This is a genomic window from Streptomyces sp. NPDC103540 (assembly GCF_055584445.1).
Genome location: NZ_JBVJMA010000005.1, coordinates 454158 through 508583, shown reverse-complemented (window position 1 = coordinate 508583; position 54426 = coordinate 454158). Strand labels below are relative to the sequence as shown.

At 72.4% G+C, this 54426-nt stretch carries 56 protein-coding genes and 1 riboswitch (2 of these 57 running past the window's edge); of the genes, 27 read left to right on the top strand and 29 right to left on the bottom strand.

All coding sequences use genetic code 11. The features are described from left to right. A protein-coding gene (locus ACZ6ZI_RS15660) for a catalase (RefSeq protein WP_363053196.1) crosses the window boundary here: on the top strand, nucleotides 1-1233 show its 3' portion. It extends 237 nt beyond the left edge of the window; the window shows 1233 of its 1470 coding nt (coding positions 238-1470); its start codon lies beyond the left edge, outside the window; its stop codon occupies nucleotides 1231-1233. Between the two features lie 66 nt (nucleotides 1234-1299). Here ACZ6ZI_RS15660 and ACZ6ZI_RS15655 read toward each other — a convergent pair whose 3' ends face one another. Both ACZ6ZI_RS15655 and hisN read right to left on the bottom strand, forming a co-directional pair. Beyond that, nucleotides 1300-1695: a CBS domain-containing protein gene (locus ACZ6ZI_RS15655; RefSeq protein ID WP_363053423.1), complete on the bottom strand. Its 396-nt coding sequence runs from the start codon at nucleotides 1693-1695 to the stop codon at nucleotides 1300-1302. A gap of 272 nt (nucleotides 1696-1967) precedes the next feature. Continuing rightward, nucleotides 1968-2771, bottom strand: coding sequence for a histidinol-phosphatase (gene hisN, locus ACZ6ZI_RS15650; protein ID WP_469520474.1), 804 nt, complete (start codon nucleotides 2769-2771; stop codon nucleotides 1968-1970). Nucleotides 2772-2907: 136 nt separating this feature from the next. Between hisN and ACZ6ZI_RS15645 the strand changes: the two genes are divergently transcribed. After that, entirely contained in the window at nucleotides 2908-3525 is a 618-nt protein-coding gene (locus ACZ6ZI_RS15645; protein ID WP_469520471.1) for a TetR/AcrR family transcriptional regulator, read from the top strand. Here the strand turns inward: ACZ6ZI_RS15645 and ACZ6ZI_RS15640 are convergent. The 4 genes from ACZ6ZI_RS15640 to ACZ6ZI_RS15625 form a co-directional block, all read right to left on the bottom strand. Beyond that, nucleotides 3491-3814 (bottom strand): DMT family transporter, encoded by a 324-nt coding sequence (locus tag ACZ6ZI_RS15640; RefSeq protein ID WP_329099136.1) that lies wholly within the window; start codon nucleotides 3812-3814, stop codon nucleotides 3491-3493. The genes ACZ6ZI_RS15645 and ACZ6ZI_RS15640 overlap by 35 nt on opposite strands. 91 nt (nucleotides 3815-3905) lie before the next feature. Continuing rightward, nucleotides 3906-4916: a ribosome small subunit-dependent GTPase A gene (gene rsgA / locus ACZ6ZI_RS15635; RefSeq protein WP_363053199.1), complete on the bottom strand. Its 1011-nt coding sequence runs from the start codon at nucleotides 4914-4916 to the stop codon at nucleotides 3906-3908. 9 nt (nucleotides 4917-4925) lie between these two features. After that, entirely contained in the window at nucleotides 4926-6275 is a 1350-nt protein-coding gene (gene aroA, locus ACZ6ZI_RS15630) for a 3-phosphoshikimate 1-carboxyvinyltransferase (protein WP_469520467.1), read from the bottom strand. A 54-nt stretch (nucleotides 6276-6329) separates the two neighbouring features. Continuing rightward, entirely contained in the window at nucleotides 6330-7043 is a 714-nt protein-coding gene (locus ACZ6ZI_RS15625) for a M50 family metallopeptidase (protein ID WP_363053201.1), read from the bottom strand. Between the two features lie 53 nt (nucleotides 7044-7096). Here ACZ6ZI_RS15625 and ACZ6ZI_RS15620 point away from each other — a divergent pair, with 53 nt between their 5' ends. The 8 genes from ACZ6ZI_RS15620 to def all read left to right on the top strand — a co-directional run bounded on the left by ACZ6ZI_RS15620 (nucleotide 7097) and on the right by def (nucleotide 14807). Then, nucleotides 7097-7912 (top strand): SOS response-associated peptidase, encoded by an 816-nt coding sequence (locus tag ACZ6ZI_RS15620; protein ID WP_469520463.1) that lies wholly within the window; start codon nucleotides 7097-7099, stop codon nucleotides 7910-7912. Between the two features lie 131 nt (nucleotides 7913-8043). Then, nucleotides 8044-8694, top strand: a complete 651-nt coding sequence (locus ACZ6ZI_RS15615) for an alpha/beta hydrolase family protein (RefSeq protein ID WP_469520460.1) — start codon at nucleotides 8044-8046, stop codon at nucleotides 8692-8694. A gap of 378 nt (nucleotides 8695-9072) precedes the next feature. Beyond that, nucleotides 9073-9717: a sigma-70 family RNA polymerase sigma factor gene (locus tag ACZ6ZI_RS15610; RefSeq protein ID WP_007266438.1), complete on the top strand. Its 645-nt coding sequence runs from the start codon at nucleotides 9073-9075 to the stop codon at nucleotides 9715-9717. Beyond that, nucleotides 9714-10016, top strand: coding sequence for a mycothiol system anti-sigma-R factor (rsrA, locus tag ACZ6ZI_RS15605; protein ID WP_363053204.1), 303 nt, complete (start codon nucleotides 9714-9716; stop codon nucleotides 10014-10016). Before ACZ6ZI_RS15610 ends, rsrA begins: the two co-directional genes overlap by 4 nt. 200 nt (nucleotides 10017-10216) lie before the next feature. Further along, entirely contained in the window at nucleotides 10217-11719 is a 1503-nt protein-coding gene (locus ACZ6ZI_RS15600) for an HD-GYP domain-containing protein (protein ID WP_469520456.1), read from the top strand. Beyond that, the gene (locus ACZ6ZI_RS15595) at nucleotides 11716-13014 is read left to right on the top strand and encodes an HD-GYP domain-containing protein (protein WP_469520453.1); all 1299 of its coding nucleotides are present in this window, start codon (nucleotides 11716-11718) and stop codon (nucleotides 13012-13014) included. Before ACZ6ZI_RS15600 ends, ACZ6ZI_RS15595 begins: the two co-directional genes overlap by 4 nt. Before the next feature lie 104 nt (nucleotides 13015-13118). Next, on the top strand, nucleotides 13119-14114 hold the full coding sequence (locus tag ACZ6ZI_RS15590) for a tetratricopeptide repeat protein (RefSeq protein WP_363053207.1): 996 nt from the start codon (nucleotides 13119-13121) through the stop codon (nucleotides 14112-14114). A 57-nt stretch (nucleotides 14115-14171) separates the two neighbouring features. Then, a complete protein-coding gene (gene def, locus ACZ6ZI_RS15585; protein WP_363053208.1) occupies nucleotides 14172-14807 on the top strand; it encodes a peptide deformylase in 636 nt (211 codons plus the stop codon). A 78-nt stretch (nucleotides 14808-14885) separates the two neighbouring features. Here the strand turns inward: def and ACZ6ZI_RS15580 are convergent, their stop codons facing one another. Then, complete coding sequence (locus ACZ6ZI_RS15580) at nucleotides 14886-15854, bottom strand: helix-turn-helix domain-containing protein (RefSeq protein ID WP_469520449.1); 969 nt, start codon at nucleotides 15852-15854, stop codon at nucleotides 14886-14888. 81 nt (nucleotides 15855-15935) lie between these two features. Here ACZ6ZI_RS15580 and ACZ6ZI_RS15575 point away from each other — a divergent pair, with 81 nt between their 5' ends. After that, nucleotides 15936-16187, top strand: a complete 252-nt coding sequence (locus ACZ6ZI_RS15575) for a hypothetical protein (protein WP_469520447.1) — start codon at nucleotides 15936-15938, stop codon at nucleotides 16185-16187. 162 nt (nucleotides 16188-16349) lie between these two features. Here ACZ6ZI_RS15575 and ACZ6ZI_RS15570 read toward each other — a convergent pair whose 3' ends face one another. The 6 genes from ACZ6ZI_RS15570 to ACZ6ZI_RS15545 form a co-directional block, all read right to left on the bottom strand. Next, complete coding sequence (locus tag ACZ6ZI_RS15570; RefSeq protein ID WP_363053211.1) at nucleotides 16350-17366, bottom strand: ribonucleotide-diphosphate reductase subunit beta; 1017 nt, start codon at nucleotides 17364-17366, stop codon at nucleotides 16350-16352. Continuing rightward, nucleotides 17366-19768: a ribonucleoside-diphosphate reductase subunit alpha gene (locus ACZ6ZI_RS15565; RefSeq protein ID WP_469520443.1), complete on the bottom strand. Its 2403-nt coding sequence runs from the start codon at nucleotides 19766-19768 to the stop codon at nucleotides 17366-17368. Before ACZ6ZI_RS15565 ends, ACZ6ZI_RS15570 begins: the two co-directional genes overlap by 1 nt. Nucleotides 19769-19912: 144 nt before the next feature. Beyond that, nucleotides 19913-20047: riboswitch (cobalamin riboswitch) on the bottom strand. Between the two features lie 41 nt (nucleotides 20048-20088). Further along, the gene (locus ACZ6ZI_RS15560; RefSeq protein ID WP_469520441.1) at nucleotides 20089-20601 is read right to left on the bottom strand and encodes a GNAT family N-acetyltransferase; all 513 of its coding nucleotides are present in this window, start codon (nucleotides 20599-20601) and stop codon (nucleotides 20089-20091) included. A 210-nt stretch (nucleotides 20602-20811) separates the two neighbouring features. Then, nucleotides 20812-21009 (bottom strand): YbdD/YjiX family protein, encoded by a 198-nt coding sequence (locus tag ACZ6ZI_RS15555; RefSeq protein ID WP_363053214.1) that lies wholly within the window; start codon nucleotides 21007-21009, stop codon nucleotides 20812-20814. After that, complete coding sequence (locus ACZ6ZI_RS15550) at nucleotides 21006-23216, bottom strand: carbon starvation CstA family protein (protein WP_469520439.1); 2211 nt, start codon at nucleotides 23214-23216, stop codon at nucleotides 21006-21008. Before ACZ6ZI_RS15550 ends, ACZ6ZI_RS15555 begins: the two co-directional genes overlap by 4 nt. A gap of 130 nt (nucleotides 23217-23346) precedes the next feature. Next, complete coding sequence (locus ACZ6ZI_RS15545; protein WP_363053216.1) at nucleotides 23347-24111, bottom strand: GntR family transcriptional regulator; 765 nt, start codon at nucleotides 24109-24111, stop codon at nucleotides 23347-23349. Nucleotides 24112-24400: 289 nt separating this feature from the next. Here ACZ6ZI_RS15545 and ACZ6ZI_RS15540 point away from each other — a divergent pair, with 289 nt between their 5' ends. The 4 genes from ACZ6ZI_RS15540 to ACZ6ZI_RS15525 all read left to right on the top strand — a co-directional run bounded on the left by ACZ6ZI_RS15540 (nucleotide 24401) and on the right by ACZ6ZI_RS15525 (nucleotide 29241). After that, nucleotides 24401-25690, top strand: coding sequence for an extracellular solute-binding protein (locus ACZ6ZI_RS15540; protein WP_363053217.1), 1290 nt, complete (start codon nucleotides 24401-24403; stop codon nucleotides 25688-25690). 138 nt (nucleotides 25691-25828) lie between these two features. Then, a complete protein-coding gene (locus ACZ6ZI_RS15535; protein ID WP_363053218.1) occupies nucleotides 25829-26848 on the top strand; it encodes a carbohydrate ABC transporter permease in 1020 nt (339 codons plus the stop codon). A gap of 59 nt (nucleotides 26849-26907) precedes the next feature. Continuing rightward, nucleotides 26908-27744: a carbohydrate ABC transporter permease gene (locus ACZ6ZI_RS15530; protein ID WP_469520606.1), complete on the top strand. Its 837-nt coding sequence runs from the start codon at nucleotides 26908-26910 to the stop codon at nucleotides 27742-27744. A 6-nt stretch (nucleotides 27745-27750) separates the two neighbouring features. Beyond that, complete coding sequence (locus ACZ6ZI_RS15525; RefSeq protein WP_469520433.1) at nucleotides 27751-29241, top strand: glycoside hydrolase family 3 protein; 1491 nt, start codon at nucleotides 27751-27753, stop codon at nucleotides 29239-29241. A 125-nt stretch (nucleotides 29242-29366) separates the two neighbouring features. Here ACZ6ZI_RS15525 and nagB read toward each other — a convergent pair whose 3' ends face one another. Further along, a complete protein-coding gene (nagB, locus tag ACZ6ZI_RS15520) occupies nucleotides 29367-30152 on the bottom strand; it encodes a glucosamine-6-phosphate deaminase (protein ID WP_363053220.1) in 786 nt (261 codons plus the stop codon). Between the two features lie 174 nt (nucleotides 30153-30326). Then, nucleotides 30327-31088, bottom strand: a complete 762-nt coding sequence (locus ACZ6ZI_RS15515) for an SDR family oxidoreductase (RefSeq protein WP_469520429.1) — start codon at nucleotides 31086-31088, stop codon at nucleotides 30327-30329. An 85-nt stretch (nucleotides 31089-31173) separates the two neighbouring features. Between ACZ6ZI_RS15515 and ACZ6ZI_RS15510 the strand changes: the two genes are divergently transcribed. Further along, entirely contained in the window at nucleotides 31174-31767 is a 594-nt protein-coding gene (locus ACZ6ZI_RS15510) for a TetR/AcrR family transcriptional regulator (protein ID WP_469520427.1), read from the top strand. A 503-nt stretch (nucleotides 31768-32270) separates the two neighbouring features. After that, nucleotides 32271-33740, top strand: coding sequence for a sensor histidine kinase (locus ACZ6ZI_RS15505; RefSeq protein WP_363053425.1), 1470 nt, complete (start codon nucleotides 32271-32273; stop codon nucleotides 33738-33740). Nucleotides 33741-33912: 172 nt separating this feature from the next. On the opposite strand, the gene ACZ6ZI_RS15500 is transcribed toward ACZ6ZI_RS15505, so the two are convergent. Both ACZ6ZI_RS15500 and ACZ6ZI_RS15495 read right to left on the bottom strand, forming a co-directional pair. Continuing rightward, on the bottom strand, nucleotides 33913-34170 hold the full coding sequence (locus tag ACZ6ZI_RS15500) for a WhiB family transcriptional regulator (RefSeq protein ID WP_004937597.1): 258 nt from the start codon (nucleotides 34168-34170) through the stop codon (nucleotides 33913-33915). A gap of 319 nt (nucleotides 34171-34489) precedes the next feature. Then, the gene (locus ACZ6ZI_RS15495) at nucleotides 34490-35455 is read right to left on the bottom strand and encodes a diacylglycerol/lipid kinase family protein (RefSeq protein WP_363053223.1); all 966 of its coding nucleotides are present in this window, start codon (nucleotides 35453-35455) and stop codon (nucleotides 34490-34492) included. A gap of 86 nt (nucleotides 35456-35541) precedes the next feature. Here ACZ6ZI_RS15495 and ACZ6ZI_RS15490 point away from each other — a divergent pair, with 86 nt between their 5' ends. Continuing rightward, a complete protein-coding gene (locus tag ACZ6ZI_RS15490) occupies nucleotides 35542-36015 on the top strand; it encodes a hypothetical protein (protein WP_469520423.1) in 474 nt (157 codons plus the stop codon). Nucleotides 36016-36072: 57 nt separating this feature from the next. Here ACZ6ZI_RS15490 and ACZ6ZI_RS15485 read toward each other — a convergent pair whose 3' ends face one another. The 3 genes from ACZ6ZI_RS15485 to ACZ6ZI_RS15475 all read right to left on the bottom strand — a co-directional run bounded on the left by ACZ6ZI_RS15485 (nucleotide 36073) and on the right by ACZ6ZI_RS15475 (nucleotide 37964). Next, complete coding sequence (locus ACZ6ZI_RS15485) at nucleotides 36073-37062, bottom strand: RNA polymerase sigma factor SigF (protein WP_363053427.1); 990 nt, start codon at nucleotides 37060-37062, stop codon at nucleotides 36073-36075. A gap of 11 nt (nucleotides 37063-37073) precedes the next feature. Continuing rightward, a complete protein-coding gene (locus ACZ6ZI_RS15480; RefSeq protein WP_008741530.1) occupies nucleotides 37074-37487 on the bottom strand; it encodes an ATP-binding protein in 414 nt (137 codons plus the stop codon). A gap of 216 nt (nucleotides 37488-37703) precedes the next feature. Then, nucleotides 37704-37964, bottom strand: coding sequence for a UBP-type zinc finger domain-containing protein (locus tag ACZ6ZI_RS15475; protein ID WP_469520420.1), 261 nt, complete (start codon nucleotides 37962-37964; stop codon nucleotides 37704-37706). Between the two features lie 43 nt (nucleotides 37965-38007). Here ACZ6ZI_RS15475 and ACZ6ZI_RS15470 point away from each other — a divergent pair, with 43 nt between their 5' ends. Beyond that, nucleotides 38008-39591: a Na+/H+ antiporter gene (locus ACZ6ZI_RS15470; RefSeq protein ID WP_469520417.1), complete on the top strand. Its 1584-nt coding sequence runs from the start codon at nucleotides 38008-38010 to the stop codon at nucleotides 39589-39591. 6 nt (nucleotides 39592-39597) lie between these two features. On the opposite strand, the gene ACZ6ZI_RS15465 is transcribed toward ACZ6ZI_RS15470, so the two are convergent. From ACZ6ZI_RS15465 to ACZ6ZI_RS15450, 4 genes are all read right to left on the bottom strand, one after another. Continuing rightward, nucleotides 39598-40491, bottom strand: coding sequence for a 1-aminocyclopropane-1-carboxylate deaminase/D-cysteine desulfhydrase (locus ACZ6ZI_RS15465; RefSeq protein ID WP_469520414.1), 894 nt, complete (start codon nucleotides 40489-40491; stop codon nucleotides 39598-39600). A 37-nt stretch (nucleotides 40492-40528) separates the two neighbouring features. After that, complete coding sequence (locus tag ACZ6ZI_RS15460; RefSeq protein WP_469520412.1) at nucleotides 40529-41122, bottom strand: N-acetylmuramoyl-L-alanine amidase; 594 nt, start codon at nucleotides 41120-41122, stop codon at nucleotides 40529-40531. A 106-nt stretch (nucleotides 41123-41228) separates the two neighbouring features. Further along, complete coding sequence (locus ACZ6ZI_RS15455; RefSeq protein ID WP_469520409.1) at nucleotides 41229-42425, bottom strand: globin domain-containing protein; 1197 nt, start codon at nucleotides 42423-42425, stop codon at nucleotides 41229-41231. Nucleotides 42426-42565: 140 nt separating this feature from the next. Next, nucleotides 42566-43036, bottom strand: coding sequence for an RrF2 family transcriptional regulator (locus ACZ6ZI_RS15450; RefSeq protein WP_469520405.1), 471 nt, complete (start codon nucleotides 43034-43036; stop codon nucleotides 42566-42568). Nucleotides 43037-43261: 225 nt separating this feature from the next. On the opposite strand from ACZ6ZI_RS15450, the gene ACZ6ZI_RS15445 reads away from it, so the two are divergent. From ACZ6ZI_RS15445 to ACZ6ZI_RS15425, 5 genes are all read left to right on the top strand, one after another. Further along, nucleotides 43262-44668 (top strand): family 2B encapsulin nanocompartment shell protein, encoded by a 1407-nt coding sequence (locus ACZ6ZI_RS15445; RefSeq protein WP_363053233.1) that lies wholly within the window; start codon nucleotides 43262-43264, stop codon nucleotides 44666-44668. Further along, on the top strand, nucleotides 44659-45732 hold the full coding sequence (locus ACZ6ZI_RS15440) for a family 2 encapsulin nanocompartment cargo protein polyprenyl transferase (RefSeq protein ID WP_469520402.1): 1074 nt from the start codon (nucleotides 44659-44661) through the stop codon (nucleotides 45730-45732). The genes ACZ6ZI_RS15445 and ACZ6ZI_RS15440 overlap by 10 nt, the downstream gene beginning before the upstream one ends. Nucleotides 45733-45969: 237 nt before the next feature. Continuing rightward, a complete protein-coding gene (locus ACZ6ZI_RS15435; RefSeq protein WP_469520601.1) occupies nucleotides 45970-46557 on the top strand; it encodes a GNAT family N-acetyltransferase in 588 nt (195 codons plus the stop codon). Between the two features lie 86 nt (nucleotides 46558-46643). Beyond that, nucleotides 46644-47228 (top strand): dihydrofolate reductase family protein, encoded by a 585-nt coding sequence (locus ACZ6ZI_RS15430; protein ID WP_469520399.1) that lies wholly within the window; start codon nucleotides 46644-46646, stop codon nucleotides 47226-47228. 37 nt (nucleotides 47229-47265) lie between these two features. Beyond that, the gene (locus ACZ6ZI_RS15425; RefSeq protein WP_469520396.1) at nucleotides 47266-47493 is read left to right on the top strand and encodes a hypothetical protein; all 228 of its coding nucleotides are present in this window, start codon (nucleotides 47266-47268) and stop codon (nucleotides 47491-47493) included. A 45-nt stretch (nucleotides 47494-47538) separates the two neighbouring features. Here ACZ6ZI_RS15425 and snpA read toward each other — a convergent pair whose 3' ends face one another. Beyond that, nucleotides 47539-48204 carry a snapalysin gene (snpA, locus tag ACZ6ZI_RS15420; RefSeq protein ID WP_469520394.1) on the bottom strand — a complete coding sequence of 222 codons (666 nt, stop codon included), beginning with the start codon at nucleotides 48202-48204 and terminating at the stop codon, nucleotides 47539-47541. A 221-nt stretch (nucleotides 48205-48425) separates the two neighbouring features. On the opposite strand from snpA, the gene ACZ6ZI_RS15415 reads away from it, so the two are divergent. From ACZ6ZI_RS15415 to ACZ6ZI_RS15405, 3 genes are all read left to right on the top strand, one after another. After that, a complete protein-coding gene (locus ACZ6ZI_RS15415) occupies nucleotides 48426-49358 on the top strand; it encodes a LysR family transcriptional regulator (protein ID WP_363053239.1) in 933 nt (310 codons plus the stop codon). 215 nt (nucleotides 49359-49573) lie between these two features. After that, nucleotides 49574-50497: a DUF4097 family beta strand repeat-containing protein gene (locus ACZ6ZI_RS15410; protein ID WP_469520391.1), complete on the top strand. Its 924-nt coding sequence runs from the start codon at nucleotides 49574-49576 to the stop codon at nucleotides 50495-50497. Nucleotide 50498: 1 nt separating this feature from the next. Further along, nucleotides 50499-51416 carry a helix-turn-helix transcriptional regulator gene (locus tag ACZ6ZI_RS15405; protein WP_469520388.1) on the top strand — a complete coding sequence of 306 codons (918 nt, stop codon included), beginning with the start codon at nucleotides 50499-50501 and terminating at the stop codon, nucleotides 51414-51416. A gap of 109 nt (nucleotides 51417-51525) precedes the next feature. On the opposite strand, the gene ACZ6ZI_RS15400 is transcribed toward ACZ6ZI_RS15405, so the two are convergent. From ACZ6ZI_RS15400 to ACZ6ZI_RS15385, 4 genes are all read right to left on the bottom strand, one after another. Continuing rightward, entirely contained in the window at nucleotides 51526-52086 is a 561-nt protein-coding gene (locus ACZ6ZI_RS15400) for a Clp protease N-terminal domain-containing protein (protein WP_469520385.1), read from the bottom strand. Beyond that, nucleotides 52086-52295 carry a helix-turn-helix domain-containing protein gene (locus tag ACZ6ZI_RS15395; RefSeq protein WP_363053243.1) on the bottom strand — a complete coding sequence of 70 codons (210 nt, stop codon included), beginning with the start codon at nucleotides 52293-52295 and terminating at the stop codon, nucleotides 52086-52088. The genes ACZ6ZI_RS15400 and ACZ6ZI_RS15395 overlap by 1 nt, the downstream gene beginning before the upstream one ends. Before the next feature lie 168 nt (nucleotides 52296-52463). Then, nucleotides 52464-53426, bottom strand: a complete 963-nt coding sequence (locus ACZ6ZI_RS15390) for a zinc-binding dehydrogenase (protein ID WP_469520381.1) — start codon at nucleotides 53424-53426, stop codon at nucleotides 52464-52466. Nucleotides 53427-53584: 158 nt separating this feature from the next. Continuing rightward, on the bottom strand, nucleotides 53585-54426 hold the 3' portion of the coding sequence (locus tag ACZ6ZI_RS15385) for an NAD(P)-dependent malic enzyme (RefSeq protein ID WP_469520378.1). Its footprint extends 361 nt past the window's final position; 842 of the gene's 1203 nt are visible here — the last part of the coding sequence; the start codon falls outside the window, past its right edge — the gene reads right to left on this strand; it ends in the stop codon at nucleotides 53585-53587.

Genomic DNA, 54426 nt, shown 5'->3' with positions numbered 1-54426 from the left:
ACCCGGGCCAAGTTCCTCTCCGAGGTCGGCAAGCAGACCGAGACGTTCCTGCGCTTCTCCACCGTCGCGGGCAACCTCGGCGCGGCCGACGCGGTGCGCGACCCCCGCGGCTGGGCGCTGAAGTTCTACACCGAAGAGGGCAACTACGACCTCGTCGGCAACAACACCCCGGTGTTCTTCATCAAGGACGCCATCAAGTTCCCCGACTTCATCCACACCCAGAAGCGCGACCCGTACACCGGCTCGCAGGAGGCGGACAACGTCTGGGACTTCTGGGGTCTGTCGCCCGAGTCCACCCACCAGGTGACCTGGCTGTTCGGCGACCGCGGCATACCGGCGTCCTACCGTCACATGAACGGCTACGGCTCGCACACGTTCCAGTGGAACAACGAGGCCGGCGAGGTCTTCTGGGTCAAGTACCACTTCAAGACCGACCAGGGCATCAAGAACCTCACCCAGGCCGAGGCCAACCTCCTCGCCGGTGAGGACCCCGACTCCCACCAGCGCGACCTGCGCGAGTCGATCGAGCGCGGCGAGTTCCCGACCTGGACCGTGCAGGTCCAGATCATGCCCGCGGCCGAGGCGGCCGAGTACCGCTTCAACCCGTTCGACCTCACCAAGGTGTGGCCGCACGAGGACTACCCGCCGATCGAGATCGGCAAGCTGGAGCTCAACCGCAACCCGGAGAACGTCTTCGCCGAGGTCGAGCAGAGCATCTTCAGCCCGGCGCACTTCGTCCCCGGCATCGGTCCCTCCCCGGACAAGATGCTCCAGGGCCGCCTCTTCGCCTACGGCGACGCCCACCGCTACCGCGTCGGCATCAACGCCGACCACCTGCCGGTGAACCGCCCGCACGCCACCGAGGCGCGCACCAACTCCCGTGACGGCTTCCTCTACGACGGCCGACACAAGGGGGCGAAGAACTACGAGCCGAACAGCTTCGGCGGCCCGTCCCAGACGGACCGTCCGCTGTGGCAGTCGGTCCCCGTCACCGGTGGCACGGGCAACCACGCCGCGGCCGTCCACTCCGAGGACAGCGACTTCGTCCAGGCGGGCAACCTCTACCGCCTGATGTCCGAGGACGAGAAGTCCCGTCTGATCGAGAACCTGTCCGGCTTCATCGCCAAGGTCTCCCGTGACGACCTCGCCGAGCGGGCGATCAACAACTTCCGTCAGGCCGACGGAGACTTCGGCAAGCGGCTGGAAGCCGCGGTCCAGGCCCTTCGCGGCTAGTCGGACCGCTTGTCGTAGCGGACGGCGGGCCGGAATCCTCCTCGGAGGGTTCCGGCCCGCCGTTTTTCACGCGGCCACGGCGCCGTGTCGTGCCCTGACCCAACAGCGGATCACGTCCCGGACGGAGACGATGCCCACGGGGCCGCCGCCGTCCAGCACGATCAGGTGGCGGAAGCCGCCGTTCGCCATCGCCTCGGCCGCCTCCTGGAGCGTGGCGTCCGGGGTGCAGAAGACGACGTTGTTGGTGGTGTGCGCGCCCACGGCCTCCCGGTCGGGGTCGTGGCCCGCGCCGATCGAGTTGAGGATGTCGCGCTCGGTCAGGATCCCGACGCCGCTGTGGTCGGGGTCGAGGACGACGGCCGCGCCGACGCGCCGGCCGGACATCAGGCTTGCCGCCTGTCGCAGGGTGTGGGCGGGTCCGAGGGTGAGGATCACGGTGCTCATGGCGTCACGGACGAGCATGAAGAGAGCCACCTCCTGGGTGATTCCTCCGGCTTGGGTGGGTGCGTCGGTGGAGTGTCCCTAGAGAAACGCTTCACAAACGCACAAGCCGGGGGACTTTCAGACTCCCACGGGCACGGAGGGTCAGCAAGGAGGCGTGCGAGGGGCGCGCTCGCACGGGTGGGCACGCGCCGGCACGGCCGGGCACGTGCCCGCACGCGCGGCGCGTCGGGCACGTGGACGGGGCGGACGCGTCGGGGCGGACACCTCGGGGCGGCGCTTCGGGGCGGCCGTCAGGCGCGCGGGCGGAGCAGGCCCAACATCTCCTCGTGCAGCAGGCCGTTGGAGGCGGCGGCGTTGCCGCCGTGGACCCCCTCCGTCCCGTCGAGGTCGGTGAACCGGCCGCCCGCCTCCTGGACCACGACCGCGATGGCCGCCATGTCCCACAGGTTCAGCTCCGGCTCGGCGCACAGGTCCAGCGAACCCTCCGCCACCAGCATGTACGGCCAGAAGTCGCCGTAGCCCCGGCTGCGCCAGCAGGCGCGCGTCAGGTCCAGGAAGCCGGGCAGGCGGCCCTGCTCCTCCCAGCCGGTCAGCGAGGAGTAGGCGAAGGAGGCGTCGGCCAGCGTGGAGACCTTGGAGACGCCGAGGGGGGTGGTGGCGCCCAGCGCGCCGCCCGAGAAGGCGCCCCCGCCCTGCGAGGCCCACCAGCGGCGGCCCAGTGCCGGGGCCGAGACCACGCCGACGACCGGACGGAACACGCCGTCCTCGCCCTCGGTCATGAGGGAGATCAGCGTCGCCCAGACGGGGACCCCGCGCACGTAGTTCTTCGTACCGTCGATCGGGTCCACGACCCAGCGGCGCGGACCATCGCCCTTGAGTCCGTACTCCTCGCCCAGGATGGCGTCCGAGGGGCGCGCGGCCAGGATCCCGGCCCGGACCACCTCCTCGGCGGCCTGGTCCGCCTCGCTGACCGGCGTCATGTCCGGCTTCGTCTCGACCCGCAGGTCGAGGGCGCGGAAGCGCTCCATCGTGGTGGCGTCCGCCGCGTCGGCGAGTTCGAGGGCGAGGCGGAGGTCATCGTCATACTCGGGCATGCCCGAACAGTATCCAGACTCCCGGCGCCCGGCGAACGAGGTCCACAGTGCGGCCGGCGGCCGGCCGGAGGGCGCCCTTGACAGGATCTGTCGCCCCGTCAACTCTGGCTGAGGAGCCGATCGGGGGAGGCGAGGCATGGCCACGGCCCGGGAGTCCCTGCTGCGAGCCGCCGAGGCGGCGCTGTCCGCACGACCCTGGCCGTCCGTGCGGATGGTCGAGGTCGCGGCCGCCGCCGGGGTGTCGCGCCAGAGCCTCTACAACGAGTTCGGCGGCAAGGAGGGCCTCGGCCACGCCCTGGTCCGTCGGGCCGCCGACCGCTACCTCGCCGGGGTGGACAGCGCGCTGGCCCCGGCCGGGGAGACCGGTGCGGGCGCGGCGGCGGCGCCGGGAGCGGACCCCGGCGCCGAACCGTTCGTGGCGCTCGCGGAGTGGACCGTACGGGCGGCCCGCGCGCGGCCCCTCGTACGGGCCCTGCTCACCGGATCCTGGGGCCCGACCCTGCCCGCGCCGCCCCCGCCCGGCGGGCGCCGACCGCTGGGGCCGGGGGAGTTGGTCCGCGCCGTACGCGACCGGGCCGCGGCGGTGCCCTCCGCGCAGGCGCACTGGCGGGGCGAGCTGGCCGTCCGCCTCGCGCTGTCCTACGTCGTCGCCCCGGGGGAGGAGACGGGCCGGGACGAACTGCTGCGGCTGCTCGCCGGCGCGCCGGGAGGCACGGCCCTCAGTGCGCCGAACCCGACAGCTGGAGGCCGATGACCCCGAGGATCACCAGCGAGATCGAGACGAGTTTCAGGGTGGAGACGAGGTCGCCCAGGAAGACCATGCCGTAGATCGCGGTGCCGGCCGCGCCGATGCCCGTCCACACCGCGTAGGCGGGCCCCACGTCGAGCTTCTTCAGCGCCAGGGTCAGCAGACCGAAGCTGCCGAGGGCGAAGCAGGCGAAGGCGATCGTCGGCCACAGCCGGGTGAAGCCGTGGGACAGCTTCAGGCAGACCGCGAAACCGGTTTCGAGCAGTCCCGCGACCACGACCAGCAGCCACGCCATGTCGAAGACCTCCCCGCGTCACGTGACGTCTCGTCACTCGATGCGATGATGCATTTACCAGACATGGCGTCCTGCAAACCCCGCCGTGCGATCAGTCGCCCTCGCGACGCTCCCGGGTCCGCAGCAGTCGACGCAGCGAATCCAGCCGCGCCGGGTCCGCGTGACCCTCCTCCACCCACCGGTCGAGCGCGCAGTCCGGCTCGTCGTGACCACATGCCCGCGGGCAGCCCTCCGTACCCTCCACCAGGTCGGGGAAGGCCAGGATCACCCGGGAGGGATCCACGTGGTGCAGCCCGAAGGACCGCACGCCCGGGGTGTCGATGACCCACCCGTCGCCCGAGGGCAACGGCAGCGCGAGCGCCGAGGTGGTGGTGTGCCGGCCGCGCCCGGTCACGGCGTTGACGTGGCCGGTGGCCCGCTGGCGCCCCTCGGCGACCAGCGAGTTCACCAGCGTGGTCTTGCCGACCCCGGAATGGCCGACGAAGGCGGTGATCCGGCCGTCGAGGCGCTCGCGCACCCGGTCGGCCGCGTCCCCCGTCGCCAGCTCCTCGCGGTTGGTGACGACGTAGTTCACGCCCAGCGTCGCGTAGATCTCCAGGATCTTGTCCGCGGAGGTCAGGTCGGACTTGGTCAGCACCAGCAGGGGCTCCAGCCCCGCGTCGTACGCCGCCACCAGACACCGGTCGATCATCCGGGGCCGCGGCTCCGGGTCGGCCAGCGCCGTGACGATCGCCAACTGGTCGGCGTTGGCGACGACCACCCGCTCGTACGGGTCGTCGTCGTCCGCCGTGCGCCGCAGGACGGACTTGCGCTCCTCGATCCGCACGATGCGGGCGAGGGTGTCCTTCTTGCCGGACAGGTCACCGACGATCCAGACCCGGTCGCCGACCACCGCCGCCTTGCGGCCCAGCTCCCGGGCCTTCATCGCGGTGATCGAGCGGTCTCCGACCAGGCAGGTCAGCCGCCCGCGGTCGACGGTCAGGACGAAGCCCTCGGCCGCGTCCTCGTGCTTGGGCCGGATGCTGGTCCGCGGCCGGTTGCCCTTGGGGTTGGGCCGCTGGCGGATGTCGTCCTCATCGGTGTGCTTGCCGTACCTGCGCATGACGGGGCCCTACGCTCCCGCTCCCCGCGGAGCTTGGCCGAGCATGTCGGCCCACATCTTCGGGAAGTCCGGCAGGGTCTTCGCGGTCGTCGCCACGTTCTCGATCTCCACGCCCTTCACCGCGAGGCCGATGACCGCGCCGGCGGTCGCCATCCGGTGGTCGTCGTAGGTGTGGAATACGCCGCCGTGCAGCGGACGCGGACGGATGCGCAGGCCGTCGGCGGTCTCGGTGACGTCGCCGCCGAGGCCGTTGATCTCCGCCGTCAGGGCCGCCAGCCGGTCCGTCTCGTGCAGCCGCAGGTGCGCGACGCCGCGCAGGACCGACTCCGAGTCGGCCAGGGCCGCGACCGCCGCGATGCCCGGGGTCAGCTCGCCGACCTCGCTCAGGTCCACGTCGATGCCGTGGATCTTGCCGGTGCCGGTGAAGACCAGGCCGTCGTCGGTCAGCTCGCAGGAGCCGCCCATCTCCGTGAAGATCCGACGCAGCGCGTCACCGGGCTGGGTGGTGCGGCGCGGCCAGTCGGGGATGGTCACCGTGCCGCCGGTGACCATGGCGGCGGCCAGGAACGGCTGGGCGTTGGACAGGTCCGGCTCCACGATCATGTCGCGGCCGAGCAGCGCGCCCGGCGCGACCCGCCACACGTTCTTCTCGCCCCCGGCCTCGGGGGTGTCGACCTGGGTGCCCGCGGCCCGCAGCATCTCCACCGTCATCCGGATGTGCGGCATCGAGGGCAGGGTCGCGCCGGTGTGGCGGACCTCCACGCCCTGGTTGAAGCGCGGCGCGGACAGCAGCAGCGCCGAGACGAACTGGGAGGAGTTGGAGGCGTCGATCTCGACCGTGCCGCCCTCCAGGGCCCCGCCGCCCTGGACGGTCAGCGGGAGCGCGCCCCGGCCGTCGTCGTCGATCCGGGCGCCGAGGGTGCGCAGGGCGCTGATGACCTGGCCGAGGGGGCGCTCGTAGGAGCGCGGGTCGCCGTCGAAACGGATGTCGCCGTCCGCGAGGGTCGCGACGGGCGGCAGGAAGCGCATGACCGTGCCCGCGTTGCCGACGTCGACGGTGGCCGGGCCGTGCAGGGCCGCCGGGATGATCCGCCAGGCCTCGCCGCTGTCGCCCTCGGTGGAGCTGGAGGAGACGGTCTCCTCGATGCCGACGCCCAGGGCGCGCAGCGCGTCCGACATCAGCTGGGAGTCGCGCGAGCGCAGCGGGCGGCGCACCCAGCCCGGCTCGGCCGCGAGGGCGGCCAGCACGAGGGCACGGTTGGTGACCGATTTGGAGCCCGGCACGGTGACGGTGGCGTGGACGGCCCCGTCCGCGAGGGGGGCGGGCCAGAGGGCGTGGAGCGCGGGGGTCTCGGTCATGGCCCCTACTTTAGTGGCTTCCCCTGGCCACGGATTGTGAGCGAGGGCCCCGTCTCAGAGGGCGAGCAGCCAGCGCCCGCCGCCGATCAGGGAGCAGAGCGCCACCGCGTGGAAGAGCAGCAGCCAGGCGACGGGGTGCACGTGCGTGAGCCGCCCGAGCTGGTCGGCGTCGGAGTCCGGTGCTCCACCGTGCCTCCGCTTGGCCTGGAGCTCGAACACCGGCCGCACTCCACCGAGCAGCAGGAACCAGACCACCGCGTACGCGAAGAGCGCCTGCACCTCGGACGGTGCCAGCCAGGACACGAGGACGAACGCGGCGCCGGTGAGCACCACCGTCAGCACCCCGTAGGCGTTGCGGATCATCACCAGCATCGCCGCCAGCAGGGCCGTCGCCGCCCACAACAGGAGCGTGATCCGGTGCGCCGACAGCAGCGCGGCGCCGCCCAGGCCCAGCAGCGAGGGCGCGGTGTACCCGGCGGCGGCGGTCAGCACCATCCCGATGCCGGTCGGCTTGCCCCGGCTGACGGTGACCCCGCTGGTGTCCGAGTGCAGCCGGATCCCGTCGAGCCGGCGACCGGTCAGCAGGGCCAGCAGCCCGTGGCCGCCCTCGTGCGCGATGGTGATCGCGTTGCGCGAGAGCCGCCACAGCGGCCGGGGCGCGACGGCGACCAGCGCGGCCAGGCCCGTCGCGACCACCAGCCACCAGGGGACCTCGGGCTGTATGCCGGTCAGCCGGTCCCAGAGGCCGGCCGTCGTGGTGCTGTCCATGGAGTGGCGGACTCCTTGCGGTGGTGGGCGGGTGCCATGGCAGTGTGTCAGCCATGTGCGGAAGGTTTGCGGCGAGTCGTGCGCCCGAGGAGCTGGCCGGGATATTCGGGATCGAGCGGTGGGAGCCGCGGGAGACCCTGGCCCCCGACTGGAACGTGGCCCCGACCAAGCGGGTCCACGTCGTCCTCGACCGTCCCCTGAAGGACGCGGCGGACCCGCGTCCGGTTCGCCAGTTGCGGACCCTGAGGTGGGGACTGGTGCCGTCCTGGGCCAAGAATCCCGAGGGCGCGGCCCGGATGATCAACGCGCGGTCCGAGACCCTGCACGAGAAGCCGTCCTTCCGCCGCCCCTTCGCCCAGCGCCGCTGCATCGTGCCCGCCGACGGGTACTACGAGTGGGTCACCGCCCACGACGAGCGGCAGCTGGAGGTCGAGGGGAAGAAGAAGCGGGCCCGCAAACAGCCCTACTTCGTCCTGCCCTCCGACGGCTCCGTCTTCGCCATGGCGGGCCTCTACGAGTTCTGGCGCGACCGGACCCTGCCCGACGAGCACCCCGACGCCTGGTGGGCGACCTGCTCGGTGATCACCGCCGAGGCGGAGACCGGGCCGCTCGGCGTGGCCCCGGAGGAGGGGCCGCGCTCGCTCGCCGAGATCCACCCCCGGATGCCCCTCATGCTGACCCCGGACCGCTGGGACGCCTGGCTGGACCCCGCCCGGACGGACGAGCACGAGCTGCGGGCCCTGCTGGCCCCGCCGCCCGGCGGGCTGATGCGGGCCTACGCGGTGTCCACGGCCGTGAGCAACGTGCGCAACAACGGGGCGGAGCTGCTGGGCGAGCTGCCCGCGCCGGAGGAGGGCACGCTCTTTTGACCCGGGGCCCCGATCCGGGGCCCGCATCCGGCCCGACCCGCGCCGGGGCCGGGCCGGCCCTCGGCGGTGTCCGGCGGCGCCCGCGCGGGTCGCCCCGGGGACCGGCGGGCCGTCCGGGCAGGATGGGGGCCATGAGCACCCGTACCGAGCGCGTCGCCACCCCCGCCGGGGAGGCCCGGATCACCTGGCACGAGGCCGCCGAGCCGCGCCGCGTCCTCGCCCTGGGCCACGGCGCCGGAGGCGGCATCGAGGCCCGGGACCTGGTCGCGCTCGCCGCGGCCCTGCCCGCCCGGGGCACCACCGTGGCCCTCGTCGAGCAGCCCTGGCGGGTCGCCGGCAAGAAGGTGGCCGCCGCCCCCAAGGTGCTGGACGAGGGCTGGCGGGCGCTGTGGCCGGCCCTGGAGCGCCCCGGCCGGCCCGTCGTGGCCGGCGGACGCAGCGCCGGGGCCCGGGTGGCCTGCCGCACCGCCGCCGGGCTCGACGCCGCCGCCGTGCTCGCGCTGGCCTTCCCGCTGCACCCGCCGGGACGGCCCGAGAGGTCGCGGGCGGCGGAGCTGTCGGCCGCGGGCCGGCCCGCCCTGGTCGTCCAGGGCGCGCGGGACCCGTTCGGGGGCCCCGGGGAGTTCCCGCGGCCGGCCGGGGAGCACCCGTACGAGCTCGTCGAGGTGCCCTGGGCGGACCACGGCTTCGCCGTCCCGAAGAAGGCGGACCTCACCCAGGACGCGGCCCTCGCGCTGATCACCGAAGCCGTGGCCGAGTGGCTCGACCGGCTCGACGGATAGCCGCGGGGGAGATCCCCTTCCCCGCCCCGACCCCGATCGGCCGCGCCCGAAAAGATCCGACCTGACATACGCCCGGGTGATCCCGCTCACCCCGCCGACATCCCCGACTTGACGGATCCGAAAAGCCGCGCGCGGCCCGGGAATGCGGCGCACGGACCGCCTGTTGTGCCGGATGTCGATACGCACGGAAAGACGCCGGAGGAGAGGGAGCGCATGACGCAGGTCATCAGTCAGAATCGTCCGCAGGCCGCTGACCTGGAATGGACGGTCCTGCCGGGGCCCAAGCGCGGCTCGCTCCGGGCGGCGGAGGGCCGGGATGGTCGACTATTCTCCGATTCGAGCGGATCCGCTTTCGGAGCCGCCACGCTGTCGGAGGAGGTGGGTCCTGTCGCTGGGACCGACGAAGGCCAGGCGCAGGAGACAACGGCGGAGCGCAACGCGCGCTTCGAGCGGGACGCCCTCGGCTACCTCGACCAGATGTATTCCGCCGCGCTGCGCATGACGCGCAACCCGGCCGACGCCGAGGACCTGGTCCAGGAGACGTACGCGAAGGCGTACGCGTCCTTCCACCAGTTCCGCGAGGGCACCAATCTCAAGGCGTGGCTCTACCGCATTCTGACCAACACGTTCATCAACTCCTACCGCAAGAAGCAGCGCGAACCCCAGCGCAGCGCGGCGGAGGAGATCGAGGACTGGCAGCTGGCGCGCGCCGAGTCGCACATGTCGACCGGTTTGCGTTCCGCCGAATCGCAGGCGCTCGACCACCTGCCCGATTCGGACGTGAAGGAAGCGCTCCAGGCCATTCCGGAGGAGTTCCGCATCGCGGTCTATCTTGCCGACGTAGAAGGCTTTGCGTACAAGGAGATCGCGGACATCATGGGTACACCCATCGGTACGGTCATGTCGCGACTGCACCGTGGCCGCCGTCAACTCCGCGGAATGTTGGAGGACTACGCCCGTGAGCGCGGGCTGGTCCCCGCCGGCGCGGGAGAGTCGAACGACCTGAAAGGCTCAGGCTCATGAGCTGCGGAGAGCCGCACGAGACGGAGTGCGCCGAGGTACTGGACCATCTCTATGAGTTCCTGGACCACGAGATGCCCGACAGTGACTGCACGAAGTTCGAGACACACTTCGGCGAGTGCAATCCCTGCCTGGAGAAGTACGGGCTGGAGCAGGCCGTGAAGAAGCTGGTCAAGCGCTGCTGCGGATCGGACGACGTGCCGACCGATCTGCGCTCCAAGGTCATGGGCCGGATCGAACTGATCCGTTCGGGTCAGGCCGTGCCCGACCACGACATCACGGCGGGTCCCGCGACCGGCTGAACCGCCGCGCGAACCTTCGGCGTCACCGCCTGAACCACCGCCCCCGGAAGGGCACTTCGTTCACTCGAAGGTGCTAATCCGGGGGCGCCCGTACGGTGCAATGCGAAAATCCGCCCCGTATCGCCGTGGCGCCCACCTATTCTCCCCTCTCGATGCCGCCCGGATTCGGCACGTGCGCGGCACAAGGGGAGGAGGGCGCCATGCGGGTACTTCCACCGGCGGCGCGCGCCTTCGTTCCGGGCGCCGTGATCGCCGCCGCGGCCTGTGTCTCCCCGGCCCTCGTCGACCCCGCCACGCCCTGGGCCGACGTGGCCCTGCTCGCCGCGCTCCACCTCGGCTGCGAACTCGTGCGGTTCGGGCCGCGCCCCGCGGGCGCCGCCGCCTCGGGGAGCGGCACCTTCCTCCCCGTCCTGTTCGCCGCCGTGTTCCTGCTGCCGCCGGGGGCCGCCGCGCTGGTGGCGGTGCCGGGCGGCCTCGCCCAGAGCGTGTCGCGACGCCCCGCCCGGGTCCGCCGGGTCTGGCACGCGGCCCGTCAGGCGCTCGCGGCCTGGGCGGCCGGTTGGGCGGCCGGTCGGGCCCACGCGCTCCTGGACGGGCCCGGGTTCCCGTACGCGCTGCTGCCCGCCCTCGTGGCGGCCGTGGTCCTCTGCCTCGTGCTCGGCGCCCTCGACCTCGGCGTCCTCGCCGCCGCCGAGGGCCGCCGGGCGGTCCGCGCCCGGCGGCCACCGGTGCCGGGCTCCCCGCTGCCGTACTGCGTCCACGGGCTCGTGGGGCTGATGGCTGCCGTCATGTGGCGCAGCCCCTACGGGCTCCCGGCCGCCCTGCTCGTCCTGGTGCCCGTGTACGTCTCCTGCCGGGTCTTCGACCGCTGCCGGCGCGAGCGCGCCGCGCACCGGGCCACGATCCGCGCCCTCGTCCGGGCCGTCGACATCAAGGACCGCTACACGCGCGGGCACAGCGAGCGCGTCGGACAGGCCTCCGAGATGATCGCCCGGGAGCTGGGGATGGCGGACGACCGCATGGAGGTGGTCCGCATCGCGGGGATCCTCCACGACGTGGGCAAGCTCGGCGTGCCCACCCGGCTGCTGCGCAAGGACGGGCCGTTGACCCCCGAGGAGCGCCGGGTCATCGAGCTGCACCCCGAGTACGGCCACGAGATCGTGCGGGGCATCGGCTTCCTGGGGGAGGCCCGCTCCGCGATCCTGCACCACCACGAGCGGGTCGACGGCTCCGGCTACCCCTACGGGCTGACCGGCGAGCGGATCCCGGTCCTGGCGCGGGTGGTGGCGGTGGCCGACTCCTTCGACGCGATGACCTCCACCCGCTCGTACAGCCGTGCCCGGCCGGTGGCCACCGCGCTGGCGGAGCTGGAGCGGTGCGCGGGCACGCAGTTCGACCCGGCGATGGTGCGGGCGCTCGTCGACGCCGTCGGGCGGCACGGTTGGCATCCGGTGGTGACCTCCGACGCGGACCTCCAGGTGATCGCCGCCGCCGGCGGAGAGGGCGGGGAGGCCGGAGCGGGCGGAGAAACGGTTCCGGAGCCCGAGGGCGAGGCGCGGCCCCCGTCGGCCCCGCCCTCCCCGCCGGCCGCGCCACCCCCGTCCTCGCCTTCGTCGCCCCCGTCGGCCGCTCCGGGCGGGTTCCTCGGCCGGCAGCCCGAGCCCGGCCGGCGCGGGACGCGGACCGGGCGGGACGCGCGGTGAGGGGCGGCGCCCTGTGGGCCCTGCGCGGGGCGGCGGCCCTGATCGCCGCCGCCGGGCTGGGCCACACCCTGTGGACCGGCGTCGTCGAACCCGGCACCGCCCTGGTCTTCGGAGCCCTGATCGCCTTCGGAGACCTGGTCCGGCGGGCCCCCCGCGGCGGCGCGGGGTCGACCCCGGGCGCCGAGGACCCGGGTCGCCGGCCCGAGGACCGGCGACCCGCCCCCCTGGGCACGGCCGGCGCCCTCGCCTACGCCCTGCTCGGCCACCACGCCGGGCAGCCCGCCCACCACGGGGTGCTCCAGACCGTCGCCGTCGTCCTCGCCGCCGCGCTCGTCGGGATCGTCCCGCAGGTCGCCCGGGGGCACGGCCCCGCCGACCTGCTCGCCCGCAGGGTCCTCACCGTCGCCTTCGCCGCCGTCTGCTTCCGGCCGCTGCACGACGCGGGGCGGCTGGAGCGCTGGCTCGGGCAGGGTCCGTCCCTCGTCCTGTTCCTGCTGTTCCTGCTCGCCCTCACCGCCCTGTGCGACGCGGTGCTCGCCGCCGCCCGCGACGCCTGCCGCACCGGTTGGCCGTACGGGCCGCTGCTGCGCGACGAGCTGCGCGCCCGGCTCGGCATCGGCGCGGCGACCTGCGCCACCGCGGTGGTGATGGCCCTGGGCGTGGCCGTGGCGGGCCCTTGGACCCTGCCGGTGTCCGGAGTGCCGCTGTTGTTGACCCAGCTGTCCTTCCACCGGATCGCCGCCGTGCGCACCACCTACCGCCAGACCATCACCTCCCTGGCCCGGGCCACCGAGATCGCCGGGTACACCCCGCCGGGGCACGCGCTGCGGGTGGCTGCCCTCAGCAGGGCCGTCGGCCGGGAGCTGGGGATGACGGAGCGGGAGCTCACGGTGTTGGAGTACGCCGCCCTGATGCACGACATCGGCCAGCTCTCCCTCGTCGACCCGGTCCCGGACGGGGCCACCGCCGAGCTGCCCGCCGCCCTGGCCCGCCGGATCGCCGGGTTGGGCGGGGAGGTGGCCCGCCAGACCGGGGTGCCGCGGGAGGTCGCGGTGATCGTGGAGCGGCAGGCGGACCCGTACCGGGAGCAGCCCGTCGCCGCCCGGATCGTGCGCGCGGTCAACGCGTACGACGACCTGGCGGGCGGCGGCCGTCACCCGGCCGGCTCACTGGCCGCGCTGGAGCGGCTGAGGCTGGGCACCGGGCACGAGTTCCAGCCGGAGGTGGTGGAGTGTCTGGCGAGGGTTCTGGCCAGGGGCGGACGTGCCGGAGTCGTTCCCGTCCACCAGGGGTAACCCATGGGTAATGAGCGGCCGTCCGAGCGGGCATGGTTGGATGCAGTAAGAGTGTCCGTGAGGGTGTCCGCAAGGCTGCACCGTGGGACCGGCAGGCGGGAATCGTGAGGATCTTCGGGAAGGTACGGCATCGGCCCTCCGCCTCGTGGCGGCAGGCCACCGACCGCGCGTTCACGCTGATCGGCGACGGTCGGTACGAGGACGCGGGCGCGCTCCTGACCAGAGCGGCCGATCTGGAACCCTGGTTGTCCGAGTCCTGGTTCAACCTGGCCCTTTTGCACAAGTTCCGGCACGACTGGGAGCAGGCGCGGGCCGCCGGCCTGCGGGCCGTGGCCCTGCTGGACCGGGAGACGGGCGCCCCCGACTGGTGGAACGTGGGCATCGCCGCGACCGCGCTCCAGGACTGGCCGCTGGCCCGACGGGCCTGGCAGGCGTACGGGCTGAAGGTGCCCGGCGACCCGCACAGCGCGGCCGGCACCGGCGAGCCGGTGGGCATGGAACTGGGCAGCGCGGCGGTCCGGCTGTCGCCCGAGGGCGAGGCCGAGGTCGTGTGGGGCCGCAGGTTGGATCCAGCCCGCATGGAGGTCCTGTCCATCCCGCTGCCCTCCTCGGGGCGGCGCTGGGGCGAGGTCGTCCTGCACGACGGGGTGCCGCACGGCGAGCGGGTCACCGCGGCCGGTCCCTCGTACCCGGTCTTCGACGAGATCGAGCTGTGGGCGCCCTCTCCGGTGCCGACCTGGGTGGTGCTGCTGGAGGCGGCCACCGAGGAGGACCGCGACGCCCTGGAGCAGCTGGCCTCGGACGCGGGCTTCGCCGCCGAGGACTGGTCCTCGTCGGTCCGGCTGCTGTGCCGGACGTGTTCGGAGAGCGCGATGCCGAGCGGCGAGGGCGAGGAGGACCGCCAGGACCCGCACGACCACAGCGAACCGGGGCACCCCGGACCGCTGGGCCACCGTACGGCCGGCTCCGGCTCCCTGTGGGTGCCCGAGCGCGAATGCGGCATCGCGGCGCCCGCCGGTCTGGTGCGCGGACTGCTCGACGGCTGGGTCGCGGACAGCCCCGACAGTCGTGAGTGGCGGGATCTCGAAGAAGTCTGCTGAGGCTGGGCCGTAGGCTGTACCGGCACATCGGTGACTTGAGGAAGGCGTACGGCGGACATGGCGCAGCAGGAGAACCAGGTTGTCCCGGTCGACGACGAGGGCTACGTCGTGGACACCGAGGACTGTGAGGCGCGTGAACTCGCCTACCGCGAGCGCGGCACGTCCCGCCCGATCACGGTGGTCGGCAACCCGGTGCTGCACCGGGAGTGCAAGGACGTCACCGAGTTCGGCGACGACCTGGCCCGCCTGATCGACGACATGTTCGCCAGCCAGAAGACCGCCGAGGGCGTGGGCCTGGCCGCGAACCAGATCGGCGTGGACGCGAAGGTCTTCGTCTACGACTGCCCGGACGACGAGGGAGCGCGCCACACCGGTGTCGTCGTCAACCCGAAGCTCGTCGAGCAGCCGGCCGGCTCGCGCGTGCTGGACGACTCGAACGAGGGCTGCCTGTCGGTCCCGACCGCCTACGCCTCCCTGGCCCGCCCGGACTACGCCGAGGTGACCGGCCAGGACGCCCAGGGCAACCCGATCAAGGTCCGCGGCACCGGCTACTTCGCGCGCTGCCTCCAGCACGAAACCGACCACCTGTACGGCTACCTGTACATCGACCGCCTCTCGAAGCGCGACCGCAAGGACGCCCTGCGGCAGATGGCCGAGAACACCCCGCGCTACGAGATCGTCCCCAACGACTGATCCGGGCGCCCGCCCGTACCGCGTACGAGGGCCCCGCTCCGGCATCCGGAGCGGGGCCCTCGCGCGCGCTCGGCGGGGTCAGGCCACCGCGCGCGGCCCCCGGAAGGTGCGGCGGAAGGCGTTCGGGGTGGTGCCCAGGGTGCGCAGGAAGTGGTGGCGCATGGCGGCGGCGCCGCCGAAGCCGCTGCGGCCGGCGATGGCGTCGACGGTCTCGTCGGAGGACTCCAGCAGCTCCTGCGCGAGGAGCACCCGTTGGCGCAGCACCCACTGGTAGGGGGTGGTGCCCGTCTCCTGCTGGAAGCGGCGGGCGAAGGTGCGCGGGGACATGTGCGCGCGCTCCGCGAGCTGCTCGACGGTGATCTCCTCCGCGAGGTGGCGGGCCATCCAACCGAGGACCTCGCCGACCGTGTCGCAGGAGGTGCGCGGCAGCGGGTGCCGGATGAACTGCGCCTGGCCGCCGTCGCGGTGGGGCGGTACGACCATCCGCCGGGCGATGGTGTTGGCCACCTCGGCCCCGTGCTCCTGGCGCACCACGTGCAGGCAGGCGTCGATGCCCGAAGCGGTGCCGGCGGCGGTGATCACCGGCCCCTCGTCGACGTAGAGGACGTCCGGGTCGACCACGGCGCGCGGGAAGCGGCGCTTCAGCGCCGGGGCGTGCATCCAGTGGGTGGTGCAGCGCCGGCCGTCCAGCAGCCCGGCCGCGCCCAGGACGAAGGCCCCGCCGCACACGCTGAGCACCCGCGCGCCCCGGTCCACGGCCCGCCGCAGGGCGTCGAGGAGGGGCTCGGGGTACGCGCGCACGGGCGCCCTCCGGTCGGCGGGCAGGCAGATCAGGTCCGCCTCCTCCAGGCGTTCCAACCCGTACTGCGGAGTGATCGCGAAGCCCACGTCGGCCATGGTCAGCGGGCCGTCCTCGGCCGCGCACACGGCGAAGTCGTACACCGGCAGGCCCTGCTCGCTCCGGTCCATCCCGAAGACCTCGCAGAAGATCCCGAACTCGAAGGGCGCCACCTCGTCGACGAGCGCCACCGCCACATTGGTCAGCATGCCCCCAGTGTGGCAGTAATTCGTTCTTTGGTGACAGTCCTGCCACTGGCCGGGTGGTGCGGGCGGGGCGACAGTGGAGACATGAACACGTTCCTGAGCTACCTCGCCGTCCTCGCCCTCGCCGTCCCGCTGCTCGCCCCCGGCCTCTACGGAGTCCTGCGCGACCGGCGCATCGACCGGCAGCTGCGGGCCGTCGAGAGCCGGCGCGTGTGGCTGCCGGGGCAGCGGGCGGGAGGCCTGCCGCCCACCCCGCGCCGGCGCGGCCCGCTCGCCCGGCTCGCCCGGTACGGTCGGCGCCCCGGGGCCTGGCGGCGGGGACGCCTCGCCCACTGACGCGGCCGTGGCGGACGCCGTCGGCCCGGGACGCGAAGGCCCGGGCCGCGAAGGAGCCGGAACGCGAAGGAGCCCGGACGCGAAGGAGCCGGGACGCGATCACCTCGCGTCCCGGCTCCCGTCACACCCGGGGGTGCGGCCGCCTCGAAACTCCTGGAACCCCTAGAAGTCCTCGTCCAGGTCGACCGTGCCCTCGACCGCGACCTGGTAGGCCGACGGACGGCGCTCGAAGAAGTTCGTCAGCTCTTGGACGCCCTGGAGCTCCATGAACGAGAACGGGTTCTGCGAGCCGTACACCGGCGGGAAGCCCAGGCGCACCAGACGCTGGTCCGCGACGCACTCCAGGTACTCGCGCATCGACTCGGTGTTCATGCCCGGCAGGCCGTCGCCGCACAGGTCGCGGCCGAACTGCAGCTCCGCCTCCACGGCCTCCTTCAGCATGTCGGTGACCTGCTGCTGGAGGGCGTCGTCGAACAGCTCCGGCTCCTCCTTGCGGACCGTGTCCACGACCTCGAAGGCGAAGTTCATGTGCATGGTCTCGTCGCGGAAGACCCAGTTCGTACCGGTCGCCAGACCGTGCAGCAGACCGCGCGAGCGGAACCAGTACACGTAGGCGAAGGCACCGTAGAAGAACAGGCCCTCGATGCACGCCGCGAAGCAGATCAGGTTCAGCAGGAAGCGGCGGCGGTCGGCGGCCGTCTCCAGCCGCTCGATCTTCTCGACCGAGTCCATCCACTTGAAGCAGAACTGCGCCTTCTCGCGGATCGACGGGATCTCCTCGACCGCGTCGAAGGCGGCCGCGCGGTCGTCCGGGTCGGGCAGGTAGGTGTCCAGCAGCGTCAGGTAGAACTGGACGTGCACGGCCTCCTCGAACAGCTGGCGCGACAGGTACAGGCGCGCCTCCGGGGAGTTGATGTGCTTGTAGAGCGTCAGCACCAGGTTGTTCGAGACGATCGAGTCACCCGTCGCGAAGAACGCGACCAGACGGCCGATCATGTGCTGCTCGGCCGGCGTCAGCTTCGCCAGGTCGGCGACGTCCGAGTGGAGGTCGACCTCCTCGACGGTCCAGGTGTTCTTGATCGCGTCCCGGTAGCGCTCGTAGAAGTCCGGGTAGCGCATGGGACGCAGGGTCAGTTCGAAGCCCGGGTCGAGCAGGTTCTTCTTTTCCGTGGAGCTCATTACTGGCAGGCCTCGCAGGACTCGGGGTTCTCAAGGGAGCAGGCAAGCGCGTCGGCGTCGACGGCCTGCGGGAGGGGGGTGGCGGCGGCCGGGACGGCGCTGCCGGAGGCGGCGCGGGCGATCTTCGTCGCCGGGCGCGACCGCAGGTAGTACGTGGTCTTCAGACCCTGCTTCCAGGCGTACGCGTACATCGAGCTGAGCTTGCCGATGGTGGGCGTCTCCAGGAACAGGTTCAGCGACTGCGCCTGGTCCAGGAACGGCGTACGGGCGGCCGCCATGTCGATCAGACCGCGCTGCGGGATCTCCCACGCCGTGCGGTACAGCTCGCGGACCTCGGCCGGGATCCAGCCGAAGCCCTGGACGGAGCCGGACGAGTCGCGCAGCGCCTCGCGGGTCTGGGCGTCCCACACGCCGAGCTTCTTCAGCTCCTCCACCAGGTAGCCGTTGACCTGGAGGAACTCACCGCTGAGGGTCTCGCGCTTGAACAGGTTGGAGACCTGCGGCTCGATGCACTCGTACACGCCCGCGATCGAGGCGATCGTCGCCGTCGGGGCGATGGCCAGCAGCAGCGAGTTGCGCATGCCGCTCTTCGCCACGCGGGCGCGCAGGGCGTCCCAGCGCTCGGGCCAGTTCAGCTCGACGTCGTAGTGGTCCGGGTGCAGGACGCCGCGGGCGGTGCGGGTCTGCTCCCAGGCCGGGAGCGGGCCGCTGCGCTCGGCGAGGTCGCAGGAGGCCTCGTAGGCGGCGAGCATGATGCGCTCGGCCAGCCGGGTCGACAGGGCCTTCGCCTCGGGGGAGTCGAAGGGCATCTTCAGCTTGAAGAAGACGTCCTGGAGACCCATCGCGCCCAGGCCCACCGGACGCCAGCGCGAGTTGGAGCGGCCGGCCTGCTCGGTCGGGTAGAAGTTGATGTCCACGACGCGGTCGAGGAAGGTGACGGCCGTGCGGACGGTCTCGTCCAGCCGCTCCCAGTCGATCTCACCGGTCTCGGTGAGCACGAAGGCGCCGAGGTTGACCGAACCGAGGTTGCAGACGGCGGTCTCGCCGTCGTTGGTGACCTCGATGATCTCGGTGCAGAGGTTCGAGGAGTGGACGACGGTGCCCGGCTCGGCGGTCTGGTTCGCCGTGCGGTTCGAGGCGTCCTTGAAGGTCATCCAGCCCTGACCGGTCTGCGCGAGGGTGCGCATCATCCGCCCGTACAGGTCGCGGGCGGGCATGGTCTTGCGGGCCAGCCCGTCCGCCTCGGCCTTGCGGTAGGCGGCGTCGAACTCGTCGCCCCACAGGTCGACCAGCTCGGGGACGTCGGAGGGGGAGAACAGCGACCAGTCGGCGTCGGCGTTCACGCGGCGCATGAACTCGTCCGGCACCCAGTGGGCGAGGTTCAGGTTGTGGGTGCGGCGCTGGTCCTCACCCGTGTTGTCGCGGAGCTCCAGGAACTCCTCGATGTCCGCGTGCCAGGTCTCCAGGTAGACGGCGGCCGCGCCCTTGCGGCGACCGCCCTGGTTCACGGCCGCGACGGAGGCGTCGAGGGTCTTCAGGAACGGGACGATGCCGTTCGAGTGGCCGTTCGTGCCGCGGATCAGGGAGCCGCGGGCCCGGATGCGCGAGTACGACAGACCGATGCCGCCGGCGTGCTTGGAGAGGCGGGCGACCTGGTGGTAGCGGTCGTAGATCGAGTCCAGCTCGTCCAGCGGGGAGTCCAGCAGGTAGCAGGAGGACATCTGCGGGTGGCGGGTGCCGGAGTTGAACAGCGTGGGGGAGGACGGCAGGTAGTCGAGGCGGCTCATCAGCCGGTAGAGCGAGGCCACTTCCTCGACGGCCTGGACCGTGTCGTTCTCGGCGAGACCACAGGCCACGCGCAGCATGAAGAACTGCGGGGTCTCGATCACCTGGCGGGTGATGGGGTGGCGCAGCAGGTAGCGGCTGTGCAGGGTGCGCAGGCCGAAGAAGCCGAAGCGGTCGTCCGCGCCCTCGGCGAGGGCGTGCTCGACGAGGGAGTTCAGCCGGGCCGCGTGCGCGGCGACGAACTCGGCGGTGCGGTCGGCGATCAGGCCCTCGCGGTGGCCGACGGCGACGGATTCGGCGAAGGAGACGGAGCCCTGGCTCGCGGCCTCGTCGGCCACGGCCAGCGTCAACAGGCGGGCGGCGAGGCGGGAGTACGCCGGGTCCTCCGAGATGAGGCCGGCCGCGGCCTCCGTGGCGAGCCCCCGCAGCTCGGCCTCGTCCGCGACGGAGCTGCGCCCGCGCAGGGCGGCGGCGGCGACCCGGCCCGGGTCGGTGTCGGGAAGGTCGGCCGTCAGCTCGGTGAGGGTGCGCAGCAGCGCGGCACCGGGGCCCCCGCCCTCGGTTGCGGCTGCGGGCTGGTCGGACTCGGCGCGCGGTGCGGCAGGCGCGATGGTCACGGGGGGAGCTCTCCCTCGCTCGGCCCGGTCATCGGCGGGGCGGGGCGCGAGCGGGCGCACGCGGGCGCGACGGATCGCGACACACCGCATGGCGTCCACCGGCCCAACCGCGAGGCCCGGACGTGGTCGGCACCCGGATCGGTCGAGCCGGGCGCGCTGTCGGCAGGTCCTCGGACTCGCGAGTACACCGAAATGGCATACGTCATACCGTTGCGGGACAGTTCCGGATTCGCACCGGATTCCCCTGCGGCGACAGCAGCCATGAGCATACATGTGGGGGCGCCCCGATGCTGTAGCCCCCACATGTTGTGTCGGCGCGGCTACTGCTCGGGGGCGTACAGCTCCAGGGCGTAGGTGAGCAGGGGCACGGTGGGGACCGGGGCCCAGTCCCGTTCGGGGGTCCGTACGAAGCCCAGCCGCTCGTAGATCCGGTGCGCGGCGGGGCTCTGGGCCTGGGTGGAGAGCACCAGTCGGGTGACGCCGTCGAGGGCGCGGGCGCGCCCGACGCAGGCCCGCACGAGGGCCTCGCCGGCGCCCCGGCCGCGTCCGGCGCGGGCCACGGTCAGCATCCGGAACTCGGCCTCGTCGGGCCCGGCGATGTCGGCCATGCGGCTGCCGGGCGGGGCGAAGGTCACCCCGCCGAGCAGGACGCCGTCCAGGGTGGCCACGAGCACCTCGGCGTCGGCCGCCCGGCCGGCGACGTCGCGCAGCGCCCGCTCGTAGGAGTCGTCGGTGTTGCCGTCCAGGAGGCCGTCGTCGAGGTAGGCCCGGGCGGTGATGTCGCCGAGCTCCGCGTAGTCGGCGGGTTCGGCCGTTCTGATCACGATGTCCATGCCGTCGAGTGTGCGTCAGGGGCGGCCGGTCGTGGGGGGCCGGGATGGCGGGGAGCGGCCCGGGAAACGACCCCGGAGGCGGCGCGGAGGGTCGTGCGGCGCGGCGTTCGCGCGGCGGGGCCCCGCCGCCCCGGGTGGGGGCGGCGGGGCCCTGTGGCGGCCCCTCGGGGCCGTGCGCGTACCGTCCGCACGCGGCGTGCGGACGGCCGCTCAGCAGCAGCGGAAGCCCTCGCGGGGGTCCGCCTCGCGGGCGTCGGTGCGGGCCCGTTCGAAGGCCCGACGGGTCATGACCTCGGCCTCGGGGTCGTGCGCGCGGGCGTGGGCGACGTAGCGGTCGTACGCCGCCTCGCCCGAGAACTCCCGTACGAAGAACCGGGCCTTCGCCAGCGCCCCGCGCACCCCGCTCACGCGACCGGTTCCTTGACCCGGCCGCCGCCCCCGTCGAGGCCTGCGGCGGCGAGTTCGGCCTTCTCCTCGGCGGTGGCGATCAGCCCGGCCGGGGCGACGATCTTCGACTCGGTCCACGGCACCTCGGACAGGCGTACGGAGGCCGGGTCGGCGATGGCCTTGAAGCAGGTCCGGGCGGCGTCCAGCAGCACGATGACGATCAGCACGGCGAAGAGCACGGACAGGACGCCGTCGACCGTGGCGTTGGTGACCACGGTGTGCATCTCGTCCATGTTCTTGGCGGGCGGCAGGACCTTCCCGGCGTCGATGCCGCCCTGGTACTTGTCGCGCTGGGCGAAGAAGCCGACCTTCACGTCGTCCGAGAAGATCTTCTGGTAGCTGGCGGTGAGGGTGACGGCCACGTCCCAGGCCAGCGGGACGCCCGTGACCCAGGCCCACTTGAGCCGGCCGGACTTGATCAGCAGGGTGGTGCAGACGGCCAGGGCCACGGCCGCGAGCAGCTGGTTCGCGATCCCGAAGAGCGGGAACAGCTGGTTGATGCCGCCCAGCGGGTCCTTCACGCCGACCCACAGGAAGTAGCCCCAGCCGCCGACGACGATCGCGCTGGCCAGCCAGACGCCGGGCTTCCAGCTGACGTCCTTGAAGGACTTGTGCACGTTGCCGAGGGTGTCCTGGAGCATGAACCGTCCGACACGGGTGCCCGCGTCGACCGTGGTCAGGATGAAGAGGGCCTCGAACATGATGGCGAAGTGGTACCAGAACGCCTTCATGCCCGCTCCGCCGATGACGGCGGAGAAGATCTCCGACATTCCGAGTGCGAAGGTCGGCGCGCCGCCGGTGCGGGAGAGCAGGCTCGCCTCCTCGACGTCCTTCGCCGCCTGCGCGAGGGCCTCCGGCGAGATGGCGAAGCCGAAGTTGGTCACCGCCGTCGAGGCGCTCTGCACGGTGGCGCCGATGACGCCGCCGGGGGAGTTCACCGCGAAGAACAGGCCGGGCTCGATGATGCTCGCGGCTATCACCGCCATGACGGCGACGAAGGACTCGGTGAGCATGGCGCCGTAGCCGATGACCCGGACCTGGGTCTCCTTCTGGATCATCTTCGGCGTGGTGCCGGAGGAGACCAGCGAGTGGAAGCCCGACAGGGCGCCGCAGGCGATGGTGATGAAGACGAACGGGAACATCGACCCGGCGAAGACCGGGCCGTCGCCGCGCGCGGCGAAGTCGGTGACCGAGGGCATCTTCAGCGTGGGCATGGCCAGGACCACGCCGAGCGCCATGAGGGCGATGGTGCCGACCTTCATGAAGGTGGACAGGTAGTCGCGGGGCGCGAGCAGCAGCCACACCGGCAGCACCGACGCGAAGAACCCGTACACGATCATCCAGATGACCAGCGTCTCCTTCTCCAGGGTGAAGGTGTCCGCCCAGGAGGACTCGGCGACCCAGCCGCCCGCGACGATCGCGAGGAGCAGCAGCGCCACGCCGATGACGGAGACCTCGGTGACCCGGCCCGGTCGCAGGACGCGCAGGTACACGCCCATGAAGAGGGCGATCGGGATCGTCATGCCGATGGAGAAGACGCCCCAGGGCGAGTGGGCCAGGGCGTTGACGATGACGAGCGCGAGCACCGCCAGCAGGATGATCATGATGGCGAACACGGCGACCAGGGCGGCGGCCCCGCCGACGGGGCCGATCTCGTCCCGGGCCATCTGGCCGAGGGAGCGCCCGTCGCGCCGGGTGGAGAAGAACAGCGTCACCATGTCCTGGACGGCGCCGGCGAAGATCACGCCCGCGACGATCCAGATGGTGCCCGGCAGGTAGCCCATCTGCGCGGCGAGGACGGGCCCGACCAGGGGGCCCGCGCCGGCGACGGCGGCGAAGTGGTGGCCGAAGAGCACGCGCCGGTCGGTCGGGTGGAAGTCGACACCGTTGTCAAGGCGTTCGGCGGGGGTGGCCCGCGTCTTGTCCACCTTCAGGACGCGGTGGGAGATGAAGCGGGAGTAGAAGCGGTAGCCGATGGCGTACGAGCCCAGCGCGGCGGCCAAGAGCCAGGCGGCCGAGATCTCCTCGCCCCGTGAGAGCGCCAGCACGCCCCAGCCGATGGCCCCGACGAGCGCGACGAGCACCCATATGGCGATCGACTGCGGGGTGAGTCGCCCCGCAGCCGATGTCGGCGCCCGATCCGTCCCTGTTGCTTCCGTTTCCGGCATGATCCTCGTCCCCTCGTTGATCATCTGCGTAAGCGCAGGGAATCTACGGGGACTTGACCGGTGGATGTAAGTCCCCGTCCGTATAGCGGTACGAGCGTCCACCGGGGGTCGAAGGAGAGTCAACCGCCCGCTACGGAGTGGGCCTCTGAAGACGGGCCACGAACTTGTAACGGTCGCCGCGATACACCGAACGCACCCATTCGACCGGTTCGCCGTCGGCGTCGAGCGAGTGGCGCGAGAGCATCAGCATCGGCAGGCCGACGTCCGTGCCCAGCAGTCCCGCCTCGCGCGGGGTGGCGAGCGAGGTCTCGATGGTCTCCTCGGCCTCGGCGAGCCGGACGTCGTACACCTCGGCGAGGGCGGTGTAGAGGGACGTGTACTTGACCAGGGAGCGGCGCAGCGCGGGGAAGCGCTTGGCGGACAGGTGGGTGGTCTCGATGGCCATCGGTTCGCCGCTGGCCAGGCGCAGCCGCTCGATGCGCAGGACCCGCCCGCCGGTGGCGATCTTGAGGAGTCCGGCGAGGGTGTCGTCGGCGGTCACGTAGCCGATGTCGAGGAGCTGGGAGGTGGGCTCCAGGCCCTGGGCGCGCATGTCCTCCGTGTAGGAGGAGAGTTGGAGGGGCTGGGAGACCTTGGGCTTGGCCACGAAGGTGCCCTTGCCCTGGATGCGCTCCAGCCGGCCCTCGACGACGAGCTCCTGGAGCGCCTGTCGGACGGTGGTCCGGGAGGTGTCGAACTCGGCCGCGAGGGTACGCTCCGGCGGCACGGGGGTGCCGGGGGGGAGCGTTTCGGTCATGTCGAGCAAGTGCCGCTTGAGTCGGTAGTACTTGGGCACACGCGCCGTGCGAGTGGCTGCCCCGCCTTCCGGCTCCGTGGTCGCCCCTTCGGTGGACATCGCCGCCCGCCTTCCCGACTCCAGTTTCGCTGCCGTCACCGGCTCCTCCGATATGTGCGGTCACATGGTGACACGGGTGGGCGGACAGGCCTCCTCCCTCCCCCAGGTGTCGGTCCGATAACGGACCGAGCACCCGCTCATTAGACCCTTGACACCCCTAAAGGTCTAGGCCAAGCTCCGGGTACTGGTCTACACCAATATGGATCAGATCCCGGCCCCACGGGCAGTACTTGGTACGTCACCGCGGCGGGCGAGGGAAGTTGCAGGCAGCATCCCTGAGGAGGGTGGCGTGAAGCGCAAGCTCATTGCGGCGGTCGGTGTCGTGGGAATGATGGTCGGTGTCGCGGCGTGCGGCAACGGCGGCGACGACAAGGCGAAGGCCGACGCGTCGGGTGGCGCGGCCAAGGAGATCACCGTCTGGGTGATGGACGGCTCCGCACCGAAGGCGTGGATCGACGAGGTCAACAAGGAGTTCTCGGCCAAGCACCCCGGTGTGACGGTCAAGGTCGAGGAGCAGAAGTGGACGGGCATCCAGGAGAAGGTCACCACGGCCCTCTCCGAGAACAACCCGCCGGACGTCCTTGAGCTCGGCAACACCCAGACCGTCGGCTACGCGGTCACCGGTGGCCTCGCCGACCTGTCCGGCGACAAGGCCAAGCTCGGCGCCGACGCCTGGTCGAAGGGCATGACCGCCTCCGCCGAGGTCGACGGCAAGCTGTACGCCGCCCCGTGGTACGCCGCCAACCGCGTCGTCATCTACGACAAGAAGGCCTACGAGAAGGCCGGCATCACCGCGCCGAAGACCCGCGACGAGTGGGTGGCCGGCCTGGAGAAGCTGAAGGCCTCGGACCCGTCCGCCCAGCCGATCTACCTCCCCGGCCAGAGCTGGTACATCCTCGCCGGCTTCGTCTGGGACGAGGGCGGCGACCTCGCCGTCAAGGACGGCGGCAAGTGGAAGGGCCAGCTGAGCACCCCGCAGGCCGCCTCCGCCATGGACTTCTACAAGAAGCTCCAGTCCTTCTCCACGGCCCCCAAGGACAAGGACGAGGCCACCCCGCAGCAGTCCACCGACATCATCCCCAAGGGTGGCGTCTCCTCCTGGATCGGTCTCGGCTGGGAGGCCCAGGGCGCGCTGAAGGCCCTGAAGGAAGCGGGCAAGGAAGGCGACTTCGGCTACTTCCCGATCCCGGGCAAGACCGCCGACAAGCCGGGCTCCGTCTTCCTCGGCGGCTCGAACCTCGCCGTGGCCGAGCGCTCCAAGAACAAGGCCCTCGCCAAGGAGTGGCTGGCCCTCGCCGCCGGCAAGGAGCAGATGACCAAGTACGCCACCGCCACCGAGGGCGCGCTGCTCCCCAACCAGACCGCGGCGAACTTCGCCTCGGCCCCGGGCTCCTTCGCCGAGTCGATGGCCAAGGCCGCCACCTCCGGCAAGATCACCCCGGTCACCGCCGGCTGGGCGAACGTCGAGACCGAGCCGAACCCCATCAAGGAGTTCATGACCAAGGTCCTGAAGGGTGAGGACGCCGCCAAGGCGGGCGCGGACGCGGACAAGGAAATCGCGAACCGCATCAACAAGTAGTCCCACCCCGCAGTACCCGCACCACCCGCAGTACCCAGCAGTGTGATCGCACCGGGGGGTGCGGCAGGCGCCCCGCAGCGTCTGCCGCGCCCCCGGTCGCGCATTTGACTCCACAGTCAACCGCGAGGAAGCCCAGACATGACCGTGCACTCCCAGGGAGCGACGACCAGCGCTCCACAGGACGCACCACTGAAGTCCGCCGGCCGGCCGAAGGCGCCCGACGCCGCGACCGGCCCCAGTCGTCCGTCTCCTCGCGGGACCAGAAAGTCGCTGCCCTCGGGGTGGCTGCCGTACCTGCTGATCCTGCCCGCGGTCCTCAGCCTGGCGACCCTGCTGCTGTACCCGCTGATCAAGAACGTGATCCTGTCCTTCCAGGACATCAACCGGATCGAGTTCGTGCGGCGCGAGTACCCGTGGGCCGGCCTGGACAACTACACCCAGCTGCTCGGTGACTCGAACTTCTGGACCGTGGTCCTGCGCAGCTTCGGCTTCACCCTCGCCAACGTCGCCCTGATCATGCTGATCGGCAGCCTCGTCGGCATCCTGCTCAACCGGCTCGGCAAGTGGATGCGCCTGGTCCTGTCGATGGCGCTGGTGATGGCCTGGGCCATGCCGATCGTCGCCTCCGTCCAGGTGTTCCAGTGGCTCTTCGACGAGCAGTTCGGCGTCATCAACTGGGTGATGCGCTCGGCCGGCTTCGCGGGCTACGACCAGCACAACTGGTTCGAGACGGGCCTGTCCACCCTGGTGATCGTCACGATCCTGGTGGTCTGGGGATCCATCCCCTTCGTCGCCCTCAACATGTACGCGGGCCTCACCACGGTCGGCGCCGAGCTGTACGAGGCCGCCCGCATGGACGGGGCCAACGGCTGGCAGACCTTCTGGAAGGTCGTCTTCCCGCAGCTCAAGCCCTTCTTCCTGATCACCACCTTCCTCGAGGTGATCTGGGTCTTCAAGGCCTTCACCCAGGTCTACGCCATGAACAAGGGCGGCCCCGACCGCGCCTCCGAGATCCTCCCGGTCTTCGCCTACGTCGAGGGCCAGAGCCAGTTCCACTACGGCCTGGCCGCCGCGATCTCCGTCCTGACGATCCTGATCCTCATCGTCGTCATGTCCTTCTACTTCCGCCTGATCCTGAAGCAGGAGGAGGAGCAGTGAGCACCACCACCGCCCCGAAGCCGGCGCCTTCCCAGCCGTCCGCCGAGCCCGCGCAGCAGCTGCGCACCCGTCGCCCGCTGCGCCCCGGCACCGTCGCCAAGAACGTCGGCGCCGTCCTGCTGGCCTTCGTCTTCGTCTTCCCCGTCTACTGGATGTTCTCCTCGTCGCTCAAGCCGTCGAGCGAGATCCTCACCAAGGACCCGGTCTTCGTCTTCACACCGACGCTGGAGAACTTCACGAAGGCCACCGGTGTCGACAACTTCTGGACGTACGTCACCAACAGCCTCGTCGTCACCGTCGGCGCCGTCCTGCTGGCCCTGCTCGTCGCCCTCGCCGCGAGCTTCGCCATCGCCCGCATGCGCTTCAAGGGCCGCAAGGGCCTCGTCCTCGCCGTGATGATGGCGCAGATGGCCCCCTGGGAGGTCATGGTCATCGCGATGTACATGATCGTCCGCGACGCCGAGATGCTGAACAACATCGGCGTGCTGACCGCCATCTACTTCGTGATGGTCCTCCCCTTCACCATCTGGACCCTGCGCGGCTTCATCGCCGCCGTCCCGGAGACCCTGGAGGAGGCCGCCCAGATCGACGGCTGCACCCGCGGCCAGGCCTTCCGCAAGGTGATCTTCCCCCTGCTGGCCCCCGGCCTGATGTCCACCTCGCTCTTCGGCTTCATCACCGCCTGGAACGAGTTCGCGATGGTCCTGATCCTCAGCAAGGACAAGACCGCGCAGACCCTCCCGCTGTGGCTGACCGAGTTCAAGACCGCCTTCGGCAACGACTGGGGCGCCACCATGGCCGCGTCCTCGCTGTTCGCGGTCCCGGTCCTGCTCATCTTCATCTTCCTCCAGCGCAAGGCCGTCGGCGGCATGACCGCCGGCGCCGTGAAGGGATAACGGCACATGACTGTCCTTGCGCACCGCACGGATACGTTGACCCGCGACGCGCTCGCGGTCCTCCAGCCCGGCTTCGAGGGCACCACCGCCCCCGCCTGGCTGCTGCGCCAGGTCGGCGAGGGCCTGACGGCCGTCGGCCTCTTCGGCCGCAACATCGCCTCCCCCGAGCAGCTCGCCGCCCTCACCGCGCAGCTGCGCCGCGAGCGCGAGGACGTCCTCGTCGCCATCGACGAGGAGGGCGGCGACGTCACCCGCCTGGAGGTCCAGGGCGGTTCGTCCTTCCCCGGCAACCTGGCGCTCGGCGCCGTCGACGACACCGCGCTGACCCGCGACGTCGCCCGCGAGCTGGGCCGGCGCCTGGCCGAGTGCGGGGTCAACCTCAACTGGGCCCCGTCCGCGGACGTCAACTCCAACCCCGACAACCCGGTGATCGGCGTACGGTCCTTCGGCGCCGACACCGGCCTCGCCGCCCGGCACACCGCCGCCTGGGTCGAGGGCCTCCAGGCCGCCGGCGTCGCCGCCTGCACCAAGCACTTCCCGGGCCACGGCGACACCAACGTCGACTCGCACCACGCGCTGCCCCGCATCGACGTGGACCTCGACACCCTCCAGGCCCGCGAGCTGGTCCCCTTCAGGGCGGCCATCGAGGCCGGCACCAAGGCCGTCATGAGCGCCCACATCCTGGTGCCCGCCCTCGACCCGACCCGCCCGGCCACCCTCAGCCCGCAGATCCTCACCGGTCTGCTGCGCAAGGAGCTCGGCTACGAGGGCCTGATCGTCACCGACGGCATGGAGATGAACGCCATCGCCGGGACGTACGGCATCGAGCGCGGATCCGTGCTCGCCATCGCGGCCGGCGCCGACGCGATCTGCGTCGGCGGGGGCCTCGCCGACGAGGCGACCGTGCTGCGTCTGCGCGACGCGCTGGTCGCCGCCGTACGCGAGGGCGCGCTCTCGGAGGAGCGGCTCGCCGACGCCGCCGCCCGGGTGCGCGCCCTCGCCGAATGGACCCGCCGGGCCCGGCCGGACGCGCTGCCGGAGGGGAGCGGCGCGTCCGGCATCGGCCTGACGGCGGCCCGCCGCGCGCTGGTCGTCTCCGGGGAGCCGACCCCCGTCGTCGCCCCGTACGTCGCCACGCTCGCGCCCGTCGCGAACATCGCGGTCGGCGACGAGACCCCCTGGGGCGTCGCGGCCGAGCTGGCCGCGCTGGTGCCGGACACCGAGGCGGGCACCTACCCCGAGGGCGCGACGGCCGAGCAGGTCCTCGCCGCGGCGGGGGAGCGCACCGTCGTCGCGGTCGTGCGCGACGCGCACCGTCACCCGTGGATGACCGAGGCCCTGGACGCGCTGGTCGCGGCCCGGCCGCAGACGGTGGTCGTGGAGATGGGCGTGCCGCGCGCGGAGCCGCGCGGGGCGCTGTACGTCGCCACGCACGGCGCCTCCCGCGTGTGCGGCCGGGCCGCCGCCGAGGTCGTCGCGGGCGTCCGCGTCCCGTAGGGGGCGTCACCCTTCCGGTCCCGCGGGTCAGGCGGGATCGGGGCACACGCGAAGGGCCGGGCCCCCGAGGAGGGGGGCCCGGCCCTTCGGCGTGCCGCGGGCCGCGCGAGGGCGGCCCTTCGTGCCTACAGACCCTGCCAGGAGGGCTTGTCGGCGTAGGTCTGGCGGAAGTAGTCGGCCAGCTTCAGCTTGGAGGCGGCGGCCTCGTCGACGACGACGGTCGCGTGCGGGTGCAGCTGGAGCGCGGAGGCCGGCACCAGCGCCGACAGCGGGCCCTCGACGGTCTGGGCGACGGCCTCGGCCTTGCCCTCGCCGGTGGCCAGGAGCACCAGGTGGCGGGCGTCGAGGATGGTGCCGATGCCCTGGGTGATGACGTGGTGGGGCACCTGGTCGATGTCGTCGTCGAAGAAGCGGGCGTTGTCCACGCGCGTCTGCTGCGTCAGCGTCTTGATGCGGGTGCGGGAGGCGAGGGAGGAGCAGGGCTCGTTGAAGCCGATGTGCCCGTCCGTGCCGATGCCGAGGATCTGGAGGTCCACCCCGCCGGCGGCGGCCAGCGCCGCGTCGTAGGCCACGCAGGCGGCCTGGACGTCCTCGGCCGAGCCGTCGGGGCCCATGAAGGAGGACTCGGGCAGGCCCAGGGGCTCGACGACCTCGCGGAGCACCACGGCCCGGTAGGACTCGGGGTGCCCGGCCGGCAGTCCGACGTACTCGTCGAGCTGGCATATGCGGGCCGCGGAGGCGTCGACCCGGCCGGCCGCGACCAGGGCGGTGAGGGCCTCGTAGATGGGCAGCGGGGTAGAGCCGGTCGCCACGCCGAGCAGGGCGTCGGGCTTGCGGCGGACCAGGGCGGCGATGGCCTCCGCGATGAGCTCGCCGCCTGCCTTGGCGTCCGGGACGATGACAACTTCCACGCGGGGCCTGCCGATCTGAGAGGGGTCCGGTCATTGTGGTATAGACCAATCTAGCAGAGCCGGGCCGCTCGTGGCGGCTCCGCGCCCCTTCCATCGTGGTCCCGAACCACCCCCGCCGCCACCAGCCTCCGGCGCCCCTGTAGCCCTCCTCCCGCGCCCGTTCGGGCGGGGCGGTCAGAGCAGGGCGAGCTGGAGTCCGCCCGTGGCCGCGAGGTGCTGCCCGGTCATCCACCGGGAGTCCGGCGAGGCCAGGAAGGCCACCACGTCCGCGACCTCCTCGGCGGTGCCGACGCGGTCGAAGACGGACCGCGAGGCGGCGTGGGCGCGGGCCTGCGGATCGGCCAGCCAGGCCGCGTTCAGGTCGGTCTCCGTGATGCCGGGCCCCACCGAGTTCACCGTGATCCCGCGCGGCGCGAGCGCGGCGGCCAGGGACACCGTCAGCGCGTTGACCGCGCCCTTCGCCATCACGGTGGCCAGGATCGCCGGCAGGGCGATGTCGGGGGTGCCGGTCACGTTGACGATCCGGCCCCCGTCGCGCAGCCGGTCCAGCCCCTGGCGGATCACGAAGAAGGGCGCCCGGGCGTTGAGCGCCTGGACGCGCTCGTAGGCCTCCTCGTCCGTCTCCGCGATGCCCGCGAAGGTCGCGGCCCCGGCGTTGTTCACCAGGATGTCCACCCCCTCCGTGTGCTCCGGATGGGCCTCGTACGCCGCCCACAGCGCCCGCGCGTCCCCGGGCACCCCGAGTTCCGCCTTCAGGGCGAAGGCCCGGCCCCCGGCCGCCTCGATCCCCTCGACGGTCTCCCGCGCGGCCGCCGCGTCGTGCCCGTAGTGCACCGCCACCAGGGCCCCGTCCCGTGCCAGTCGCCTCGCGACGGCCCGCCCGATGCCGCGGCTGCCGCCCGTGACCAGTGCCGTCTTCCCCTTGAGCACGCCCATGACGCGCCCCCCTCCAGAAATCGCTAGTGGTCGCTACAGAAAGGACCGTACCAGATTCCCTAGCGTCCGCTATAGAATCTGTTCCATGGTGACCGGACAGCGCGGCAGGCCCCGCTCCTTCGACCGCGACGCCGCCCTCGACAAGGCGATGCTCGCCTTCTGGGAGCACGGCTACGAGGCGACGTCCATCGCCGACCTGACCCGCGCCCTGGGCATCGGCGCCCCCAGCCTCTACGCCGCCTTCGGCGACAAGCGCAAGCTCTTCGACGAGGTCGTGGTGGTCTACGGAGGCCGCTACGGCGACTTCGCGGCCGTCGCGCTCGCCGAGGAGCCCACCGCCCGCGCGGCCGTGGGCCGGATCCTGCGCGAGGCGGCCGAGATCTACACCGACCCCGCCCACCCGCCGGGCTGCATGGTCATCAGCGCGGCGGTCAACACCACCTCCGAGGAGGTGGCCGAGGCCCTGCGCGAGCGGCGCAACGCCAACCTGGAGCTGTTCGAGAGCCGCATCCGCGCGGACGTCGCCACGGGAGCCCTGCCCGCCGACACCGACGCGCGGGCCCTGGCCCGGTACGCCGGCGCGGTGCTCCAGGGGATGTCCCAGCAGTCCCGCGACGGCGCGAGTCGGCGGGAGCTGGAGGCCGTCGCGGAGCTGGCGCTGCTGGCCTGGCCGCGGTAGGACGAGCGGCGCGCGGGCGATTGCCGGGAGCGCGGGCGGGGGCCGGGAACGCGGGTGGGGGCCGGGAGCGCCGGGAAGATCGTCCGGAATTCGGAGAGGCGACCCGCGGGAATTCCACGGGGGCGGCGCCGTGCGGGAAATGGGCGATTCGGGCCCGTAAATTCCTCTGGGCCACGGTGCAGGACGGGACCCTCAACCCATCCGGCACCGTAGCCCGGAGTACTAACGACCATCGGGTGTGCGGTTCCCGGTGGTCGGTGGGAGGTGCCTGCGCGGTCAGGGCAGAGCGCGCGGTTACCTCGATCCGTCCTCCTGTGCGGGGAGGGCGGAAGCTTGACGTAATTGTGGACTAGACCAATCTGTTCTGTCCATCCAATGGCGGGCACTACCGACCCGTCACTTCCTCCAACAGTACGCGGACTGTGCCCTTCCTGGATACTCCTGAGTATTCGCCGTGGGAAAAGTCATCCCCGTACCCGGGGTACGCTCGCAACGTGCCCTCCATGAACGACCTCGTACGCCAGCACACCGCTCTCAGTGAAACCGACCTGGAGTGGCTCCATCTGCTGGTCTCGGAGTGGCAGCTGCTCTCCGACCTGTCCTTCGCCGACCTCGTGCTCTGGGTCCCCACCCTCGACGGCACCCGGTACGTGTCGGTCGCGCAGATGCGCCCCAACACCGGCCCCACCTCCTACCAGGACGACATGGTCGGCCACCTGGTGCCGCGCGGACGCCGCCCGCTGCTCGACGCCGCCCTCGACGAGGGCCGCATCGTGCGCGAGGGCGACCCGGAGTGGCGCGAGGAGGTGCCGGTCCGCGTCGAGTCCATCCCCGTCCGCCGCGAGGGCCGCGTCCTCGGCGTGATCGCGCGCAACACCAATCTGCTCACTGTGCGTACACCGAGCCGACTGGAGCTGACCTACCTCCAGTCCGCCTCCGACCTCGCCCAGATGATCGCCGCGGGCTCCTTCCCGTTCCCCGGCCAGCAGGTCGACATGGACGCCTCCCCGCGCGCCGGCGACGGCCTCATGCGGCTCGACGCCGAGGGCGTGGTGACGTACGCGTCCCCGAACGCGCTCTCCGCCTACCACCGCCTGGGCCTCGCGGCCGACCTCGTCGGCCAGCACCTGGGCACCACCACCGCCGAACTCGCCCCGACCCGCGGCCCGGTGGACGAGGCGATCGTGAAGCTCGCCAGCGGTTGGGCCCCCCGGGAGACCGAGGTGGAGGGCAACGGCGGCGTGATCCAGCTGCGCGCCATCCCGCTCAAGCCCAAGGGCACCCGGATCGGCTCCCTCGTCCTGTGCCGCGACGTCACCGAACTGCGCCGTCGCGAACGCGAACTGATCACCAAGGACGCGACCATCCGGGAGATCCACCACCGGGTGAAGAACAACCTCCAGACGGTGGCCGCGCTCTTGCGGCTCCAGGGGCGACGGATGGATTCGCCGCAGGCTCGCGAGGCGCTGAACGAGGCGGTGCGCCGCGTCGGATCGATCGCGATCGTGCACGAGACGCTCTCTCAGAACCTCGACGAGCGGGTGGAGTTCGACGAGATCGCCGACCGTGTGATCGCGATGGTCTCCGAGATCTCGCCCGGCAAGGTGGAGTGCCGGCGTACCGGCCGGTTCGGGATCCTGGACGCGGAGGTCGCCACTCCGCTGTCGATGGTGCTGACCGAGATCCTCCAGAACGCGCTGGAACACGCCTTCACCCAGGGGGAGGGCGGCCGGGTCGAGGTGTCCGCCGTCCGCTCGGGCACCGGCCGCGCCGACGCCCGGCTGCTGATCACGGTGGTGGACGACGGGTGCGGTCTGCCCGAGGGCTTCGACCCGCAGCGGGCCGGCAACCTGGGTCTCCAGATCGTCCGGACCCTCGTGGAGGGCGAGCTCGGCGGCACCTTCGACATGGTCGGCGCCGAGCCGCGCGGCACCCGGGTGGTCCTCGACGTACCGGCCAGCCCGCAGAAGTGACCTCACGGGCCCGTCACCCTGGGTGACGGGCCCCGCACGGCGGACCTCCCCGGATCGACCCCGGACAGCACTGAGCCCCGGACCGAATGGTGATCGGTCCGGGGCTCAAGAGCACGTTGCTGAGCGCTTGTACGGGTTCTACGCGCTGCGGCTCGAGGCTCGAAAGTCGATGTCAGGCGGTGGCGTTACGCGCCCGATTGCGAGCGGCGCGGCGCTTCATGGCGCGGCGCTCGTCCTCGCTGAGACCGCCCCAGACGCCGGAGTCCTGGCCGGACTCGAGCGCCCACTGCAGGCACTGCTCCATGACGGGGCAACGGCGGCAGACGGCCTTGGCTTCCTCGATCTGCAGCAGCGCAGGACCGGTGTTGCCGATGGGGAAGAAGAGTTCCGGGTCTTCCTCGCGGCAAACGGCGTTGTGACGCCAGTCCATGGCTGCTCCATCTCCTTGTATTGCGGGCAGGTTGCTTGTGAATGTGAACGCTTTCACGAATCCCCCCGTGAGGGAAGGGCCGACGCCCAGTTGCCTGGTGCGGTCCGAGATGCGTGGAGGGGTTCTGGCGTTCTGTGTGGGTGCCGGGTGCTGCGGGCTGTCCCGATCGCCATGTAGAGATTCGCAAACCTCGGACGGGGATACAACCCCTTCCGGAAAGTTTTTTTGGATTCGTCGGTGTCTACTAGGTCACAGCCCTAGTTCCTGGGGGTGGACCGGCGTGTAAACGTTCGAGTAGAAGGACTTTTGGCCCTTCCACTCACACAATCACACGCAGTGCACGGCGTACGCCTGTGAACCGAACGCTGGTACGCAGCCCGAGGTGGTCCCCGTCCATCTGGAACGGGAGGGGAACCTTCGAATGCAAGGTGAAGTCGGTCAGATCGTGCAGGGACACCGCGTGCTTGCCCCGCGGACCGCGCTCAGGAGTCGAGGTCAGGAGCTGCGTGGCGTAGCGGGCGACGGCCGAAGTTGACAAACGGTCGAGGGCCAATACGTCAAGCGCGGTATCGAACGACGCCTCCGGAGAGGCGTAGAGCGGACGATTGCCGAGAAACGTCCAGGGCGAGGTGTTGCAGACTATCGACAGCACCAGGTCCGTGACCGGATCCGCGCCGGGCCGCTCCAGGGTGATCGTGCCGTGCCGACGGTTCGGCTCCTCCCAGAACTGCCGCATGAGCTGCCGCACGTACAGGGCGTGCGTCGAACGCTTGCCGCGTTCGCGCTGCTGCTCCACGCGCCCCACCACGCCGGCGTCGAAGCCGAAGCCCGCGCAGAAGGTGAACCAGCGCGCCGGCGCCGACTCGTCCTCCGTCCCCGGGATCCCCGCCGCGAGGCCCAGGCCCACCGTCCGCTCGCGCCGCTCGCGCAGCGCGTCCAACAGGGCGCCGGTCGCCTCCACCGCGTCGTTCGGCAGACCGAGCGCGCGGGCGAACACGTTCGTCGAACCGCCCGGCACCACCGCCAGTCCCGGCAGCCGCTCCGGATCGGGCCCGTCGTGCAGCAGTCCGTTCACGACCTCGTTCACGGTGCCGTCGCCGCCGAGCGCCACCACGAGGTCCACCCCCTCGTGCGCCGCCTTCCGCCCCAGGTCACGGGCGTGCCCCCGGTACTCGGTGGTCACCGCCTCCAGCTTCATCTCGCTGGCCAGGGCGTGGGTGAGGACGTCGCGCGTGCGCGCACTGGTGGTCGTCGCTGCTGGGTTGGCCACGAGGAGTGCACGCATGACCGCCAGACTACCCACCCCCGCATATGCGTCCCCTACCGACCGGTCCCCTCCGACGGTGGAGGGGGCGCGGCTACCCTGCTGGGGTGAGCAAGAAGCAGCCCCGCAAGAAGCCGACCGCCCCCGCCGCCGCGCCCGTCGCCGTACCCGCGGTGCCGCCGGCGCCGCCGCGCCGACTGGCCGTCGCGGCCGTGCTCACCGCCCTGGAGGGCCTGGCCCTGGCGGGCCTCGGCGTCTACATGCTGTTCGTCGGCATCGCCGGGGACCCCGACTCCCCGCAGCAGGCCGAGACCGGTGGCCTGACCCTGCTCGGGCTCGCCGCGCTCCCGCTGGTCGCGGCGTACGGGCTGCGCCTGGGCCGCCGCTGGAGCCGCGGCCCGGCGTTGATCACCCAGCTGATGGCGCTCCCGGTGGCCTGGACCCTGTGGACCACCGGCGGCGCGATGATCGCCGCGGCGGTGGCCCTGGCCCTGGCCGCGGTGGCGGTGGTCGCCCTGCTCGTGAACCCGACGGCGACCGAGGCCCTCGGCATCGGCCCCGCCGGCGACCGGGCGCCGTAGCGCCCGGCGGCCCGCCGACCGGGCGGCCCGACCGTCCGGCCGGACCCTCCTGTCCCCCTACTCCTCCACGAGGAGCTTCTCGCGGAGCTGGGCCAGGGTGCGGGCCAGCAGCCGGGAGACGTGCATCTGGGAGATGCCGACCTCCTGCGCGATCTGCGACTGGGTCATGTTGCCGAAGAAGCGCAGCAGCAGGATCCTCTTCTCCCGCGGCGGCAGTCCCTCCAGCAGCGGCTTGAGGGACTCGCGGTACTCGACGCCCTCCAGCGCCTCGTCCTCCGAGCCCAGCGTGTCCGCGACCGCCGGCGACTCGTCGTCGGTGTCGGGCACGTCCAGGGAGAGCGTGCTGTAGGCGTTGGCCGATTCCAGCCCCTCCAGCACCTCCTCCTCGGAGATCCCCAGGCGTTCCGCCAGCTCGTGGACCGTCGGCGAGCGACCGTGCTGCTGCGACAGCTCCGCCGTGGCCGTGGTCAGGGAGAGCCGCAGCTCCTGGAGGCGGCGGGGGACCCGTACCGCCCAGCCCTTGTCGCGGAAGTGCCGCTTGATCTCGCCGACCACGGTGGGCGTGGCGTACGTCGAGAACTCCACCCCGCGGTCCGGGTCGAACCGGTCCACGGACTTGATCAGGCCGATGGTGGCGACCTGGGTCAGGTCGTCCAACGGCTCGCCGCGGTTGCGGAAGCGCCGCGCCAGGTGCTCGACCAGCGGCAGGTGCATCCGGACCAGCCGGTTGCGCAGCTCCGCCCGTTCCGCCGACCCCTCGGGCAGCTCGCGCAGCTCGAAGAACAGGGCCCGCGCACCGCTGCGGTCCCGCGGATCCGGCAGGGCCACGGGCCCCGCCGGCACCGCCGGGGCCGTGGCAGCGGCCTCCGGTGGCTGTGTGTGGTCCTGCTCGTTCTCGCTCATAGGGCCCGCCCGTCGCTCCGCCGAGTCCAAAAAGCCGTCTTCCGCATCCGCGCCGGCCGGGTGCGGCCGGGCGTGCAGCTGCTCCGGGATGCCACCGTCGACCTCGTGTCGTACCCGGGGCCGATCCCCGCCCCGCACCGGGATCTCCCCGCCGCTCACGCCGGGCCTGGCCCCGCGCCGCGCTGTTTGTAGAGGCTGATGCTCACTGTCCGGTTCTCCTCGACCGTGGCCTCGACCTTGCCGGCCAGCGCCGACAGGACCGTCCACGCGAACGTGTCCCGCTCGGGGGCCCGTCCGTCCGTGGTCGGCGCGGAGACGGTCACCTCCAGCGAGTCGTCCACGAGACGGAAGACGCAACTGAGGACGGAGCCGGGCACGGCCTGCTGGAGCAGGATCGCGCAGGCCTCGTCCACCGCGATGCGGAGGTCCTCGATCTCGTCGAGGGTGAAGTCCAAACGCGCCGCGAGACCGGCCGTGGCCGTTCGCAGCACAGACAGGTAGGCACCCGCAGCCGGCAGCCGGACTTCCACGAAGTCCTGGGTCCCGGGCTCGCCTGCGATCTGGGACACCCTCACCTCCAAGGTGGTACGAGCTCTGTTCGCCGGTGACGCTATCGCGATCCGGGTGATCGTGTCGCGGCACCCCTCATGACGCCCGATTCAGGGCACCCCAGGCCGGCCGTGCCTCCGTCCGGTGACTGATGGTAAGCCCATGGGTACGCACAGTGGCTAGGGTTCTGCGGGCCCAATTCGGGGGAACCGGCGGAGGGTTGACCTACCCCCGGTTCAGACGATCGAACCGTCGACAAAACACCAGCGCCAGGTCTCTCCCGGCTCGAAGCTCCGCATCACCGGATGCCCGGTCTCGTGGTGGTGCGCGGTGGCGTGCCGGTGGGGGGAGGAGTCGCAGCAGGCCACGTACCCGCACCCCAGGCACATCCGCAGTTGCACCGGATGACTTCCGACGGCCTCACATTCCGGGCACGTCGGCCCATGCGGGACGGGCTCGGGGCGCGGCAGTTCTGCAACGTGGGTGCACTCGCTCATGATGGCCAGCGTACGACCGGCCGACGGATGGGGATGATCACCGATGGAGGTATTGCCGCTGGTGGCGCTCGTGGCGGGGAGCGCGGCCGTGGCCGGGTTCGCCCGCCGCACGCCGGTTCCGGCGCCGCTGCTGCTGGTCGCGGCCGGTCTGATCGCCGCGTACCTGCCGGGCGTGCCGCAGTACGCCCTCGACCCGCACATCGTGCTCCCGCTGCTGCTCCCGCCGCTGCTGCACACGGCCGCGGTGGACAGCTCGTACCTGGACCTGCGGGCCAACGCGCGGCCGATCGCGCTGCTGTCGGTGGGCTACGTGCTGTTCGCGACGCTGGCCGTCGGGTACGTGGCGTACCTGCTGGTGCCGGGCCTGTCGCTGCCGGTGGCGCTGGTGCTGGGGGCGGTGGTGGCCCCGCCGGACGCGGTCGCGGCGACGGCCATCGCCCGCCGGTTGGGGCTGCCGAACCGGGTGACGACCATCCTCCAGGGGGAGTCGCTCGTCAACGACGCCACCGCCATCACCGCCTACAAGGTGGCGCTGGCGGCGGCGGTCGGGGTGGGCGCGGGGTGGGCCGGTGGGCTCGCGGAGTTCCTGCTCGCGTCCGTGGGCGGCGTCGGGGTGGGCCTGCTGCTGATGGTGCCGATCCACCAGCTGCGCAAACGGCTGAAGGAGCCGCTGCTGCAGAACACGCTCTCGCTGCTGATCCCGTTCGTGGCGTACGCGGTGGCGGAGCGGGTCCACGCGTCCGGGGTGCTGGCGGTGGTGGTGGTCGCGCTGTACCTGGGGCACCGCAACTGGCAGGTCGACTTCGCCACCCGGCTCCAGGAGGAGGCGGTGTGGCGGGTCGTCGCCTTCGTTCTGGAGTCGGTGGTGTTCGCGCTGATCGGGCTCCAGCTGCCGGTGGTGCTGAAGGGGCTCGGCGAGTACGAGGGGATCGCGGCGGCCTGGTACGCGGTCGTGGTGTTCCTCGCGGTGGTGGCGGCGCGGTACCTGTGGGTGTTCCCGGCGACGTTCGTGCCCCGGTGGGTGTCGCGGCGGATCCGTGAGCGGGAGCCCGACACCGACTGGAAGGCCCCGGTCGTCGTGGGCTGGGCGGGGATGCGCGGGGTGGTCTCGCTGGCCATCGCCTTCTCGGTGCCGATCGGCGTGCCGCACCGCAACCTGATCCTCTTCCTCACCTTCACGACCGTCATCGGCACGCTCGTGGTGCAGGGGCTGACCCTGCCGCCGCTGATCCGGGCGCTCAGGCTGCCGGCGCGGGACGCGCGGGCCGAGACCCTGGCGGAGGCCCAGGCGCAGAGCCGGGCCTCGCGGGCGGCGGAGGAACGGCTCGCGGAACTGCTGGAGGACCCGGCGAACAGCACGCTCCCGCCGCCGCTGGTGGACCGGCTGCGCTCGGTGCTGGAGCGGCGGCGCAACGCGGTGTGGGAGCGGCTGGGGGAGGTCAACCCGGTCACGGGGGAGTCGGCGGACGACGTGTACCGGCGGTTGGCGCGGGAGATGATCGGCGCCGAGCGGGAGGTCTTCGTCGCTCTGCGCGACCAGCGGCGCATCGACGACGAGATGCTGCGGGCCCTGTTGCGCCGACTGGACCTGGAGGAGGCGGCGGCGTACCGGGAGGAGTCGCCGTGACAGGCCCTACGGGCGGCCCGTGACGACGGCGACCAGGGCGGTGCCGCGGGGGAAGGCGCCGGAGGTGGTGAGGGCGGTCAGGGCCCACAGCAGCTTGGCCACGTAGATCCGCTCGACGGGGAGGCCGTGGCGGGACTCGAAGTCGGCGGCGAACTCCTCCAGTGGTCGGGGGACGCGGGCGTAGCCGCCGTGGTCGAAGCCCTCGGCCAGGCTCCAGTCGCCGGCCGGGCCGCCGAAGGCCCGGCTCTGGAGGGAACGCATCTCCGCCTCCAGGAAGCCGCCCGCCAACACGGGTACGCCGAGGGCCCGCTGCCCGGGGGCGAGGCCCGCCGCGAGTCCGGCCAGGGTCCCGCCCGTGCCGCAGGCCACCGCGACGACGTCGCCCGCGTCCCGCAGCTCGCGGCCGAGCTCCGCGCAGCCGCCCAGGGCGAGGGCGTTGCTGCCGCCCTCGGGGATCACGTACGCCCCGACCGCGTCGGCTGCCTCCAGCAGGCGGGCCAGGGTCGCCGGTTCGGCCTTGTGGCGGTACTCCGTCCGGGTCACGAAGCGCAGCCGCATGCCGTCCGCGGCGCAGCGGGCGAGGGAGTCGTTGAGCGGCCGGTCGGCCAGCTCGTGCCCGCGGACGACGCCGGTGGTGCGCAGTCCGAGCAGCCGCCCGGCGGCGGCGGTGGCCCGCAGGTGGTTGGAGTAGGCGCCGCCGAAGGTGACGAGCCCGTCGTGGCCCGTCTCCAGCGCGGCCCGCAGATTGGGGGCGAGCTTGCGCCACTTGTTCCCGGGCAGCTCGGGATGGACGAGGTCGTCCCGCTTCAGCAGCAGCCGCACCCCGCGCGCGGCGAACCGCTCGTCGGGGATCTCGACGAGCGGTGACGCGGGGCGCGGGGACAGTTCGGGGTGGGGCACGGACCCATTGTCCGGTGGGGGCGGGCGGGGTGGCGGGTCAGGGCTTCAGGATCTCCGCGACGCGTTCGCGCATCGAGTCCATGGTGAAGCCGACCGGGTCGATCTTGCCGGGCTGCCATTCGCGGTGGCCGATCACCGAGCGGGCGGTCCAGCCGTGGACGCGGCAGACGGCCGCCGCCGCGCGGGCGATGGCGTCGAGCTGGACGGCGGGCCAGGGGTCCTCGCCGTTGCCGAGGTTCTCGCACTCGAAGCCGTAGAAGTGGCGGTTGCCGTCCACGTTCGCCTGGTTGTCCGCGGGGAGGCGCTTCTCGGCGATGACGGCGGCCAGGACGTCGGAGTCGCCGGCGCCCGCGTGGTTGGTGCGGCCGTAGCCGACGAGGTGGATCCGGCCGTCCTTGGTGATGACCCCGTGGCACAGGGGACCGGGCAGGGCGCTGGAGCCGTCGCGGCACAGGGCCACGGTGTAGGCGGCGCCGCGGGTGACGGTGTGGTGGACCATCACCCCGTGGACGGGGCCCCAGGGGCCCTTGTGGTTGCGGTTGCGGGTGCGCCAGGCGCCGACCTCGACGACGGTGAGGTCGGCGCCGCGCAGGGCGTTGATGAACCGGGTCGCGGACATGGGTGCGGACACGGGCCCTCCTTCACGACACGGGACGGACACCGTATGTGTGCGTACCGTTACGTTCCGGTGTAGCGGAGGGAAGGGTTCCGCGCCTAGGGCGGGTTTCGGCCGGCCGTCAGGCGGAAGCCAGCCACAGGTCGGGTCCGAACACCTCGTAGTGGATGTCCGCCGCGGCCACTCCCTTGTCCAGGAGCTGTGCGCGCACCGCCCGCATGAAGGGGAGGGGGCCGCACAGGTAGGCGCGGGTGTCGGGGGCGACCGCGACGTCCGTCAGGTCCACCCGCCCGGTGAGGTCGCCCGGCTCGGCCCCGGCCTCGTACCAGAAGTGGGCGCTCGCGTCGGGGAGCTTGTGGGTCAGGGCGCGGTGGTCGGCGCGCAGGGCGTGCTCGCCGGGCGTGCGGTCACCGTGCACGACGGTGACGGGGGAGGCGTGTCCGGTCTCGGTGAGGTGCTCCAGCATCGAGAGCATCGGGGTGCAGCCGATGCCGGCCGAGGCGAGCAGGACCGGCGCGGTCGACTCCCGGAGCGCCAGGTCCCCGTACGGGGCCGAGACGCGCAGGGTGTCGCCGGGGCGCACGGCCGCGTGCAGGTGGTTGGAGACCTCGCCGTCGGGGCCGCCGGCCGCCGGGCCGTGGACCCGCTTGACGGTGACGGCGCGCAGCGGGGCGCCGGGGGAGGAGGAGAGGCTGTACTGGCGGATCTGGCGGGCCCCGTCGGGGAGCTCGACCTGTACGGAGACGTACTGGCCGGGCAGGGCGCGCGGGAGGTCGCCCCCGTCGGCCGGGGCGAGGTGGAAGGTGGCGACGTCCGGCGTCTCCTCGATCCGGGCGGTGACGGTCCACTGCCGCCACACGTCGCCCGCGAGGACGCGCTGTTCGGCGTAGAGGCGCTCCTCGATGGCGATGAGGGCGTTCGCCATCAGCCAGTAGACCTCGTCCCAGGCCTCGGCGACCTCGGGGGTAACGGCCTCGCCGAGGATCTCGACGATGGCGGCGAAGAGGTGGGTGTGGACGACCGGGTACTGCTCGCGGGTCACGCCCAGGGAGGCGTGTTTGTGGGCGATCCGCCCGAGCATCACGTCGGGCCGGGTGTCCGGGTGCTCCAGGAGGTGGCCGGCGAAGGCGGCTATGGAGCCGGCGAGGGCCTGCTTCTGGAGTCCGGCGTTCTGGTTGCCCCGGTTGAACAGGTCCCGGAGCAGCTCCGGGTGGGCCGCGAACAGCTTCTCGTAGAACAGCTCCGTGATGTCGCCGATGGCCGCCCCGACGGCGGGCAGGCTGGCGCGTACGGTCGCGGCCGACTTCTCCGAAAGCATGGGTGCTCCTCGTTCCTCGTCTAATTGGTATGGCAGATTCATATTCAAGGGCGTGCGGAGGTGCCGTGGCAGGGCGTAAATCTGTTCGGGTGCCCTCGTGTCCCGCTCGTGAGGGGCCGGCGGGGTCGCGGCGGGCGGACCTATTCGGCCATCCGGTCCCCGGAACCGCCCCGCGGGCCGCCGGTGCCCGAGAGGGCGAGCAATACGGGGCCCGTCGGGGCCGCCACCAGCTCGTTCACCGTCAGCGGGTCCAGCGCGGCGTAGAAGGCCTCCTGTGCGCGCCGCAGTGCCCCGCGCAGGACGCACGCCCCGCGCAGCGGGCACGGGACGGTGCCGTCGCAGTCCACGACGTCCCCCGCGCCCTCCAGCTCGCGCACCACCCCGCCCACCGAGGCCGCGCGCCCCGCGGGGGTGAGGGCGAGACCGCCGCCCCGCCCGCGCCGCGCCTCGACCAGGCCGAGATGTTGCAGCCTGGCGACCACCTTGGCCGTGTGGGTGTACGGGACCTCCATGCTCGCCGCGACATCGCGCGTCGTCGGGAGGTCCGTCTCCTCGACGGCCAGGCGCATCAGGACGCGCAGCGCCAGGTCGGTGAATCGGGTCAGCCGCATGGCCTCAGCGTAGAAAACTTGCATCGCAGATACAAGTTAAGTGTCGGCGAGGTCCGTGCCGGCCGGAACCGATGGGGTGGAGGGGCCGCCGGGTGGAGAAGTCGGGCCAAGCAGGATGCCCACACCCGTACGGAGTAGTCCCACCCTTTTGTGTAATGGCCACGCCACGTCACGGGCCGGCAGCGTTCCGTCCGCAGATCCATGGAGTGATCGAAAGGGAAAGACATGTCGGTCCAGGCGGGTTCCGAGTCCGAAGCCCAGACACCGCAGCGCAGTCTCGGTACCTCGGCCGCGCGGAACTTGGCAACCACGACCAAGTCCGTGCCGCAGATGCAGGAGATCACCTCCCGGTGGCTCCTGAAGACGCTCCCGTGGGTCTCGGTGCAGGGCGGCACCTACCGGGTCAACCGCCGACTCACCCACACCGTCGGCAACGGGATCGTCGAGTTCGTCAAGACCGGCACCCAGGTCCAGGTCATCCCCGCCGAACTCGGCGAACTGCCCCTGCTGCGCGGCTACGAGGACGAGGAGGTCCTCACCGAACTCGCCGCCCGCTGCCGCCAGCTCGACTTCGAGGCCGGCCAGGAGCTCACCTCCTTCGGCAGCCCCTCCGACCAGGTCTTCCTCCTCGCCCACGGCCGCGTCGAACAGATCGGCCCCGGCCCCTACGGCGACGACGCGGTCCTGCGCACCGTCGCCGACGGCGCCTTCTTCGGCGAGGACTCCCTCGCGGAGGAGGAGGCGATCTGGGAGTACACGGCCCGCGCCGCCACCGCCGGCACCGCCCTGGTCCTCACCCGCCAGGACTTCCGGCTCCTCGCCGACCGGGTCGACTCCCTGCGCGCCCACGTGGACAGCGCCCGGGCCACCCCCGACCGGCGCACCAACCCCTACGGCGAGGCGGCGATCGACCTCTCCGCCGGCCACGAGGGCGAGGCCGTCCTCCCGGGCACCTTCGTCGACTACGAGGCCCGTCCGCGCGAGTACGAACTCTCCATTGCACAAACGGTCCTGCGCGTCCACACCCGCGTCGCCGACCTCTACAACCACCCCATGAACCAGACCGAGCAGCAGTTGCGGCTCACGGTCGAGGCGCTGCGCGAGCGCCAGGAGCACGAGATGCTCAACAACCGCGGGTTCGGGCTCCTCCACAACGCCGACTACGACCAGCGGATCCAGCCCCACGACGGCGCCCCCACCCCGGACGACTTCGACGCGCTGCTGTCCATGCGCCGCGACTCCAACCTGTTCCTCGCGCACCCCAAGGCCATCGCCGCCTTCGGCCGCGAGTGCAACAAGCGCGGCCTCTACCCCGAGACCATCGACGTCGCCGGGACCCGGGTGCCGGCCTGGCGCGGGGTCCCGATCTTCCCGAGCAACAAGATCCCGATCAGCGACGCCCGTACGACCTCCATCCTGTGCATGCGCACCGGCGAGTCCGAACAGGGCGTGATCGGCCTGCACCAGCCCGGCATCCCGGACGAGATCGAGCCGAGCGTGTCCGTGCGCTTCATGGGCATCAGCGAGCAGGCGATCATCTCCTACCTGGTCACCGCCTACTTCTCCGCCGCCGTCCTGGTGCCGGACGCGCTCGGCGTCCTGGAGAACGTCGAGATCGGACGATGGCGCTGATGAGCGCGCACACCCTCGCCCGGGGCGAGGGGCAGGAGGCCTCGGTCCTGCTGGAGCGGACCAGGGAAGCGGTCGACCCGGAGCTGCGCCGGGCCGTCGAGAGCCTGCCCGGCGGCATGCGACGGGTGGCGATGTACCACTTCGGCTGGGAACGGGAGGACGGCACCGCGGCCCAGGAGGGCGCGGGCAAGGCCATCCGGCCGGCGCTCGTCCTGGCCTCGGCCCGGGCGCTGCGCCCCGCCGCTTCCGGGACCGCCGAAGAGGCCGTCGAGGCGGCGGCGGTGCGGGGCGCGGTGGCCGTGGAACTGGCGCACAACTTCACGCTGCTCCACGACGACGTCGTCGACAAGGACGTCCGCCGCCGCGGCCGACCCACGGCCTGGACCGTCTTCGGCACCGCCGACGCGATCATCACCGGCGACGCCATGATGGCCCTCGCCCTGCGGCTGCTCGCCGAGGACCCGCACCCGGCCTCGGCCCGGGCCTCCGCCCGCCTCGCGGCCTGCATCGTCGAACTCTGCGCGGGGCAGCAGGCGGACTGCGCCTTCGAGGTGCGCCCGGACGTCTCGCTCGACGAGTGCCTGACCATGGCCACGGCCAAGACGGGGGCGCTGCTCGGCTGCTCCTGCGCGATGGGCGCGCTGTACGCGGGGGCCGGGGCCGAGGAGGCCGACGCGATCGACGCCTTCGGCCGCGAGGCCGGCATCGCCTTCCAGCTGATCGACGACCTGATCGGCATCTGGGGCGACCCGGGCCACACCGGCAAGCCCGCCGGGGCCGATCTGCTGGCCCGCAAGAAGTCCCTGCCCGTCGTGGCCGCCCTCACCTCGGGCACCGGGGCGGGCGAGGAACTGGCCGCGCTCTACGCGGGCCCGATGAGCGGGGACGACGTCACCCGCGCGGCCCGCGCGGTGGAGCGCGCCGGCGGGCGCGACTGGGCCCAGGCCCACGCGGCCGACCGGATGGGCCGGGCGGTGCAGGAACTGTCGCGGGCCGTACCCGACCTCGCGGCGGCCGACGGGCTGCTCGCGCTGGCGGAGTTCGTCACCCGCCGCACCCGGTGACGGCCGCGAGGTGACGGCCGCGAGGTGACGGCCGCCCGGTGACACCGGGCGACGCGCACCCCGCGACGGCCGTGCGCCCCCCGATCGCGACGCCGCCGACCGTCCTCGGCGGCGTCGTTCGCGGCAGGCTCGTTCCGGCAGCGTGAGGGCGCCGGAACGGGCCTTTCCGCGTAGGTGCGTCAACTCTAGGATCACACCCGGTTGTTGACGTCCGAGTGGAGGGTGTGACCCGTGGTGCTGGAGATACGTCAGGCGGACCGGTCGGAGCGCGACGAGGTCGCGCGGCTGCTGGACGCGGCCTTCCGGGACGACCCCGTGAGCAGCTGGGTCTTCCCCGACCCGGAGCACCGCGCCGCCGTGCACGGCCGCTTCCTCGGGGTGTTCGTGGACGTGGCCCTCGCGGAGGGGCGGATCGACCGGGCGGCGGACGGCTCCGCGGCGGCGCTGTGGCTGCGGATCCCCGCCGGCGAGCCGGAGGGCGAGGATGAGATCCCGGCGAAGATGCGCGCCGTGGCCGATCCGGACAACGAACGCTGCGAGCTCGTCGGCCGGCTCACCGGGGCGGTGCACCCGACGTCCGAGGAGCACGAGTACCTGCTGATGATCGCCGTCGCGCCGGGCCGTCAGGGGGAGGGGCTGGGGACGGAGCTGATGCGTCCGGTGCTGGAGCGCTGCGACCGGGACGGCGTACCGGCGTACCTGGAGGCGAGCAGCGAGCGCAGTCGGCGGCTGTACGAGCGGCTCGGCTTCGCGTGCACGGGCGAGGCCGTGCGGCTGCCGGAGGGGCCGCTCATGTGGCCGATGTGGCGCAAACCGCTCGGCTGAAAAACGCCCTTGGTGAAGTACTTCAGGTGAAGTACTTTGACTGGCGTGCACCGGAGCGGTGGCACGGTCGAACGGAAGAGAATCGCTTGCGCAAGCTCACGTACTTCATCGCGACGACGGTCGACGGGTTCATCGGTGCCCCGGACGGCGAGGCGGACTTCATCTACCCCTACGTCGACGCGGAGTTCATCGAACACCTCAGGGCCGAGTACCCCGAGACCGTCTCCGGCCTCGGACGCGCGCAGCTCGGGATGGACGACCTCCCGCCCCGCCGCTTCGACACGGTGGTGATGGGCCGCGGGACCTACGAGCCCGGCCTGAAGGTGGGCATGACCAGCCCCTACGGCCACATGCGCGAGCAGTACGTCGTCTCGCGCTCCCTCGCCGAGACCCCGGACCCGCAGGTGCGGCTGATCAGCGGCGACGTGGTGGCGGCGGTGCGCGAGCTGAAGGCCCGCGACGGGCTCGACATCTGGCTCTGCGGCGGCGCGGACCTCGCCGGTCAGCTGGTCGACGAGATCGACGAGTACATCGTCAAGACCTACCCGCTCGTCGTCGGCACCGGCATGCCCATGTCCCGCGCCGGCTTCGGCGTCCGACCCCTGGAGCTGACCGGCTGCACCGTCCTCGGCGGCGGCCAGATCGTCACCTCCTACGCCGTGAAGCGCTGACCCGCCACACGCGCGAAAACCGGCCTACCGTGGAGGTATGGCCGGTGAACAGCAGCACGTGCGGGAGACGGTCGCACCGCGGGCCGGACACGAGAGGTACGCGTGTCCGGCCTGCGGGCGTGCCGTGGATACGGTCGTCAGTCGACGCAAGTCGCTCGGGATCTTCGTGCCGGACTGGCACGCGGGTCCCTGCCACAATCCGGAATGCCTCCGCTACCTCGCCCCCGAGGGGGTGGGCCGGGTGCCCTCCGGCGAGGGCGCCTGACGCGCCGCGGCGGCCGACCCCGGCCGGCCGCCGCGACGACCCGGTCTACTGGCCCTTCGAGCCGAGGCCCGAGGCGGCGAAGCCGTTGGCCCACAGCTGGTTGACGCGCGACCGCTCGGCGCTGTTCGGGGTGGCGTTCGTGCAGGAGGTGCCCGGCCCGCCGCCCGACATCAGCTCACTGCACGGACCCGAGTAGTGGTCCGGCAGGCCCAGCACGTGGCCCGTCTCGTGCGAGGTCACGCGGGTGGAGTTGTACTGCTGGTTCTGGCGGTAGTCGAGGAAGATGTAGCCGCGACCGTGGCCGTCCGTGCTCGCGTACGAGCCGCGCGAGTCGTTGCCCTCGCGGTAGGAGAAGCTCCCGCCGGAGGACACCTCCTGGAGCTTCACGTTGGTGACCGAGCTGTTCCAGATGCGGGTGGAGTTGGCTATCTGGGTGCGGAAGCTGGGCGCGCTGCGGGTGTTGTAGGTGACGGTGACCACGGCGGCGCCGGGGTTCGCGGCCCGCTGCTCGACGACCGAGCGCTGCACGGCCTCGAAGAAGGCGCGGTTGGCGGCCTGGTTCTCCTGGGAGTTCTCGTACGCCGCGTACCCGGCGGCGAGTTCGGCCGGGGCGGCCGTCGTGGCGGTGGCCGTGGGGGCGAAGCCGACGAGGGCGGCGGCGAGGCCCAGTCCGACGGTGGCGGCCGTCATGGGCATACGGAAGGGGCGCATGTGGGGGTGCTCCTACTCGTCCGGTGCGGTGGGGGGTGGTGGTTCGGTACCGGAGTCTGCGGGAGCCGACGGCGCGCGGGGATGATGTCAGCGCCCGATAGCACACACCTATCGGGGAGTTTTCGGTGAGATTTACCACGGGCAACTGGCGTGAGAATGGCGGGATTCGGGGGGCTATAGGCGACTGGTGCGGTCCACCGGCCCCGTCCTACCCTCGGGGCATGGAGCTCGAGGTGAGGCACCTGCGCGCGCTGTGCGCCATCGCCGACGCCGGCAGCCTGCACAAGGCCGCGCGGCAACTCGGTGTGAGCCAGCCCTCGTTGACCACGCAGTTACAGCGGATCGAACGGGCCCTGGACGGCGAGCTGTTCCTGCGCGAACGCACCGGATGCCGGCCGACCCCCTTCGGACGCGCGGTGCTCGGCCGCGCGCGACCCCTGCTCGCCGACATGGCGGCGCTGGTCGCCGAGGCGCGGGCGGCGGCGCACGGCCCCAGGCTGCGGATCGGTTCGACCGCCAGTCGCGCCCTGCCGGGCTGGCTGCGGCGGCTGCACCGCAGGGAGCCGGAGACGGAGACCTCGCTGGTGGTCGACGTGTCGGCGAACGCCCTGCTGCGGATGGTGGCGTCCGGGCAGTTGGACGTGGCCTTCGTGCACGAGGTGGAGGGCAGTCCGCTGCGGGTGCCCGAGGGGCTCCAGATGCGGGTGTTGATGGAGCGCGAACCGCAGTTCGTGTCCATGTCGCGCGACCACCCGGCCGCGCGCTCGCCCGTGGTGGCGTTAGAGGACCTGGCCGAGGACCGCTGGACGGTGGACCCCTCGGTCGACGGGGAGTGGGACGGCCTGCGCAGGGTCTTCGCCGGCGCCGGGCTCGATCCGCCCGTGCTGCACGCCGACTACCACACGGCCACCTCCCTGATCGTCTCCGGCGAGGCCGTCGCCCCCTGCCAGCCCACCTCCGGCCCGCGCGACGACATGGCGATCCGGCCGCTGTCGGGCGACCCCCTCGCCGTGCGGTTGCTGCTGGCGACCCGTCCGGGGGCGCACGCCGAGGTCTACCAGGACCTCCGCGCCGCCTACCGCGAGGCCGCCCTCGGCACCCCGCCGTACCGGGCGTGGCTCCACCACCACGCGAGTCCGCTGCTGGCGGCCTGAGAGCGCCTTCCGAGCCCGACCCGAGCCCCCGACCCGGCCCGGACCCCGACCGGGGTCCGGGCCGTCGTCGTGCCCGCGCGCCGGGACGCGCGCGGCCGAAGGGGGCGGTTCCCGGACATCGGGCCGGTTGCTTGACTTCCCCCGACCGCGATATATCGTGTTGTACAGAAGACGCGATATGTTGCGTGCGTCAGCCCACGAGGAGGAGCAGCACCATGGCAGAGCAGACGACGTGGTCCGTCGCGGCACCGCAGAAGCTCACCTTCGAGGAACCGGTCACCGACCTCCGCGTCCGCATCGTCGGCGGCGCCGTCAACGTCGTCGCGGCCGAGGACGGGCCGGCCCGCCTGGAGGTCGCCGAGGTCGACGGCCCGCCCCTCCACGTGGTCCAGGAGGGCGGCGTCCTCACCCTCTCCTACGAGGACCTGCCCTGGAACGGCTCCCAGGGCCTGCGCAAGTGGTTCGAGAGCAAGCCCTGGAAGGCCTGGTCCGGCGCCTCCGAGGACGGCCGCAAGGCATGGGAGCGCAGCGTCACCGTCACCCTCACCGTCCCCGCCGCCACCCGCGTCCAACTCGCTGCCGTCAGCGCCGCCACCTTCGTCTCCGGAATCTCCGGCGGGACGGACGTCAACGGCGTGTCCGGCGACGCGACCCTCGTGGCCCTCTCCGGCCGGGTCAAGGCGCACACCGTCTCCGGCAGCGTCGAGGCGCAGTCCGTCACCGGCGAGTTCGGCTTCCACTCCGTCTCCGGCGGCCTGACGGTGGTGGACGGCTCCGGCGGGAACGTACGCGCCGACTCGGTCAGCGGCGACATGCTCATCGACCTCGCCCCCGACCCGGGGGCGGATCGGCCGGTGGACGTCTTCCTCAACTCCGTCTCCGGACAGGTCGCGATCCGCCTCCCGCACCCCGCCGACGCCAAGGTCGAGGCCAACACCGCCACCGGCGGCGTCTCCAACGCCTTCGAGGACCTGCGCGTCTCCGGCCAACTGGGCGCCAAGCGGATCACCGGCACCCTCGGCACCGGCGCCGGCACCCTGCGCGCCACGACCGTCTCCGGAGCCATCGCCCTGCTGCGCCGTCCCCCGGCCGACGCCGACGCCGCCACCCCGCTCCAGCTCGACAAGAAGGTGCTCTGACATGCCGCCCGTCTTCGCCCACGGCCGCCTCCGCCTCTACCTGCTCAAACTGCTGGACGAGGCGCCGCGCCACGGCTACGAGGTGATCCGCCTGCTGGAGGAGCGCTTCCAGGGCCTCTACGCGCCCTCCGCGGGCACCGTGTACCCGCGCCTGGCCAAGCTGGAGGCCGAGGGGCTCGTCACCCACGCCACCGAGGGCGGGCGGAAGGTGTACTCCATCACCGAGGCGGGCCGCGCCGAACTGGCCGACCGCGGCGGCGAACTGGCCGACCTGGAACTGGAGATCCGCGACTCGGTCTCCGAACTGGCCGCCGAGATCCGCGACGACGTCCGGGGCGCCGCCGGCGATCTGCGCCGGGAGATGCGGGCCGCCGCCGCCTCGGCGACGGCCACCCCCGTCGAGGACGACTCCTGGAAGGCGGCCAAGGAGGAACTGCGCAAGGCGCGCGTGGAGTGGAAGGAACAGGCGCGCCGGGCGAAGGACGAGAGCCGCCGGGCCCGCGAGGAGGCGCAGGCGGCCCGCCGGCAGGCGAAGGAGGCCCAGGACCGGGCCCGCGAGGAGGTCCAGCGGATCGCGGCCCAGCTCCAGGAGCAGTTCTCGAAGTCGAGTGGGGTGCTGGGGAGCCTGGCCGGCGCCTGGCTGGGCGGCGGCAGCGGCCCCGCGGCGCCGGATCCCGCCGGGGCGGGTGCCGCCGAGACGGCGAGCGCCCCTGGACCCGCCGGAGCGGGCTGGGCCGAGGACCTCACCCCCTCCGCCGACCCGGCGCGGGACCTGGACCGGCTCCTGGACCGCTTCCGCGACGACGTCCGCGACGCGGCCCGCGACCACGGCGTGAACCCGGCCCAGCTGGCCGAGGCCCGCGCCCACCTCGCGGCGGCCGCCGCCCGCATCGAAGCGGGGCTGCGCCCGGGAGCGTAGGCCCGCCGGCCCGTCCCCCCGGCGTCGGGCGCGCAGCCCCGCCGGGGCGCGCAGGCCCGGCGCCCGCTCGGGCGTGACCTGGGGTGCGGCGCCGGTCGTGGGGTTCCCGTCAGGCCGCCAGGCCCGATTCGGCGGTGTCGTAGGTGATCCCCTGGTCCGCGAGGACCTCGCGGACGCTGCCGGGGCGGGCCAGCAGGGCCAGCACCAGGTGCGGGGTGCCGATGCTCCGGTCGCCCCGACCCAGTGCGATGCGTAGCGAGGACTCCAGCGTCTTCTTCGCGCCCTCGGTGAAGGGGACGTGCCGGTGCTCCGACTCCGGGCGGCCCAGCGCCGAGCGCAGCGAGGAGCCGAGGGTGCGCCGGCGCGGCGCGGGGGAGTCCAGGACGCCCGCGCCGTGGGTCTCCTCGACCCGCTCGACGATCCGCGCGAGGTCGATGCCGAGCCCCGCCAGGGCCTGCTCGTCGGCGCGCGAGAGACCGCCCCGACGGCGGGCCGCCGCGAGGGCGCCCGCCACCGTCGCCCGGTCCACGCCGAGCGGGTCCAGGGCGCCGAGGGCGAGCAGGGAGAGCATCAGGTGCTCCTCGGTGACCGTGGCGGCCCCGGCGCGCCTGGCCTCGGCCACCGCCCCCACCACCGTCTCGCGGGCGTCCTTGGTGAAGCGTTCGAACATCACAGCCTCCCGTACTTCTTGTGCACGGCCTGCCGGCTGACGCCCAGCTCGGCCGCGATCTCCTGCCAGGACCAGCCCCGCGCGCGGGCGGCTCGCACCTGCACCGCCTCCAGCTGTTCGAGGAGTCTGCGCAGCGCGGCCACGGAGCGCAGGCCCACGCGCGGGTCGGGGTCTCCGGCCTGTTCGGCGAGATCGGTGGCTTCCGTCATGCGTGTCAATCTAGGTTGACGGCGGGAGGGGTGTCAACCCTGATTGACAAGCGGGCATGGCGGGCGTGGCGGCCGCACGGGCGTGGCGGTCGTACGGGCGTGGCGGTCGTACGGGCGTGGCGGTCGTACGGGTGCGACGGGGTCGCCCACCCGTACGCCGATCCCGACTCAGACCTTGAGGACCACCTTGCCGAAGAGGTCGCCGGACTCCAGCTTCGCGAAGCCCTCGCGCGCCCGGTCCAGCGGCAGCACCTCGTCGATCACGGGGCGCACCCCGGTGGCGGCGCAGAAGGCGAGGAGGTCCTCCAGCTCGTCCTTCGAGCCCATGGTCGAGCCGACCACCTTCAGCTCCAGGAAGAAGATCCGGGTCAGCTCGGCGTGCGCCGGCCGGTCGCCGCTGGTCGCGCCCGAGATGACCAGGGTCCCGCCGGGGCGCAGCGACTTGACCGAGTGCGACCAGGTGGCGGCGCCGACCGTCTCGATGACGGCGTCCACCCGCTGCGGCAGCCGCGCGCCCGGCTCGTACGCCTCCAGCGCGCCCAGTTCCACGGCCCGCTCCCGCTTGGCGGCGTCGCGGCTCGTGGCGAAGACCCGCAGGCCGGCCGCGCGACCCAGGACGACCGCGGCGGTGGCCACGCCCCCGCCCGCGCCCTGCACCAGTACGGAGTCGCCCGGGCGCACCCCGGCGTTGGTGAACAGCATCCGGTAGGCGGTGAGCCAGGCCGTCGGCAGGCAGGCGGCCTCCTCGAAGGAGAGCTCGGCGGGCTTGGGCAGCACGTTCCAGGCGGGGACGGTGACCTGCTCGGCGAAGGTGCCCTGGTAGCGCTCGGTGAGGATGGAGCGGGGCTCGTCCGGGCCGACCCCGTGGCCGCTCTGGCCGATGACGGAGTGCAGGACGACCTCGTTGCCGTCCTGGTCGACCCCGGCGGCGTCGCAGCCGAGGATCATGGGCAGTTTGTCCTCGCCGAGGCCCACTCCGCGCAGCGACCAGAGGTCGTGGTGGTTGAGGGAGGCGGCACGGACGTCGACGGTCACCCAGCCGGGGCGGGCCACGGGGGCCGGGCGCTCGCCCAGCGTGAGGCCGTTCAGCGGCTGGTCGCGGTCGATTCGGGAGGCGTAGGCAGCGAACATGCCGCCAGACGCTACCGCCCGGTAGGCCCGCCGGCCAGGGGTGACCTTCGGGGCGGCCGTCGGGGCCGGCGGGGCGGGTCCGGACGCGCGAAGGCCCGGCCGGAGATCACTCCGGTCGGGCCTTCGTACGTACGGGCTCGTGCGGTCCGGCGCGCCGATCAGGCGAGGCGAGCCACGCCGTCGGCCTTCGCCGCCGCGGCGACGGCGGCGGTGACGGCCGTCGCGACGCGCTCGTCGAACGGCGAGGGGATCACGTAGTCGGCGGCGAGCTCGTCACCGACGACGCCGGCGATGGCGTCGGCGGCGGCGATCTTCATGCCCTCGGTGATCCGGGTCGCGCGGACCTTCAGGGCACCCGCGAAGATGCCCGGGAAGGCCAGCACGTTGTTGATCTGGTTCGGGAAGTCCGACCGACCGGTCGCCACGACGGCCGCGTACTTGTGCGCGATGTCGGGGTGGACCTCGGGGTTCGGGTTGGCCATGGCGAAGACGAAGGAGTTCTTCGCCATGGAGGCCACCGCCTCCTCGCCGACCGTGCCGCCGGAGACGCCGATGAAGACGTCCGCGCCCGCGAGGGCCTCCTCCAGCGTGCCGTTCAGGCCCGTCTTGTTCGTCAGGCCCGCGATCTCGGCCTTGACGTCCGTCAGGTCGGAGCGGTCCGCCGAGACGACGCCCTTGCGGTCGGTGACGCACACGTCGCCGATGCCCGCGTCCACGAGGATCTTGGCGATCGCGATGCCGGCGGCGCCGGCGCCCGCGATCACGGCCCGCAGGTCGCCGAGGGTGCGACCCGTGAGCTTCGCGGCGTTGCGCAGCGCGGCCAGCGTGACGATGGCCGTGCCGTGCTGGTCGTCGTGGAAGATCGGGATGTCGAGCGCCTCCTGGAGGCGCCGCTCGATCTCGAAGCAGCGGGGCGCGGAGATGTCCTCCAGGTTGACCCCGCCGAAGGACGGCGCGAGACGCACGACGGTCTCGATGATCTCGTCCGTGTCCTTGGTGG

Coding starts and splice junctions, on each gene's coding strand:
- rsgA (WP_363053199.1), bottom strand. CDS start 4,916: ATGCGCAGGTACGGCAAGCACACCGATGAGGACGACATCCGCCAGCGG.
- ACZ6ZI_RS15500 (WP_004937597.1), bottom strand. CDS start 34,170: ATGGACTGGCGTCACAACGCCGTTTGCCGCGAGGAAGACCCGGAACTC.
- ACZ6ZI_RS15550 (WP_469520439.1), bottom strand. CDS start 23,216: ATGCCGGAAACGGAAGCAACAGGGACGGATCGGGCGCCGACATCGGCT.
- aroA (WP_469520467.1), bottom strand. CDS start 6,275: ATGACCGAGACCCCCGCGCTCCACGCCCTCTGGCCCGCCCCCCTCGCG.
- ACZ6ZI_RS15645 (WP_469520471.1), top strand. CDS start 2,908: ATGGCCACGGCCCGGGAGTCCCTGCTGCGAGCCGCCGAGGCGGCGCTG.
- ACZ6ZI_RS15545 (WP_363053216.1), bottom strand. CDS start 24,111: ATGTCCACCGAAGGGGCGACCACGGAGCCGGAAGGCGGGGCAGCCACT.
- ACZ6ZI_RS15495 (WP_363053223.1), bottom strand. CDS start 35,455: ATGCGTGCACTCCTCGTGGCCAACCCAGCAGCGACGACCACCAGTGCG.
- ACZ6ZI_RS15575 (WP_469520447.1), top strand. CDS start 15,936: ATGAACACGTTCCTGAGCTACCTCGCCGTCCTCGCCCTCGCCGTCCCG.
- ACZ6ZI_RS15625 (WP_363053201.1), bottom strand. CDS start 7,043: ATGGACAGCACCACGACGGCCGGCCTCTGGGACCGGCTGACCGGCATA.
- ACZ6ZI_RS15620 (WP_469520463.1), top strand. CDS start 7,097: ATGTGCGGAAGGTTTGCGGCGAGTCGTGCGCCCGAGGAGCTGGCCGGG.
- ACZ6ZI_RS15580 (WP_469520449.1), bottom strand. CDS start 15,854: ATGCTGACCAATGTGGCGGTGGCGCTCGTCGACGAGGTGGCGCCCTTC.
- snpA (WP_469520394.1), bottom strand. CDS start 48,204: ATGCGCCCCTTCCGTATGCCCATGACGGCCGCCACCGTCGGACTGGGC.
- ACZ6ZI_RS15425 (WP_469520396.1), top strand. CDS start 47,266: ATGGCCGGTGAACAGCAGCACGTGCGGGAGACGGTCGCACCGCGGGCC.
- ACZ6ZI_RS15570 (WP_363053211.1), bottom strand. CDS start 17,366: ATGAGCTCCACGGAAAAGAAGAACCTGCTCGACCCGGGCTTCGAACTG.
- ACZ6ZI_RS15405 (WP_469520388.1), top strand. CDS start 50,499: ATGCCGCCCGTCTTCGCCCACGGCCGCCTCCGCCTCTACCTGCTCAAA.
- ACZ6ZI_RS15390 (WP_469520381.1), bottom strand. CDS start 53,426: ATGTTCGCTGCCTACGCCTCCCGAATCGACCGCGACCAGCCGCTGAAC.
- ACZ6ZI_RS15600 (WP_469520456.1), top strand. CDS start 10,217: ATGCGGGTACTTCCACCGGCGGCGCGCGCCTTCGTTCCGGGCGCCGTG.
- ACZ6ZI_RS15450 (WP_469520405.1), bottom strand. CDS start 43,036: ATGCGGCTGACCCGATTCACCGACCTGGCGCTGCGCGTCCTGATGCGC.
- hisN (WP_469520474.1), bottom strand. CDS start 2,771: ATGCCCGAGTATGACGATGACCTCCGCCTCGCCCTCGAACTCGCCGAC.
- ACZ6ZI_RS15505 (WP_363053425.1), top strand. CDS start 32,271: ATGAACGACCTCGTACGCCAGCACACCGCTCTCAGTGAAACCGACCTG.
- ACZ6ZI_RS15445 (WP_363053233.1), top strand. CDS start 43,262: ATGTCGGTCCAGGCGGGTTCCGAGTCCGAAGCCCAGACACCGCAGCGC.
- ACZ6ZI_RS15400 (WP_469520385.1), bottom strand. CDS start 52,086: ATGTTCGAACGCTTCACCAAGGACGCCCGCGAGACGGTGGTGGGGGCG.
- ACZ6ZI_RS15510 (WP_469520427.1), top strand. CDS start 31,174: ATGGTGACCGGACAGCGCGGCAGGCCCCGCTCCTTCGACCGCGACGCC.
- ACZ6ZI_RS15615 (WP_469520460.1), top strand. CDS start 8,044: ATGAGCACCCGTACCGAGCGCGTCGCCACCCCCGCCGGGGAGGCCCGG.
- ACZ6ZI_RS15515 (WP_469520429.1), bottom strand. CDS start 31,088: ATGGGCGTGCTCAAGGGGAAGACGGCACTGGTCACGGGCGGCAGCCGC.
- rsrA (WP_363053204.1), top strand. CDS start 9,714: ATGAGCTGCGGAGAGCCGCACGAGACGGAGTGCGCCGAGGTACTGGAC.
- ACZ6ZI_RS15440 (WP_469520402.1), top strand. CDS start 44,659: ATGGCGCTGATGAGCGCGCACACCCTCGCCCGGGGCGAGGGGCAGGAG.
- ACZ6ZI_RS15475 (WP_469520420.1), bottom strand. CDS start 37,964: ATGAGCGAGTGCACCCACGTTGCAGAACTGCCGCGCCCCGAGCCCGTC.
- ACZ6ZI_RS15395 (WP_363053243.1), bottom strand. CDS start 52,295: ATGACGGAAGCCACCGATCTCGCCGAACAGGCCGGAGACCCCGACCCG.
- ACZ6ZI_RS15470 (WP_469520417.1), top strand. CDS start 38,008: ATGGAGGTATTGCCGCTGGTGGCGCTCGTGGCGGGGAGCGCGGCCGTG.
- ACZ6ZI_RS15455 (WP_469520409.1), bottom strand. CDS start 42,425: ATGCTTTCGGAGAAGTCGGCCGCGACCGTACGCGCCAGCCTGCCCGCC.
- def (WP_363053208.1), top strand. CDS start 14,172: ATGGCGCAGCAGGAGAACCAGGTTGTCCCGGTCGACGACGAGGGCTAC.
- ACZ6ZI_RS15655 (WP_363053423.1), bottom strand. CDS start 1,695: ATGCTCGTCCGTGACGCCATGAGCACCGTGATCCTCACCCTCGGACCC.
- ACZ6ZI_RS15535 (WP_363053218.1), top strand. CDS start 25,829: ATGACCGTGCACTCCCAGGGAGCGACGACCAGCGCTCCACAGGACGCA.
- ACZ6ZI_RS15640 (WP_329099136.1), bottom strand. CDS start 3,814: ATGGCGTGGCTGCTGGTCGTGGTCGCGGGACTGCTCGAAACCGGTTTC.
- ACZ6ZI_RS15415 (WP_363053239.1), top strand. CDS start 48,426: ATGGAGCTCGAGGTGAGGCACCTGCGCGCGCTGTGCGCCATCGCCGAC.
- ACZ6ZI_RS15525 (WP_469520433.1), top strand. CDS start 27,751: ATGACTGTCCTTGCGCACCGCACGGATACGTTGACCCGCGACGCGCTC.
- ACZ6ZI_RS15560 (WP_469520441.1), bottom strand. CDS start 20,601: ATGGACATCGTGATCAGAACGGCCGAACCCGCCGACTACGCGGAGCTC.
- ACZ6ZI_RS15410 (WP_469520391.1), top strand. CDS start 49,574: ATGGCAGAGCAGACGACGTGGTCCGTCGCGGCACCGCAGAAGCTCACC.